At 67.1% G+C, this 56,394-nt stretch carries 52 protein-coding genes and 1 pseudogene (2 of these 53 running past the window's edge); 33 read left to right on the top strand and 20 right to left on the bottom strand.

The window, feature by feature from the left end:
* On the bottom strand, window positions 1–242 hold the 5' portion of the coding sequence (locus QZL87_RS00510) for a hypothetical protein (RefSeq protein WP_295322481.1). Its footprint begins 43 nt before the window's first position; 242 of the gene's 285 nt are visible here — the first part of the coding sequence; the start codon lies at window positions 240–242; the stop codon falls past the left edge of the window.
* 61 nt (window positions 243–303) lie between these two features.
* Here QZL87_RS00510 and pspF point away from each other — a divergent pair, with 61 nt between their 5' ends.
* Window positions 304–1,329, top strand: coding sequence for a phage shock protein operon transcriptional activator (gene pspF, locus QZL87_RS00505; RefSeq protein WP_295322479.1), 1,026 nt, complete (start codon window positions 304–306; stop codon window positions 1,327–1,329).
* A 127-nt stretch (window positions 1,330–1,456) separates the two neighbouring features.
* On the opposite strand, the gene QZL87_RS00500 is transcribed toward pspF, so the two are convergent.
* The gene (locus tag QZL87_RS00500; protein ID WP_295322477.1) at window positions 1,457–1,966 is read right to left on the bottom strand and encodes a hypothetical protein; all 510 of its coding nucleotides are present in this window, start codon (window positions 1,964–1,966) and stop codon (window positions 1,457–1,459) included.
* 326 nt (window positions 1,967–2,292) lie between these two features.
* Here QZL87_RS00500 and rplU point away from each other — a divergent pair, with 326 nt between their 5' ends.
* The 3 genes from rplU (at window position 2,293) to QZL87_RS00485 (ending at window position 3,949) form a co-directional block, all read left to right on the top strand.
* Window positions 2,293–2,796: a 50S ribosomal protein L21 gene (rplU, locus tag QZL87_RS00495; RefSeq protein WP_295322474.1), complete on the top strand. Its 504-nt coding sequence runs from the start codon at window positions 2,293–2,295 to the stop codon at window positions 2,794–2,796.
* A gap of 50 nt (window positions 2,797–2,846) precedes the next feature.
* Window positions 2,847–3,116 (top strand): 50S ribosomal protein L27, encoded by a 270-nt coding sequence (gene rpmA, locus QZL87_RS00490; protein WP_037554904.1) that lies wholly within the window; start codon window positions 2,847–2,849, stop codon window positions 3,114–3,116.
* A gap of 236 nt (window positions 3,117–3,352) precedes the next feature.
* Entirely contained in the window at window positions 3,353–3,949 is a 597-nt protein-coding gene (locus tag QZL87_RS00485; RefSeq protein ID WP_295322471.1) for a GNAT family N-acetyltransferase, read from the top strand.
* Window positions 3,950–4,259: 310 nt separating this feature from the next.
* On the opposite strand, the gene QZL87_RS00480 is transcribed toward QZL87_RS00485, so the two are convergent.
* Window positions 4,260–4,850 (bottom strand): DUF937 domain-containing protein, encoded by a 591-nt coding sequence (locus QZL87_RS00480; RefSeq protein WP_295322470.1) that lies wholly within the window; start codon window positions 4,848–4,850, stop codon window positions 4,260–4,262.
* Between the two features lie 176 nt (window positions 4,851–5,026).
* Between QZL87_RS00480 and QZL87_RS00475 the strand changes: the two genes are divergently transcribed.
* From QZL87_RS00475 to QZL87_RS00465, 3 genes are all read left to right on the top strand, one after another.
* Window positions 5,027–5,425, top strand: coding sequence for a DUF3597 domain-containing protein (locus QZL87_RS00475; RefSeq protein ID WP_295322469.1), 399 nt, complete (start codon window positions 5,027–5,029; stop codon window positions 5,423–5,425).
* Between the two features lie 218 nt (window positions 5,426–5,643).
* On the top strand, window positions 5,644–7,488 hold the full coding sequence (locus QZL87_RS00470; protein ID WP_295322466.1) for a DUF885 domain-containing protein: 1,845 nt from the start codon (window positions 5,644–5,646) through the stop codon (window positions 7,486–7,488).
* Window positions 7,485–8,423, top strand: coding sequence for a DUF2268 domain-containing putative Zn-dependent protease (locus QZL87_RS00465; protein WP_295322463.1), 939 nt, complete (start codon window positions 7,485–7,487; stop codon window positions 8,421–8,423). Before QZL87_RS00470 ends, QZL87_RS00465 begins: the two co-directional genes overlap by 4 nt.
* A gap of 56 nt (window positions 8,424–8,479) precedes the next feature.
* On the opposite strand, the gene QZL87_RS00460 is transcribed toward QZL87_RS00465, so the two are convergent.
* Both QZL87_RS00460 and QZL87_RS00455 read right to left on the bottom strand, forming a co-directional pair.
* Window positions 8,480–8,929: a hypothetical protein gene (locus tag QZL87_RS00460; RefSeq protein WP_295322462.1), complete on the bottom strand. Its 450-nt coding sequence runs from the start codon at window positions 8,927–8,929 to the stop codon at window positions 8,480–8,482.
* A 47-nt stretch (window positions 8,930–8,976) separates the two neighbouring features.
* Entirely contained in the window at window positions 8,977–10,578 is a 1,602-nt protein-coding gene (locus QZL87_RS00455) for a phosphoenolpyruvate carboxykinase (protein ID WP_295322461.1), read from the bottom strand.
* A gap of 401 nt (window positions 10,579–10,979) precedes the next feature.
* Here QZL87_RS00455 and QZL87_RS00450 point away from each other — a divergent pair, with 401 nt between their 5' ends.
* From QZL87_RS00450 to QZL87_RS00415, 8 genes are all read left to right on the top strand, one after another.
* On the top strand, window positions 10,980–11,690 hold the full coding sequence (locus tag QZL87_RS00450; protein WP_295322459.1) for a response regulator transcription factor: 711 nt from the start codon (window positions 10,980–10,982) through the stop codon (window positions 11,688–11,690).
* Window positions 11,680–13,287: a stimulus-sensing domain-containing protein gene (locus QZL87_RS00445; protein WP_295322457.1), complete on the top strand. Its 1,608-nt coding sequence runs from the start codon at window positions 11,680–11,682 to the stop codon at window positions 13,285–13,287. The genes QZL87_RS00450 and QZL87_RS00445 overlap by 11 nt, the downstream gene beginning before the upstream one ends.
* Before the next feature lie 248 nt (window positions 13,288–13,535).
* Window positions 13,536–13,982, top strand: coding sequence for a serine kinase (locus tag QZL87_RS00440; protein ID WP_295322455.1), 447 nt, complete (start codon window positions 13,536–13,538; stop codon window positions 13,980–13,982).
* Window positions 13,979–14,917: an RNase adapter RapZ gene (gene rapZ, locus QZL87_RS00435; RefSeq protein WP_295322453.1), complete on the top strand. Its 939-nt coding sequence runs from the start codon at window positions 13,979–13,981 to the stop codon at window positions 14,915–14,917. The genes QZL87_RS00440 and rapZ overlap by 4 nt, the downstream gene beginning before the upstream one ends.
* 14 nt (window positions 14,918–14,931) lie before the next feature.
* Complete coding sequence (locus QZL87_RS00430; protein WP_167919829.1) at window positions 14,932–15,360, top strand: PTS sugar transporter subunit IIA; 429 nt, start codon at window positions 14,932–14,934, stop codon at window positions 15,358–15,360.
* The gene (locus QZL87_RS00425; protein ID WP_295322451.1) at window positions 15,357–15,635 is read left to right on the top strand and encodes an HPr family phosphocarrier protein; all 279 of its coding nucleotides are present in this window, start codon (window positions 15,357–15,359) and stop codon (window positions 15,633–15,635) included. The genes QZL87_RS00430 and QZL87_RS00425 overlap by 4 nt, the downstream gene beginning before the upstream one ends.
* Window positions 15,636–15,779: 144 nt before the next feature.
* Window positions 15,780–16,589, top strand: coding sequence for an RNA methyltransferase (locus tag QZL87_RS00420; protein WP_295322449.1), 810 nt, complete (start codon window positions 15,780–15,782; stop codon window positions 16,587–16,589).
* Window positions 16,590–16,737: 148 nt separating this feature from the next.
* Window positions 16,738–17,451, top strand: coding sequence for an META domain-containing protein (locus QZL87_RS00415; RefSeq protein WP_295322446.1), 714 nt, complete (start codon window positions 16,738–16,740; stop codon window positions 17,449–17,451).
* Window positions 17,452–17,583: 132 nt separating this feature from the next.
* Here the strand turns inward: QZL87_RS00415 and QZL87_RS00410 are convergent, their stop codons facing one another.
* The 3 genes from QZL87_RS00410 to QZL87_RS00400 all read right to left on the bottom strand — a co-directional run bounded on the left by QZL87_RS00410 (window position 17,584) and on the right by QZL87_RS00400 (window position 20,203).
* On the bottom strand, window positions 17,584–18,939 hold the full coding sequence (locus QZL87_RS00410) for a DNA recombination protein RmuC (protein WP_295322444.1): 1,356 nt from the start codon (window positions 18,937–18,939) through the stop codon (window positions 17,584–17,586).
* A 235-nt stretch (window positions 18,940–19,174) separates the two neighbouring features.
* Window positions 19,175–19,654, bottom strand: a complete 480-nt coding sequence (locus QZL87_RS00405) for a vgr related protein (protein ID WP_295322441.1) — start codon at window positions 19,652–19,654, stop codon at window positions 19,175–19,177.
* 6 nt (window positions 19,655–19,660) lie between these two features.
* Window positions 19,661–20,203 (bottom strand): copper chaperone PCu(A)C, encoded by a 543-nt coding sequence (locus QZL87_RS00400; protein WP_295322437.1) that lies wholly within the window; start codon window positions 20,201–20,203, stop codon window positions 19,661–19,663.
* 155 nt (window positions 20,204–20,358) lie between these two features.
* On the opposite strand from QZL87_RS00400, the gene dnaK reads away from it, so the two are divergent.
* Both dnaK and dnaJ read left to right on the top strand, forming a co-directional pair.
* Complete coding sequence (gene dnaK, locus QZL87_RS00395) at window positions 20,359–22,263, top strand: molecular chaperone DnaK (protein ID WP_295322436.1); 1,905 nt, start codon at window positions 20,359–20,361, stop codon at window positions 22,261–22,263.
* Window positions 22,264–22,375: 112 nt separating this feature from the next.
* Entirely contained in the window at window positions 22,376–23,506 is a 1,131-nt protein-coding gene (gene dnaJ, locus QZL87_RS00390) for a molecular chaperone DnaJ (protein ID WP_295322435.1), read from the top strand.
* A 171-nt stretch (window positions 23,507–23,677) separates the two neighbouring features.
* Here the strand turns inward: dnaJ and QZL87_RS00385 are convergent, their stop codons facing one another.
* A complete protein-coding gene (locus QZL87_RS00385; RefSeq protein WP_295322433.1) occupies window positions 23,678–25,987 on the bottom strand; it encodes a patatin-like protein in 2,310 nt (769 codons plus the stop codon).
* A 274-nt stretch (window positions 25,988–26,261) separates the two neighbouring features.
* Here QZL87_RS00385 and QZL87_RS00380 point away from each other — a divergent pair, with 274 nt between their 5' ends.
* From QZL87_RS00380 to QZL87_RS00370, 3 genes are all read left to right on the top strand, one after another.
* Entirely contained in the window at window positions 26,262–28,433 is a 2,172-nt protein-coding gene (locus QZL87_RS00380; protein WP_295322432.1) for a TonB-dependent receptor, read from the top strand.
* 127 nt (window positions 28,434–28,560) lie between these two features.
* Window positions 28,561–29,658: a PepSY-associated TM helix domain-containing protein gene (locus QZL87_RS00375; RefSeq protein ID WP_295327071.1), complete on the top strand. Its 1,098-nt coding sequence runs from the start codon at window positions 28,561–28,563 to the stop codon at window positions 29,656–29,658.
* Between the two features lie 205 nt (window positions 29,659–29,863).
* Complete coding sequence (locus tag QZL87_RS00370; protein ID WP_295322431.1) at window positions 29,864–32,044, top strand: primosomal protein N'; 2,181 nt, start codon at window positions 29,864–29,866, stop codon at window positions 32,042–32,044.
* On the opposite strand, the gene QZL87_RS00365 is transcribed toward QZL87_RS00370, so the two are convergent.
* Genes QZL87_RS00365 through QZL87_RS00355 form a run of 3 tightly spaced genes read right to left on the bottom strand, consistent with a single transcriptional unit; the run spans window position 32,041 to window position 34,318 of the window.
* A complete protein-coding gene (locus tag QZL87_RS00365; protein ID WP_295322430.1) occupies window positions 32,041–32,799 on the bottom strand; it encodes an isocitrate lyase/phosphoenolpyruvate mutase family protein in 759 nt (252 codons plus the stop codon). The genes QZL87_RS00370 and QZL87_RS00365 overlap by 4 nt on opposite strands.
* Entirely contained in the window at window positions 32,799–33,836 is a 1,038-nt protein-coding gene (gene ada / locus QZL87_RS00360) for a bifunctional DNA-binding transcriptional regulator/O6-methylguanine-DNA methyltransferase Ada (RefSeq protein WP_295322428.1), read from the bottom strand. The genes QZL87_RS00365 and ada overlap by 1 nt, the downstream gene beginning before the upstream one ends.
* Window positions 33,833–34,318 (bottom strand): DUF1203 domain-containing protein, encoded by a 486-nt coding sequence (locus tag QZL87_RS00355; RefSeq protein ID WP_295322425.1) that lies wholly within the window; start codon window positions 34,316–34,318, stop codon window positions 33,833–33,835. The genes ada and QZL87_RS00355 overlap by 4 nt, the downstream gene beginning before the upstream one ends.
* Before the next feature lie 394 nt (window positions 34,319–34,712).
* On the opposite strand from QZL87_RS00355, the gene QZL87_RS00350 reads away from it, so the two are divergent.
* Window positions 34,713–36,248 (top strand): serine protease, encoded by a 1,536-nt coding sequence (locus QZL87_RS00350; protein ID WP_295322421.1) that lies wholly within the window; start codon window positions 34,713–34,715, stop codon window positions 36,246–36,248.
* A gap of 228 nt (window positions 36,249–36,476) precedes the next feature.
* Here QZL87_RS00350 and QZL87_RS00345 read toward each other — a convergent pair whose 3' ends face one another.
* Entirely contained in the window at window positions 36,477–37,154 is a 678-nt protein-coding gene (locus QZL87_RS00345) for a dienelactone hydrolase family protein (RefSeq protein ID WP_295322419.1), read from the bottom strand.
* A gap of 281 nt (window positions 37,155–37,435) precedes the next feature.
* On the opposite strand from QZL87_RS00345, the gene QZL87_RS00340 reads away from it, so the two are divergent.
* From QZL87_RS00340 to QZL87_RS00315, 6 genes are all read left to right on the top strand, one after another.
* The gene (locus tag QZL87_RS00340) at window positions 37,436–38,002 is read left to right on the top strand and encodes a F0F1 ATP synthase subunit delta (protein WP_295322417.1); all 567 of its coding nucleotides are present in this window, start codon (window positions 37,436–37,438) and stop codon (window positions 38,000–38,002) included.
* 39 nt (window positions 38,003–38,041) lie between these two features.
* The gene (gene atpA, locus QZL87_RS00335; RefSeq protein WP_295322415.1) at window positions 38,042–39,571 is read left to right on the top strand and encodes a F0F1 ATP synthase subunit alpha; all 1,530 of its coding nucleotides are present in this window, start codon (window positions 38,042–38,044) and stop codon (window positions 39,569–39,571) included.
* Between the two features lie 101 nt (window positions 39,572–39,672).
* Window positions 39,673–40,548, top strand: a complete 876-nt coding sequence (locus QZL87_RS00330) for a F0F1 ATP synthase subunit gamma (protein WP_295322412.1) — start codon at window positions 39,673–39,675, stop codon at window positions 40,546–40,548.
* A gap of 24 nt (window positions 40,549–40,572) precedes the next feature.
* Entirely contained in the window at window positions 40,573–42,108 is a 1,536-nt protein-coding gene (atpD, locus tag QZL87_RS00325; RefSeq protein ID WP_295322410.1) for a F0F1 ATP synthase subunit beta, read from the top strand.
* A gap of 124 nt (window positions 42,109–42,232) precedes the next feature.
* Window positions 42,233–42,490: an ATP synthase F1 subunit epsilon gene (locus QZL87_RS00320; protein ID WP_295322408.1), complete on the top strand. Its 258-nt coding sequence runs from the start codon at window positions 42,233–42,235 to the stop codon at window positions 42,488–42,490.
* Between the two features lie 355 nt (window positions 42,491–42,845).
* Window positions 42,846–44,342: a CpaF family protein gene (locus QZL87_RS00315; RefSeq protein WP_295322406.1), complete on the top strand. Its 1,497-nt coding sequence runs from the start codon at window positions 42,846–42,848 to the stop codon at window positions 44,340–44,342.
* Window positions 44,343–44,346: 4 nt separating this feature from the next.
* Here the strand turns inward: QZL87_RS00315 and QZL87_RS00310 are convergent, their stop codons facing one another.
* Window positions 44,347–44,907 (bottom strand): demethoxyubiquinone hydroxylase family protein, encoded by a 561-nt coding sequence (locus QZL87_RS00310; protein ID WP_295322404.1) that lies wholly within the window; start codon window positions 44,905–44,907, stop codon window positions 44,347–44,349.
* 1 nt (window position 44,908) lies between these two features.
* A complete protein-coding gene (locus tag QZL87_RS00305) occupies window positions 44,909–45,097 on the bottom strand; it encodes a hypothetical protein (protein ID WP_295322402.1) in 189 nt (62 codons plus the stop codon).
* Window positions 45,098–45,150: 53 nt separating this feature from the next.
* Here QZL87_RS00305 and QZL87_RS00300 point away from each other — a divergent pair, with 53 nt between their 5' ends.
* Together QZL87_RS00300 and aat are read left to right on the top strand one after the other, a co-directional pair.
* Window positions 45,151–45,981, top strand: a complete 831-nt coding sequence (locus QZL87_RS00300; protein WP_295322400.1) for a methyltransferase domain-containing protein — start codon at window positions 45,151–45,153, stop codon at window positions 45,979–45,981.
* A gap of 5 nt (window positions 45,982–45,986) precedes the next feature.
* On the top strand, window positions 45,987–46,772 hold the full coding sequence (gene aat, locus QZL87_RS00295) for a leucyl/phenylalanyl-tRNA--protein transferase (protein WP_295327066.1): 786 nt from the start codon (window positions 45,987–45,989) through the stop codon (window positions 46,770–46,772).
* On the opposite strand, the pseudogene QZL87_RS00290 reads toward aat, so the two are convergent.
* The 4 genes and pseudogenes from QZL87_RS00290 to QZL87_RS00275 form a co-directional block, all read right to left on the bottom strand.
* Window positions 46,733–47,044, bottom strand: a pseudogene (locus QZL87_RS00290) (DUF2155 domain-containing protein); the annotation flags it as partial. The gene aat and the pseudogene QZL87_RS00290 sit on opposite strands and share 40 nt — an antisense overlap.
* 171 nt (window positions 47,045–47,215) lie before the next feature.
* Window positions 47,216–47,602 carry an NADH:ubiquinone oxidoreductase subunit NDUFA12 gene (locus QZL87_RS00285; RefSeq protein WP_295322398.1) on the bottom strand — a complete coding sequence of 129 codons (387 nt, stop codon included), beginning with the start codon at window positions 47,600–47,602 and terminating at the stop codon, window positions 47,216–47,218.
* A gap of 200 nt (window positions 47,603–47,802) precedes the next feature.
* Entirely contained in the window at window positions 47,803–48,261 is a 459-nt protein-coding gene (locus tag QZL87_RS00280) for a DUF192 domain-containing protein (RefSeq protein WP_295322396.1), read from the bottom strand.
* Between the two features lie 199 nt (window positions 48,262–48,460).
* Window positions 48,461–49,093: a RecX family transcriptional regulator gene (locus tag QZL87_RS00275; RefSeq protein ID WP_295322394.1), complete on the bottom strand. Its 633-nt coding sequence runs from the start codon at window positions 49,091–49,093 to the stop codon at window positions 48,461–48,463.
* A 118-nt stretch (window positions 49,094–49,211) separates the two neighbouring features.
* Here QZL87_RS00275 and QZL87_RS00270 point away from each other — a divergent pair, with 118 nt between their 5' ends.
* From QZL87_RS00270 to QZL87_RS00260, 3 genes are all read left to right on the top strand, one after another.
* Complete coding sequence (locus QZL87_RS00270) at window positions 49,212–50,963, top strand: fatty acyl-AMP ligase (protein WP_295322392.1); 1,752 nt, start codon at window positions 49,212–49,214, stop codon at window positions 50,961–50,963.
* Window positions 50,964–51,403: 440 nt separating this feature from the next.
* Entirely contained in the window at window positions 51,404–53,758 is a 2,355-nt protein-coding gene (locus tag QZL87_RS00265) for an EAL domain-containing protein (protein ID WP_295322390.1), read from the top strand.
* 251 nt (window positions 53,759–54,009) lie between these two features.
* Window positions 54,010–54,585, top strand: coding sequence for a CHAP domain-containing protein (locus QZL87_RS00260; protein ID WP_295322388.1), 576 nt, complete (start codon window positions 54,010–54,012; stop codon window positions 54,583–54,585).
* Between the two features lie 246 nt (window positions 54,586–54,831).
* Here the strand turns inward: QZL87_RS00260 and QZL87_RS00255 are convergent, their stop codons facing one another.
* Window positions 54,832–55,101, bottom strand: coding sequence for a DUF3297 family protein (locus QZL87_RS00255; RefSeq protein WP_295322386.1), 270 nt, complete (start codon window positions 55,099–55,101; stop codon window positions 54,832–54,834).
* Window positions 55,102–55,489: 388 nt separating this feature from the next.
* On the opposite strand from QZL87_RS00255, the gene QZL87_RS00250 reads away from it, so the two are divergent.
* On the top strand, window positions 55,490–56,394 hold the 5' portion of the coding sequence (locus tag QZL87_RS00250; protein ID WP_295322384.1) for a hypothetical protein. Its footprint extends 28 nt past the window's final position; 905 of the gene's 933 nt are visible here — the first part of the coding sequence; its start codon is at window positions 55,490–55,492; the stop codon falls past the right edge of the window.

Below are 56,394 nucleotides of genomic sequence, written 5' to 3'. Positions count from 1 at the left end.
AGGCCGACGACCGGAAGGCCGGCGGCGTTGGCGGCGGTGGCAGGATAGTCGATCGCGCCGACGAGGACGGCCAGCGCACCCACCGCGCTGAACGCGAAAGTGGCGGCCTGGGCAATCTTCGTTTTCATCGTTTCAACCTTCCTGTTTTGCTGCACCGGAGCGCTGTGCGCCGGTTCGCTGAAATCGTTGCACGAGCCGTGCCAATTGCTGGAAATGACAGAAAAGTGGGAAATGTCGCTCACAATTCCTTGTCTCGCCCGATTTGGCTTGCCAATCAGCGGGAAAATTTGCCAATGATTGGGAATGGAGCGCGAAACGCAATTCATCGGCCAGTCGGCGGCCTTTCAGGACGCGGTCGAGCGCGCGAGCATGGCCGCGGCGCTCGACCGTCCGGTGCTGGTGATCGGCGAGCGCGGGACGGGCAAGGAGCTGATCGCCGAGCGCCTCCACCGCCTGTCGGCGCGCTGGGACAAGCCCTATGTCATCATGAACTGCGCCGCGATGCCCGAGACGCTGATCGAAAGCGAGCTGTTCGGGCACGAGGCGGGCGCCTTCACCGGCGCGACGCGCAGCCGCGCGGGGCGCTTCGAGGAGGCCGACGGCGGCACTTTGTTCCTCGACGAGCTCGCGACGATGTCGATGGGCGCGCAGGAGCGCCTCTTGCGCGCGGTCGAATATGGCGAGGTGACACGCGTCGGCGCGTCGCGCCCGATCCGCGTCGACGTGCGGATCGTCGCCGCGACCAACGAGCATCTGCCCGCGCTGGTCGATGAGAATCGCTTCCGGGCAGACCTGCTCGACCGGCTGTCGTTCGAGGTCATCACCCTCCCCCCGCTGCGCGCGCGCGAAGGCGATATCGAGGTGCTCGCCGAATATTTCGGGACACGCATGGCGGCGGTGATCGGCTGGGACGAATGGCCCGGCTTCGGCCCGCGCGCGCTCGCGGCGATGGAGGGACACGACTGGCCGGGCAATGTCCGCGAGCTGAGGAACGTCATCGAGCGCGCCATCTATCGCTGGGCCGACCCGTCGAAACCGGTCGATGCGCTGAGCTTCGATCCGTTCGCGAGCCCGTGGCAGCCCGCGGTGCGCAAGGCGGCGGCGAAGGCCGAAGCGCCCGCCGTATCGAATGCCGATCCGGCGGCGGCGACCACGGCACCCACCGGCCCGGTCAGCGATCTGCGCGCAGCGGTCGACAGCTATGAACGAACCATCCTCGCCGACACGATGGCGCGCTGCCGCTTCAACCAGAAGGTCGCGGCCGAGGCGCTGGGGCTGAGTTACGACCAGATCCGCCACGCGCTGAAGAAGCATGGGCTGAATCAGTAGCATCAGCGAAACCCCAAACCCGTTTGCCCTGAGCTTGTCGAAGGGCAGTCCTTCTTTTTGCAACGTTCAAAGAAAGGACGGTGCTTCGACAAGCTCAGCACAAACGGAAGAAATGGGCGCGCCCCTTCTACCCCCTTGGCAACCCGGCGCTCAGCGCCTCGATCACCGCATCCTGCGTCGCGGCGAGATCGGCAAGCCGGTCGCGCAGCGCATAGATGTCGGGCAGGCCGTCGATGTCCTCCGCGACGCTGCGATCGAGATAGAGCCGGTCGATGTCGGCGAGCGCCGCGGTGAGCGGCGCGCGCGCCGCGATGAGACGCGAGATCGCCTGCTGCGCGACGACCCAGCGTTCGCCAGCGACCGGCGCGCCCGCCGCGGCGGCGACGAGCGATGCGGCGGGGCCGCGCTCGGCGGCGAAGGCTTGCTGTCCGGCGGCGGCGTCCGCCTCCCAGCGCGCGAGCCGCCCGGCGAGGTCGGCGGGCAGCGGTCCCGGCGGCGCGATGACGACCGCGGGCGGCGCGACGTCGAATCGCCCCTCGACCGCGCGCTTCGCCAGCGAGGGGCCGTCACTGGACTGCGTCGCGGCACAGGCAGGCAGCGACAGGAACAACGGGGTGAAAAGAAGGACGCGCTTCATCGCCGCCCCTGATATGGTCGCGCCCGTGGCGCAGCAAGTGCCGAATCGGAAGTTTTTCTATATTCGGCTAACGCCGAACGCGGTGCCAGCCCGCTCCCCCACCCAGCCTTCCATCGAGGATACGCTGTAGGGAGGCTGGGTGGGGAGCGGGCTGGCGCCGATTCTCGCGCTCGCGCGAAAAACTGATAAAAAGCGCGGAAATATGCGGTTGACAGCACGGGCCTGGCTCGCTAGTGGCGCTGACTTTCCCGCATGCCGGAAAAATCGCCCGCTTCGGCGGGGGACTGGCAGCGCGGGTGTTCTAGTTTCTGATTGGATGGAAGACCATGTTCGCAATCGTGCGCACGGGCGGAAAGCAGTATCGCGTTGCCGCCGGAGACAAGATCGCCGTCGAGAAGATCGAGGGTGAAGCCGGTGACACCGTGTCGCTGGGCGACATCCTGCTGGCCGGCGACGGCGGCGAGGTGAAGGATGCGAAGGGTCTCGTCGTTTCGGCCGAGATCATCGCCCAGACCCGCGGCGAAAAGGTCATCGTCTTCAAGAAGCGCCGCCGGCACAATTATCGCCGCCGCAACGGCCACCGCCAATCGCTGACGCTGCTGCGCATCCTCGCCGTCGGCGACGCCAAGAAGGCCGCGCCGAAGAAGGAAGCCGCGCCGAAGGCCGAGGCTGCCCCAGCCGCCGAAGCCAAGGCCGCTCCCGCCCAGGAAGCGCCCAAGAAGGAAGCTGCGCCGAAGAAGGCCGCTGCTCCCAAGAAGGAAGCTGCACCCAAGGCCGAAGCCGAAAAGAAGCCCGCTGCCAAGAAGGCAGCCCCCAAGAAGGACGCCTGAGCGCGGAAACGCCGCTCGGCCTCAACCGAACGAATTAAGGAGCATCAGTCATGGCACATAAGAAAGCAGGCGGTTCTTCGCGCAACGGTCGCGACTCAGCCGGCCGCCGCCTTGGCGTGAAGAAGTTCGGCGGTCAGGAAGTGATCGGCGGCAACATTATCGTGCGCCAGCGCGGTACCAAGGTGTACCCGGGCGCCAACGTCGGCATGGGCAAGGACCACACGCTGTTCGCGACCGCGGACGGCCGCGTCCGATTCCACGACGGCAAGCTCGGCCGCAAATATGTCTCGGTCGACATGATGGCCGAAGCCGCCGAATAAGGACGATCTTCCAGGGTCGTCCACCAAGGGATGACCCGGAGCTGTCCTTTCCGCGAACGCGGAAACAAGGTTCGAAAAGAGGGAGACGGGTCACCCCGGACTCCCTTTTTTCTTGCCTGAAATCCGCGTGCTAGCGGGCCGGCGCGAAAACGGGGCCTTCCATCTCCCTCCACATCGAATGTCGTCAAAGCGTCACCATCTGGCGCCAGGGCGACAGGCATTGGGAGTTTGAAAACATGTTCGCGCGTACCGAAAGACTGTTGCTGCGGCCCGGCTGGCTCGAAGATGCCCCCGCGCTCGCCCGTGCGATCGGCGAGGAAGCGGTGGTCCGCAACCTGTCGCGCGCGCCCTGGCCCTATGGCGAGGCGGAGGCGCAGACGTTCCTGAGCCTGCCGCTCGACCCGAACCAGCCGCGCTTCCTGATCTTCGCGCGCACCGGCGGCGCGCCGCGCCTCGTCGGCGGCTGCGGCATTTCGCCCAGCCCCGAAGGCGAGCTCGAAATGGGTTACTGGATCGCCCGGCCCTATTGGGGTCTCGGTTTCGCGACCGAGGCGGGGCGCCAGCTCCTCCACATCGCGCGCGCGATGAACCTGCCGAAGCTGACCGCCGGCCACTTCCTCGACAATCCCGCGTCGGGCGCGGTGCTGCGCAAGCTGGGCTTTCGCCCGACCGGCAAGGTCGCGCAGCGTTACAGCCTCGCGCGCGGCGGCGATGCGCCCTGCGCGCTGTTCGAGGAAGGCGACGCCGATGCCGATGCTATCGTCACCCCGATGCGAAGCCGCATCGGGGTGGACGAGGATTTCCGCGAGGATATCAGGCTGATGGCGGCGTGAGGCGCCTTACTCCATGACCCTACGCACATCGACTTTTGGGGTGGGGAGCAGATGTTCCAGACTACCAACCCTCGTCATTCCCGCGAAAGCGGGAACCCAGCGAGCAAAGGTCGCAACTGGGTTCCCGCTTTCGCGGGAATGACGATGTTAAGAGGCCCGCAATCGATCGGTCTCAGACATTCGTCATCCCGGACCTGATCCGGGATCCATTCTTTCCACGCTGCGTGAATGGACCCCGGATCAAGTCCGGGGTGACGAATAAGAGACGGCAACTTCCGGCCGTTTTCGGCCATCGTCCGCCGTCCGGCAGCTATCCCCGCAACTTGCCCACCATGCCCATGATGTCGTCGAGCGGATTGCCGTCGCCGTCCATGTCGAGCATTTTGCCCAAACCGCCGAGGCCGCCCGCCGACGGCGCGGCGCCACCGCCCATCGCGCCGCCGAGGACATTGCCGAGCATGCCGCCGAGGCCGCCCGAAAGCCCGCCGCTCGCGCCGCCCTGACCGCCCTGCTTCGCCATATAGCCCGCGACCATCATCGCGAGCATCGGCAGCATCTGCTTGAGGATTCCCGAATCGATCCCGGTTTGCGCGGAGGCCTGTCCCGCCACCGTCCGGCTGACGTCCTTCGACCCGAAGATCTGCCCGAGCACGTCATTGCCCTGGTTCACCGGGGTCGGCTGCGACCCGAGCACCGAGTCGAGCAGGCCGCCGCCGCCGAGCTGGCCGAGCAGCCCGCCGAGCCCCTCGACGCCGCCCGATTGCGCCTGTTTCTTGAACCCGCCGAGGATCGCGGGAAGCAGCGCGTCCGCGCCCTGCTTCGCCGTCGCGGCCGGAATGCCCAATTCTTTCGCCATCGATTCGATGCCGCCGGCCTGCGCCAGAATGTCGGTGAGATTCATTTCTTTTCTCCCTCTCGAGCGCGGATCGAACCGCGCCGATCGGCGTTTGTTATAGCAGCCGCCGGGAGGAGGAGGAGTCGTTCATTTGGCTGTCATTCTCAAGTGCATAGTCCTAGCCTGCGGCTATTCGACTCGCCCCTTCCGGGTTGGCCGCATTTCTAGTGGGAGCTTGAACAATGAGCATTTTCGGCAAGATCAAGGACGCCATTTTCGGCAAGAAGGCCGTCGCCGCACAGCCCGCCGCCCCGGCCGCGCCCAGCCCCGTCGGCACCGCGCTCGACGCCGCGACGAGCGCGATGGCGACCGCCGCCGCCGCGCCGGTCGATGTCGATGCGATTCTCACCGCCGAGGCGGCGAACGCCGGGCAGGATCTCAACTGGCGCACGTCGATCGTCGACCTGATGAAGCTGCTCGGCATCGATTCGAGCCTCGCCAACCGCAAGGAACTGGCGCAGGAGCTCGGCTATACCGGCGCGCTCGACGGCAGCGCCGAAATGAACATCTGGCTGCACAAGGCGGTGATGCGCGAGCTCGCCGCGAACGGCGGCAAGGTGCCCGCTGATTTGACCGACTGATAGCGAAATCCACCCTCCCCTTCAGGGGAGGGCGCGAGACTTGCCAGCTTGCTGGCTTAGTCGCAGCGGGTGGGGGCTCGAAGCCTTGCGCAAGGCCGATGGCCCCCACCCCAACCCCTCCCCTGAAGGGGAGGGGCTTTTTATGCCGGCCCATTGACCGCGCCGCGCCCCACTCCCTAGACAGGTTTCAACAGAAACAAAGTCGCAGGGAGCCCGTAGTGCAACATCCGCTTTCCACCCCCGTCAGCCGCCGCCGCACGCTCGCCACGCTTGGCGCGGGCACCGCGGGGCTCGCCATTGCGGGCCCCGCCGCGGCGCTGCAGGACGCGCCGAAGAGCGACGCGCAGCAATTGCTCGATTCGATCGCCGATAATCTGCTCGCGCAGTCACCCGAGGGAGCGACCTCGCTGGGCATCGACACTGGCGCACGCGCGGCGATGCGCGGACAGCTTGGCGATCGTTCGGCGGCGGGGGTGCAGGCGCTGGCGGGCACGCTGAAAGCCGATGTCACGCGCGTCCGCGCCTTCGACAAGACAGGGCTCGACCATGCCACGCGCACCAGCCTCGCCGTGGTCGAAAGCGCCTATGACGTCGCGCTCGCGGGCTTCGCCCTCCCCTATGGCGATGTCGCCGTCGGCGGCTGGCGCAACACGCCTTACGTGGTGATCCAGAATGTCGGCGCCTATCTCGACATCCCCAAATTCCTCGACAGCGACCATCCGGTGAAGTCGTCGGCCGACGCCGAGGCCTATCTCGCGCGCCTCAATGCCTTTCCCGGCGTCCTCGACGGCGAGACCGACCGGCTGAAGGCGGCGGGCGGCCAGGGGCTGATCGCCCCCGCCTTCCTGATCGACAAGGCGATCAAGCAGATGGAGACGACGATCGCCGACGCCAAGGCGGGCGGCTCGATGGTCGAAAGCCTCGTCCGCCGCACCGGCGAAGCGAAAATCGCCGGAGACTGGTCGGCGCGCTCGGCGAAGATCGTGCGGGGACCGGTCGCCGCGGCGCTCGAACGCCAGCTCGCCGAGCTGAAGGCGCAGCGACCGAAGGCGGTGATGGATGCGGGTATGTGGGCGCGCCCCGGCGGCGACGAATGGTATGCGTGGGGGCTGCGCGCCTCGACGACGACGCGCATGACCCCCGACGAGCTTCACGCGATGGGCCGCGAGGAACTCGCCGAACTCCATGGCCGCATGGACCCGATCCTCAGGAAGCTCGGCTATACGCAGGGGTCGGTCGGCGACCGGATGAACGCGCTCGCCAAGGACCCCAAATATAAATTCCCCGACAATGATCAGGGCCGCGCCGAGATCGTCGCCTATATCCAGACCTGGCTCGGCAAGATCCGCGCCGAGCTGCCGCGCGCCTTCCGCACTTTGGTGAAAGGCAATGTCGAGGTGAAGCGGCTGCCGCTCGCCGAGGAACCCGGCGCGCCCGCGGCCTATGGCGGCGCGGGGTCGATCGACGGCAGCATTCCGGGGCGCTTCTGGATCAACCTGCGCACGACCGAGCTGCACAGCAAATATTCGCTGCCCGACCTCGCGATGCACGAAGCGATTCCGGGGCACGCGTGGCAGGGCGAATATGCGCATGCGATGCCGCTGATCCGTACGATGCTCGCGTTCAACGCCTATTCGGAAGGATGGGCGCTCTATGCCGAGCAGCTCGCCGACGAACTCGGCCTCTATGACGATTTCGAGGTCGGGCGCCTCGGCTATCTCCAGTCGCTCGCCTTCCGCGCCTGCCGCCTCGTCGTCGACACCGGCCTCCACGCCAAACGCTGGACGCGCGAGCAGGGCGTCGAATTTTTCGTGCGCGAGAATGGCTCGAACCCGCTCGAGGTCGCGAGCGAGGTCGACCGCTATTGCAGCTGGGCCGGGCAGGCCTGCGGCTACAAGGTCGGGCACAGCGAGATCGTGCGCCAGCGCGGGCTGGCGCAAAAGGCGCTGGGCGCAAAATATGACCTGCGCGATTTCAACGATGTCGTGGTCAAGGGCGGCAACGTCCCGCTCGACGTGCTGGCGCAGAATGTCGACGAATATGTGCGGGAGGCGAAGGCATGAGGCCGCACGTCATGATGAAGGGCCTGTTTGGCGCCGCATTGCTCGCCGCGATTCCCGCTCACGCGCATGAAGCCGAAGCGGACGCCGCGGCGCGCGTGACCATCGCGACGAGCGACGTCGATCGCTTTTACGCGCTCTATGACGACCCCGCGCTCGCGGCGCAGCCCGAAGTGGTCGCAGCGCGCTATCTCGCCACCCCCTCGCCGGGACTTGCGGAATTCATGGTGATGCGCCGGATCACGCCCGAAAAGCTCGCCGCCGCGCTGAGCAAGAAGCCGCAGGTCTTTGCCGACGCGCGCGGCTGCGCGGCCAATCTTCCCGCGGTGCGCACGCGCCTTGTCGCCGCGACCGACCGCCTCGCGCAAATCTATCCCGCCGCGAAATTCCCGCCGATCACCATCGCCATCGGCCGCGCGACGACCGCGGGAACCGCCAATGCGAAAGGGCTCTACATCGGCCTCGAAGCCCTGTGCGCCGCCAAATTCATCGAAGCCGACGACGAGGACCGCTTCGTCCATGTCATCGCGCATGAATATGTCCATGTGCAGCAGCCGCTGGCGCAGGTCGAGGACCGCGAGGAATCGGTGCTGCGCGCGGCGCTCGTCGAAGGCGCGGCCGAATTTATCGCCGAGCGGATGACCGGATCGGTCGCCTATCCGCTGCTGCACCAATGGGCGAAGGGGCGCGAGACGGAGCTCGAGACGATCTTCCTCGCCGAAAAGGACCAGAAGGCGATCGGCTCGCGCTGGCTCTACAACCAGAAGGGCGCCGACGGCTGGCCGGGCGACCTGGGTTACTGGGTCGGCTATCGCGTCGCGAAGAGCTATTACGACCACGCGCCCGACAAGGCGGCGGCCATCAAGGCGATCGTCGAGATGAAGGACCCCGCCGCCTTCCTCGCCGCGAGCGGATGGACGCCGGGGATGGCACTCTAAACGGCAATTTTCAGCGGTGCATCCCCGCGAAGGCGGGAGCACACAGCTTGCCAAGGTTATTTCGGCAGCGGCGCGAGGTCGGGTTCGACGAAGCCGCGTCGCGCGGGAACCGAAAAGAGCAGGTCGCGGCTGTAGAAGCGCAGCGGCCAGTCGCGGCGCCCCATCGGGGATAGCAGCAGCGCGTTGACGCGCGTTGCAAGGTCCGCTTCCCTGGTTTCCGACAGGAACAGGCGCACGCCCGCGACATAGGCGCGGGTGATGCTGTCGTGATAGCCGCCATGGTCATCGTTCACGCCGCCGACGCTTTCGTTGAAGCGGCGGATCAGCCCTGCGATTTCGGCATCGACGTCGATGTCGGGGCGCTCGCTCAGCAGCCAGAGGCACGCGGCGAGATGCGCCTCGTGCGTCCACGCCGCGCGCGGCAGCGCGCGCGCGAGCAAGCCCTCGCCGATCGCGCGTATCTCTTCGTCGCGCGCGAACAGGCGCGGTTTATATTCGGTGGTCATGGGTCCGGTCCTTCCGGGTGAGGAACACCCGGAAGTTTCCGGGTCGATTATGCCGCGACGGCCACCCGCGGCGCGGCCTGGCGGACGCCTTCGTCGACATGGTCCGCAAATTGCGCGAAATTGTCGATGAATTGCTGCACCAGCGCCTCGGCCGTCCGGTCATAGGCCGCCTTGTCGGCCCACGCCTCGCGCGGGTCGAGCAGGCCCGAGTCGACGCCCGGCACCGCGACCGGGACGAGGAAGCCGAAATTCGGATCCTTGCGGAACTCGGCATCGTTCAAACTGCCGTCGAGGGCCGCATTCAGCAAAGCGCGCGTCGCCTTGATCGGCATGCGCTTGATGCCGTCCATCGTCGCCATGCCGCCGGTCCAGCCGGTGTTGACGAGCCAGCACTGAACCCCGCCCCTGGCGATGCGTTCCTTGAGCAGGTTGCCGTAGACCGACGGGTGGCGCGGCATGAAGGGTGCGCCGAAGCAGGTCGAGAAGGTCGCCTCGGGCTCGGTCACGCCGATCTCGGTCCCTGCCACCTTCGCGGTATAGCCCGACAGGAAATGATACATCGCCTGATCGGGGGTCAGCTTCGCGATCGGCGGCAGCACGCCAAAGGCATCGGCGGTCAGCATGATCACGGTGCGCGGCACCGGCCCCATGTTCGCCTCCGACGCGTTCGGAATGAAGTCGATCGGATAGGCGCCGCGGGTATTCTCGGCGAGACTGTTGTCGTCGAGGTCGAGCGCGCGCGTCGCGGGGTCGATCACGACATTTTCGAGCACGGTGCCGAAGCGGCGGGTGGTCGCGTAGATTTCGGGCTCGGCCTCTTCGGACAGGCGGATCATCTTGGCGTAGCAGCCGCCCTCGAAGTTGAAGACCGCGGTGTCCGACCAGCCATGCTCGTCGTCGCCGATCAGCGTGCGCGAGGCGTCGGCCGACAGCGTCGTCTTGCCGGTGCCGCTGAGGCCGAAAAAGACCGCCGTGTCGCCGTCGGGGCCGATGTTGGCCGAACAGTGCATCGGCATCACGCCATCGACGGGGAGCAGATAGTTGAGGATGCCGAACACCGACTTCTTCATCTCGCCGGCATAGGCAGTGCCGCCGATCAGCACGAGCTTTTCGGTGAAGTTGACCGCGACGACGGTTTCGCTGCGCGTGCCGTGCTTCGCGGGGTCGGCGCGGAAGCTCGGCAGGTCGATGATCGTATATTCGGTTTCGAACGCCGCGAGCTCGGCCGCGGTCGGGCGGCAGAGCAAAGTGCGGATGAACTGGCTGTGCCACGCGAGTTCGGTGACGACCTGGACGCCGACGCGATGCTCGGGCTGCGAGCCGCCGAACAGCTGCTGGCGATAGAGGCGCGGACGCTCGGCAAGGTGCGCGAGGAAATCGGCCTTCAGCGCGGCGAAATGATCGGGGGTCATTGGGACGTTGGTCTTGCCCCACCAGATGGTGTCCGCCGTCTCCGCATCCTGGACGATGAACTTGTCCTTGGCGCTGCGGCCGGTGTGCTTGCCCGTCTGGACGACGAGCGGGCCGTCCTTGGCGAGCAGGCCCTCGCCATGGCGCACCGCCTCCTCGATCAGCGCCGGCGTGCCCCAGTTTTCGGCGACATCCGCTTTCGTCTCGACGCTGTCGCCGCCGATCACAACCTTGGTCATTCGCTTCGCCTTTCCTTGTCCGGCGGCGTCCTTGCATACCTATGCAATGCCTGGCGCGCTAATGGGCTGGCCCGCATCTCCATGGGTGCCGACGTGTCCGCCGATTCCGAAATCCCGGCTCCGTTAGCGAGGGCGGGGGCCGAGGTCAAAAGATTAACGTGGCGCAGTGCAGCATGTGCGACGAGCGCATGGGCGCGGGAACCGGTGCCATGCGCGCGCGGTTGTCGGTGAGAGCGGGATGAGCTACGAGCAGGTGGGTTTGCGACCCCCTCGAACCGCTCGCATCGAGCGAAGTCGAGATGCCCTTCGGCGTGACGCCATTTCGACGGGTGTCTCGACTTCGCTCGACACGAACGGTCAACGAGGATCGCGCCAAAACCCGCCCGCCCTATGGAAAGAGCATGACGGCAACCATCGCGCTGGTCGACGACGACCGCAATATCCTGCAATCCCTGTCGATCGCGCTGCAGGCCGAAGGATTCGTCACGCGCGTCTATTCGGACGGCGAGGCGGCGCTGAAGCCGCTGATCGACAACCCGCCCGACCTCGCGGTTTTCGACATCAAGATGCCGCGGATGGACGGGCTCGAACTGCTGCGCCGACTGCGCGAGAAGAGCCAGCTTCCCGTGATCTTCCTCACCAGCAAGGACGACGAGATCGACGAGGCTTTGGGGCTCGCGATGGGCGCCGACGACTATATCGCCAAACCCTTTTCGCAGCGCCTGGTGATTGCGCGCATCCGCGCCATCCTGCGCCGCGTCGAACTCAATCGCGCGCCGCCGAGCGACGACGACGAGCCCGTCGCCGAGCCGATCACGCGCGGGCGGCTGAGCATGGACCCCGCGCGGCACAAGGTCGCGTGGGACGGCAAGGACGTGACGCTGACCGTCACCGAATTCCTGATCCTCGAAACGCTCGCGAACCGCCCCGGCGTCGTGCGCAGCCGCAACCAGCTGATGGACGCCGCCTATCAGGACGACGTCTATATCGACGACCGCACGATCGACAGCCACATCAAGCGCCTGCGCCGCAAGTTCCGCGAGGTCGATCCCGAATTCGACGCGATCGCGACCCTTTATGGCGCGGGCTACCGCTTTGCCGATGAAAGCTGACGTCTTGAAGGCCGACGCGAGCATCGCCGAGCAGGAGGAATCGCCGCTCGTCTGGTCGGCGCGCTGGTCGCTGACGACGCGCATCCTCGCGGTCAATATCCTCGCCATCGCGCTGCTCGCCGGCGGCTTCTATTATCTCGACACCTATCGCAGCCGGCTGGTCGACACGCGCATCGAGGTGATGAAGGACCAGCTCGCGATGCTCGACAGCGCGCTCGAAGCCGCACGCCCCGACCAGCGCGCCACCCTGATCAGCGAATTTACCAAGGCGACCGAATCGCGGCTGCGCTTCTATGGCGCCGATGGAAGACGTGTTTCAGACAGCTTCGCGAACGGGCCGCCGACCTACACGCTGCGCGATCCCGAGCTGCAACCGTGGAAACGCGACGCCGCGCGCGCGATGGATCGCGGCATAGACTGGATCGTGGGCGCACCAAGCTATCCCGATTTCGAGGAACCGCGCATCGACCGCGCGCAATCGTGGCCCGAGGTCGTCGAGGCGCAGGCAAGCGGCCTCGCGGCCAGCCGCTTCCGCTATGCGCCCGAGCGCACGCCGCTCTTGAGCGCCGCGCGCGTCGTCGATCTCGAAACGCCGCAGACGGTGCTGATGACGCTCAACGCGCGCGACATCACGCGCACGGTGCGCGCCGAACGCTTCCGCCTCGCGGTGGTCATCCTCGTCGTGCTGATGGCGTCGGTGCTGCTCTCGCTCTTCCTTGCGCGCACGATCGTCCGCCCCTTGCGCCGCCTCGCGCGCGCCGCGGTGCGCGTCCGGCTCGGCCGCGCGCGCGAAGTCGTCGTCCCGCGCCTGCCGAGCCGCCGCGACGAGATCGGCACGCTCGCGCGCGCGCTGTCGGACATGACGCAAGCCCTTCGCGAACGCATCGACGCGGGCGAGCATTTCGCCGCCGACGTGACGCACGAGCTCAAGAATCCGATCGCCTCGGTGCGCTCGGCGATCGAGGGGCTGGGCCGCGTCAAGAGCGACGAGCAGCGCGCGCAATTGCTGCGCATCGCCGACGAGGACGTCCGCCGCCTCGACCGGCTGGTGAGCGACATCAGCGAGGCGAGCCGCGTCGACGCGCAGTTGTCGCGCACCCTGTTCGAACCCGTCGACGTCGGCATCATGATCGAATCGATGCTCGCCGCGCGCGCCGCGCGCGTCGAGGCGGGGACGCCGCACCCGCGCGTCGCCTTCGCGCGCCCGCGCAAGGGCACGACCGTCGTGATGGGCGACGGCCACCGGCTCGAGCGCGCGATCGACAATGTCATCGACAATGCGATCAGCTTCTCGCCCGCCGACGGGCTTGTCTGCGTTTCGGCGACCCGGCTCGGCGACGAGGTGCATGTGAAGGTGGACGACGATGGCCCGGGGATCGAACCGGCGCAGCGCGACGCGATCTTCCGCCGCTTTCACAGCGAACGCCCGCCGGGCGAGGCGTTCGGCCGCCACAGCGGCCTCGGCCTCGCGATCGCGCGGACGATCGTCGAAGGACATAGCGGGACGATCAGCGCCAAGGATCGCGACGACGGCAAGCCCGGCGCCAGCCTGCTGATCACCCTGCCCGCGCGCGAGGGCGGGCAGGAAGGGGGCTGAACAATCCTCCCTGTCGCGCAGCGATGGGGAGGGGGAGTGCAGGGTTGGATTGCCCCCGGCAATCCAAGTCCAGTCCGGGGGACTGGACGACCCAGCACTCTCGCGAAGCGAGTGGTGGAGGGGCCGCGACGTCGCGACATGGCCCCTCCGTCAGCGGCTCCGCCGCTGCCACCTCCCCATGGCTTCGCCACAGGGAGGATCAGTTTGTCGCCTTGCGGCACCGCGTCGGCGCCGGTAAGCCTTGCGCCATGCTTCCGAGCCGGACCAGAATCGAAATCGTCAACATCCATGCCAGCTGCGTCGCGGCGGGCAATGGCGGCGTGCTGATCCTCGGCAATTCGGGACAAGGCAAATCGGACCTCGCGCTGCGGCTGATCGATCGCGGCGCCAGGCTGGTCGCCGACGACCGCTGCGACATCTGGTTCGAGCGCGGCCGCCTGTGGTGCCGCCCGCCCGAGACGCTGGCCGGCAAGCTCGAGGTGCGCGGGATCGGGATCGTCGAACGGCCGTGGACGGCGCCGGTGTCGCTCGCGCTCGCGGTGCGCCTCTCCGACCGCTACGACCGCATGCCCGCGGTGGGTCAGGTCGAGACGGTTGCGGGCCACCCGCTTCCCGCGCTGCTGCTGTCGGCGTTCGAGGCGTCGGCGCCGATCAAGATCCTGCTCGCGCTCGAACAGCTGGCGCCCGCCGCATGAGCGAAACCACCGAATCACGGCTGCTGCTCGTCACCGGCCTGTCGGGCGCGGGCAAGTCGACCGTGCTCAAGGTGCTCGAGGATCTGGGCTGGGAGGTCGTCGACAACCTGCCGCTCGCGCTGCTCGAAACGCTGATCGACGGGCCGGTCAAACCCGGCGAGGCGGGGCGTCCGCTCGCGATCGGCATCGACAGCCGGAGTCGCGGTTTTCGTCCCGCCTTGCTCGTGCGGCGGATCAAGGAGTTGCGCGAAAGCGGCCGCCGCGACATCCAGACTTTGTTCCTCGATTGCGCCGGCGCCGAGCTCGAGCGCCGCTTTTCCGAAACGCGCCGCCGCCACCCGATGGCCGAGGACCGCCCCGCCGCCGACGGCATCGCGCGCGAGCGCGAGATGATGGAGCCGCTCCGCCGCTGGGCCGAGCATGTCGTCGACACGACCAATTACAGCAGCAACGACCTGCAGCAGGAAATCCGCCAGCGTTTCGCCGTCGCGGACGGCGGCGAACCGGTGCTCAACATTTTGAGCTTCGGCTTCGCGCGCGGCCTGCCGCGCAACGCCGACCTGGTGTTCGACATGCGCTACCTGCGCAACCCGCATTGGGACCCGAAGCTCAAGCCGGGCACTGGGCTCGATGCCGACGTCGCCGCCTATGTGATCGCGGACCCCGCCTATGAGGACAGCGTCGCGCAGATCGAGCGGCTGATCCTGACCTTGCTGCCGCGCTACCGCGCCGAGGGCAAAAGCTATGTCACCATCGCCTTCGGTTGCACCGGCGGGCGGCACCGTTCGGTCCATGTCGCGAACCGTGTGACCCAGACGCTACGCGCGTCCGGATATGAGCCAGTGCTGACCCACCGCAACCTTGACTCCGCCCCGCAAGATGGGCTTGAGGGCAGGCCCCCGCCCGCGTCTCCCGCATCCGGCGGCAACATATAAGGGTCGACGACTGCATGCCGAACGATAAGGCTTTGCCGCTCTTGGGAATGGTGCTCGTCACCCACGGCCGCCTCGCCGAGGAAATGGTGCGCGCGATGGAGCATGTCGTCGGTCCGCAAAGGGCCATCGCGACCGTGTGCATCGGCCCCAACGACAATATGGAGATGCGCCGCAAGGAAATCGCCGACGCGATTCGCAAGGTCGACGAGGGCCGCGGCGTCGTGATGCTGACCGACCTGTTCGGCGGCACCCCGTCGAACCTCGCGATCAGCCTGCTCGAAGCGGGGCGCACCGAAGTGATCGCCGGCGTCAACCTGCCGATGCTGATCCGGCTCGAAAGCGCGCGCAAGACGATGGAGTTGCGCGCCGCGGTGATCGCGGCGAAGGAAGCCGGCCAGAAATATATTTCGGTCGCATCGGAGATGCTGGGAGTAGGCCCTTGAACGAGATTTCCGAAACCGTCGAGATCACCAACCAGCGCGGCCTGCACGCGCGCGCCAGCGCCAAATTCGTGACCTTCGTCAGTCGCCTGCCCGAAAGCGTGTCGGTCGAGGTCGAAAAGGGCGGCAGCCGCGTCAACGGCACGTCGATCATGGGCCTGATGATGCTCGGCGCCGCCAAGGGCGATTCGATCACCATCCATACGAAGGGCGACGGCGCCGACGCGGCGCTTCTGAAGCTCGTCGGGCTGGTCAAGGACAGCTTCGGCGAGGATTGACCGGATGACCGGTTCTTTCCTACGGTCGTGCCCCTGCGCAGGCAGGGGCCCATCGCCTGCGCTATCCTTTTCCTCCCACGCTTGCTCGGCAACGGTAGCTCGGGTGATGGGGCCCAGCCTGCGCAGGGGCACGGACGAGTGGACATGACCGGTCGCCGTTCCACCATCGAAAGTCTGTCGAACCCGCTGGTCAAGCGGATGCGGCTCCTGCGCGAGAAGCGCCATCGCCGCGCCGAGCGGCTGTTCCTCGCCGAAGGGCTGCGCATCGCGACCGAAGCGCGCGAGGCCGGAATATTACCGCAATGGCTGTTCCTGGGCCCCGAGGGCGCGGCGCATCCGCTGGCGAAGACGCTGGTCGACGCGACTTTGGCCGCAGGGGGCGAGGTGATCGACACGACGCCTGCGATCCTTTCCAAATTGTCGGGCAAGGATAATCCGCAGACGGTGGTCGGCATCTACGCCGAGCCCAGGGCGGCGCTCGCCGATCTCGACCGCAACGCGGCGCCGATCTGGCTCGTCGCCGAGCGGCTGCGCGATCCGGGCAATCTCGGCACGATGCTGCGCACCGGCGACGCAGTCGGCGCGGGCGGGCTGATCCTGCTCGATGACAGCACCGACCCCTATGCGGTCGAGGCGGTGCGTGCGAGCATGGGGGCGATCTTCACGCAGAAGCTGGTGGTCGCGCGCTGGGAAGAGTTCCTGCCCTGGCTGCGTCAGGGACCCGGCCAGCTCGTCGCGACCTGGCTCGGCGACGATAGCGTGGATTATCAGGCGGTGCGCTACGCCGCGCCGACCTTCATCCTGACCGGCAATGAATCGCAAGGTCTGCCGCCCGAATATGCCGCCGCGGCGGACGTGCGGGTCAAAATGCCGATGCTGGGCAAGGCCGACAGCCTCAACGCCGCGGTCGCGACCGCGGTGATGGCGTATGAGGTGCTGAACCAGCGGCGATAGTCTCGCCCTGCGAACTGCTATAGACTTCGTCATGCTGAACTTGATTCAGCATCCATTCTTCCTTCGGCTGACAAGCAGACGCCGAATGGATCCCGGATCTCCTGAGCTTGTCGAAGGACCGGGATGACGAAGAGGAAAGGTCCGTTCGATGATCCGCACTCCGCTCCTGATTGCCCTACCCGCCTTTGCCGCCCTCGCCGCCTGCGCGCCCGCCGGCGACATGCCGCGCGGCCCCGGCGAACCGCCCGCCGCCTATATGGCGCTCGGCACCGAGCCCGGGTGGACGCTCGAGATCACGCCGTCGCGGCTCAATTACGACGGCGATTATGGCGAGACAAAGATCATGGTGCCGAACCCCGGCGCGCGCGCCGTCGCGAATGGCGAGGAATATGTCACCGATCGGCTGAAGGTCGAAGTCACGCGCGGCGAATGCAGCGACGGAATGAGCGACCGCCGCTATGCCGACACGGTGACGGTCACCGCCGACGGCAAGACGGTGAAAGGCTGCGGCGGCGGGATACTACCGCCCACCGAGCTCGCGGGAACCAACTGGACCTTCGTGTCGATCGGCGGGGTGCCCGTCGCGGCCGACCGCCCGACCGCGCTCGCCTTCGAAGCCGAGCGGCTGAGCGGCAGCGCGGGCTGCAACCGCTTTTCGGGCGGCTATTCGCTCGCCGACCGCACGCTGACCGCGGGGCCGCTGATGGCGACCAAGATGGCGTGCCCCGGCGCGGGCATGACGCAGGAAAGCGCCTTCTTCGCGCTGATGCGCGGCCCGGTGAGTCTGACCTTCCCGACCGACGGCACCTTGATCCTGACAGGGAGCGACGGGCAGACGGCGGCGCTGAAGCGGGTGATTTGAGCTTCAAAGCCCGCGCATCATCAAACCCCGTTCGTGCTGAGCCTGTCGAAGCACCGTTCTTTTCTTGAACGTAAAAGACAAGAACGGCCCTTCGACAGGCTCAGGGCGAACGGGTTTTCAGGTATGACGGACCTATTCCCCCGCGTCGTTGACCGCCGCTGGCGCCGGCGCCAGCTTGGCGAGCGGGCGCGCCGCCTGTTCGGCGACGGGAAGCGTGGGGATGTCCTTGCCACCGGTCTCGACGTCGAGCGCCTCGAACCGCTTCGCCTGCGTCAGCACCTGCGATTCGAAGCTGCCGACGAAGGCGTTGTACGCGCCCGTCGCCTGATCGAGATTCTTGCCGACGCGCGCGATGTGGGCGCCCATCACCGACATGCGCGCATAAAGTTCCTTGCCCAGCGCCGCGATCTCGCGCGCCTGTCCGGCGAGCTTTTCCTGCCGCCACACCGCCGCGACGGTACGCGCGATCGCGATCAAATTGGTCGGGGTCGCGAGCAGCACCTTGCGCTCGAACGCATAGTCCCAAAGCTCGTGATCCTGATCGAGCGCGGCGGCGAGGAAATGTTCGCCGGGGACGAACATCACGACGAAGTCGGGGGTGCCGTCGAACTGGTTCCAATAGCTTTTGGCGCCGAGCGTGTTGACGTGCGCGCGCATCGCCGCGGCATGCGCGGCGAGATGCGCGACCTTCTCCCCCTCGTCGACCGCGCCAAACGCGTCCTGATAGGCGTTCAAGGACACTTTGGCGTCGATGATCAGGCTCTGCCCGCCGGGCACCTTGACGACGACGTCGGGGCGCAGCCGTCCGCCGTCGCCATCCTGGACGCTGACCTCGGTCTGGAAATCGGCGTGTTCAGAAAGCCCGCAGCTTTCGAGCACGTTGCGAAGCTGCTGCTCACCCCAGCGCCCGCGCGCCTTGGGGGCATTGCGCAGCGCGTTGACGAGCTTCGCCGCCTCGCTCGACACGCGCTCGGTGCCCTCGCGCATCGCGGCGATCTGGCCGTGGAGCAGGCCGAAGGCGTCGCGGCGTTCGGCTTCGACCTTGCCGACGGCTTCCTCATATTTGGCGAGCCGCTCGTGGACGGGCGACAGCAGCGCCTTCAGATTCTGCCCCGCCGTCTCCTCGCTCTGCCGGAAACGCGCATCGGCGCGTTCGAGAAACGCCTTTTGCGCCTCGCCGAGCATCGTCTGCCCGACCTCGCGGAACTGCGCGGTGAGCGCCGCCTGCGCGTCCTTCAATTGCGCGATCTGCGCGTCGTGCGCCGCGTCGCGCGCCTTTTGTTCGCTCAGCACTTCCGCGAGCCGGATATCGGCCGCCTTGCGCGCCTCGGCCTCGGCCGCGAGGTCGGTCACCGCGCTCCTGAACCGCTCGGCGAGACCGTCGCGCTCGGCCTTGAGCCCGCCCGATTGCCGGCCGGCGAAAAGCCAGCCGATCAACGCGCCGATGGCGAGGGCAACAAGGGCGGCGACGAGCGAGCTTCCATTCATGAGCGGAACATAGGACGAACGCCGGGGGCTTGGCTAGGGGCTAATTGGAGAGCGGGGGCGGGTGCGGCATTGGAGTGGGGAGAGGCCATTCCCGACATTCGTCATTCCCGCGGAGTCGCAGACGGCGCGCAGCGCCTCCGCGGGAACCCAGTGTGGGATCGGCCTGCGCGCGCTCTGGGTCCCCGCTTTCGCGGGGATGACGATGTAAAGGGCCGCTCCCGGCCGAATCCAGACATTACCCCGCTCCACCGCCAGCAAACGGCAGGATCGCGCGATAGGCATCCACTCCCGGCGCGCCGCCGACGATCATGCCCTGCGTCAACAGCCAGTAATGCCGCACGATCTCGGCCTGTTGTTCGAGTCCGTAGCGATGGAGCGGCCAGCCGGGTTTGAGGCTGTAGCTGTAGGTCGCAAACGGATGGCGCATCAGCACCAGATACCACCGCCCGCGCGTCTGCGCCTGCCACACATGCGTCATTTCGTGGATGAACAGCCCCTTGAGCCGCTGCGACGCGGTGCTGAAATCGTCGCAGTAGAGGTCGCCGTGCGGGTTGAAATGGATGCTGCCCATCGGCGCCATCACGACATGGCGCGGCTGGAAGAACATCCATTTATGGTGGCAGATGCGCACGCGGTCATAGGCGATCGCGTCGCCGAACACCGGGCGGGCGAGCGCGATTTCCCCCGGCGTCAACGGTCGCGACGGGCGCGGCACCCGCGCTTATTTCTTGGCCGCGCCCGGCGCCGCCGTTTCGGCGCCCTTCTCCATCGCGCCATGATCCATCGCGCCATGACCGGCCGCGCCGCCCTCGGCGGGCTTGATCACCATGTCGAAGAGGATGCGCTCATTGTTGTTGTTGGTGAAGACGAACGCCATCGGCAGCTTGCCCGCGCGCACCGCGGCGCCGTTGATGTGCCAGATCATCAGATGCTTGCCGCCCTGTTTGAACACCAGTTCGCCCTTGGCGGGAACCGCCGCGCGCGCGAGCGGCTTCATCGCCACCACGCCATTTTCGCGCACGCTCTCGTGCATCTCGACGCGCTGCGCGAGATCGCTGGTCACCGCGACCAGCTCGACGTCGCGTGGCCCGCCCTCGACGCGGAAATAGCCGACTGCCGGGCGATCGGGCGTCGCCCCCATCACGATATGGCCGCTCACGACGTTGAGCTGCTGTCCGGCGCCGAGGTTTTCGCCGCAACCGGTCAGGCTGAGCGCGGCGGCGGCAAGAGCGGCGCCAAAGAGACTGGAGGCGAAGGGTTTCATTTTGGGAGGACTCCGTAAATGCGCGGTATTTTCGCACCCTCGATAAGCCGTCAAAGCCCTTGTGCCAAGGCAAAGCGCACCTATATCGCCCCCATCAAATCCCATGGACGGCGTGCCTGTTGAGGGCGCCAAGGAAGCAACAAGGACGAGTATCAATGGCGAAAGTGATCGGGATCGACCTCGGCACCACGAACAGCTGCGTCGCGGTGATGGAAGGCGGCAAACCCAAGGTTATCGAAAATGTCGAAGGCACGCGCACGACCCCGTCGATCGTCGCCTTCGCCAAGGATGGCGAGCGCCTGATCGGCCAGCCGGCGAAGCGCCAGGCCGTCACCAACCCCGAAAATACCATCTTTGCGGTGAAGCGCCTGATCGGCCGCCGCTTCGACGATCCCATGACCAAGAAGGACATGGAACTCGTCCCCTATACCATCGTCAAGGGCGCCAACGGCGACGCGTGGGTCAAGGCGGGCGGCGAGGATTATTCGCCGTCGCAGATCAGCGCGTTCATCCTTCAGAAGATGAAGGAAACCGCCGAAGCCTATCTGGGCGAAAAGGTCGAGCAGGCCGTCATCACCGTTCCCGCCTATTTCAACGACGCGCAGCGTCAGGCGACCAAGGACGCGGGCAAGATCGCGGGCCTCGAAGTGCTGCGCATCATCAACGAGCCGACCGCGGCCGCGCTCGCCTATGGCCTCGACAAGACCGAGAACAAGACGATCGCGGTCTATGACCTTGGCGGCGGCACCTTCGACATCTCGATCCTCGAAGTCGGCGACGGCGTGTTCGAGGTGAAGTCGACCAACGGCGACACCTTCCTCGGCGGCGAGGATTTCGACTCGAAGCTCGTCGAATATCTCGCCGACGGATTCAAGAAGGACGAAGGCATCGACCTGCGCAGCGACAAATTGGCCCTTCAACGGCTGAAGGAAGCCGCCGAAAAGGCGAAGATCGAACTGTCGTCAGCCGCGACGACCGAGGTCAACCTGCCCTTCATCACCGCCGACGCCAACGGCCCGAAGCATCTTGTGAAGACGATCACGCGTTCGGACCTCGAGAAGCTGGTCGAAGACCTCGTCAAGCGCACGCTCGAGCCGTGCAAGAAGGCGATCAAGGACGCCGGCGTGTCGGCGAGCGAGATCGACGAAGTCGTGCTCGTCGGCGGCATGACGCGCATGCCGCGCGTGCGCGAAGTCGTGAAGGATTTCTTCGGCAAGGAACCGCACACCGGCGTGAACCCCGACGAAGTCGTCGCGATCGGCGCCGCGATCCAGGCGGGCGTGCTGCAGGGCGACGTCAAGGACGTGCTGCTGCTCGACGTGACCCCGCTCTCGCTCGGCATCGAGACGCTGGGCGGCATCATGACCAAGATGATCGACCGCAACACGACGATCCCGACCAAGAAGTCGCAGGTCTATTCGACCGCCGACGACAATCAGTCGGCGGTGACGATCCGCGTGTTCCAGGGCGAGCGCGAAATGGCGCAGGACAACAAGCTGCTCGGCCAGTTCGACCTCGTCGGCATTCCGCCCGCACCGCGCGGCGTGCCGCAGATCGAGGTGACTTTCGACATCGACGCCAACGGCATCCTGCACGTGTCGGCCAAGGACAAGGGCACCGGCAAGGAACAGCAGATCAAGATCCAGGCCTCGGGCGGGCTCAGCGACGCCGACATCGACCAGATGGTCAAGGACGCCGAGCAGTTCGCCGAAGAGGACAAGGCGCGCCGCGAGGCGGCCGAGGCGAAGAACAACGCCGAAAGCCTGATCCACTCGACCGAACGCCAGATCGCCGAACATGGCGACAAGGTCGACGCGGGCCTCAAGTCCGAGATCGAGGCCGCGATCGCCGAAGCCAAGACGGCGGTCGAGGGTGGCGACGCCGCCGCGATGACCGAAAAGGCCGGCGCGCTCGCGCAGGTCGCGATGAAGCTCGGCCAGGCGATCTACGAGAAGGAACAGCAGGCCGCGGCATCGCCCGACGCCGACGCTGGCGAGAGCAAGGCCGACGAAGATGTCGTCGACGCCGAATTCTCGGAAGTCGAAGACGACAAGAAGTAAACCCTTCTCCCTCTCCCCTTCTGGGGAGAGGGCTGGGGAGAGGGGGAAGGACGGCGGCTTTCGGGCCCCTCTCCCAACCCTCTCCCCAGAAGGGGAGAGGGCTATTTGAATTATGTCGCTCGACATGGATTATTACGAACTTCTCGAAGTCGAACGCACCGCCGACGATGCCGCGCTGAAGGCGAGCTATCGCAAGCTTGCGATGAAATATCACCCCGACAAGAATCCGGGGTGCGGCGACAGCGAAGCGCGCTTCAAGGCGATCAGCGAAGCCTATGACTGCCTGAAGGATCCGCAGAAGCGCGCCGCCTACGACCGCTTCGGCAAGGCGGGCGTCAATGGCGGCGCGGGCGGTTTCGGCGGCGGCAACGGCGCCGATTTCGGCGACATCGGCGATATTTTCGAATCGATCTTCGGTTCGGCCTTTGGCGGCGCGCGCCAGCAGCGCGGCCCCGCGCGCGGCGCCGACCTGCGTTACGACATGGAAATCCGGCTTGAGGACGCCTTTTCGGGCTGCAGCCGCGAAATTCAGGTCGACGTCGCCGCGCGCTGCGAGACGTGCGACGGATCGGGCGCCAAGCCCGGCACCTCGACCCACCGCTGTTCGACCTGCGCCGGCCACGGCAAAGTGCGCGCGCAGCAGGGTTTCTTCATGGTCGAACGCACCTGCCCGGCCTGTCAGGGCGCGGGCGAGGTGATCGCCGACCCGTGCAATAGCTGCCACGGCGAAGGCCGCGTCGACCGGCGCAAGACGCTGACCGTCAACATCCCCGCCGGGGTCGATGAGGGCACGCGCATCCGCCTGTCGGGCGAAGGCGAGAGCGGCGCGCGCGGCGCGGCGCCGGGCGACCTCTACATCTTCCTCCACATGGCGCGGCACAAGGTCTTCGAGCGCGAGGGCACGACGCTCTTCACCCGCGCGCCGATCAGCTTCACCACCGCGGCGCTCGGCGGCGAGATCAGCATTCCCGGGCTCGACGGCAAGAAGCACGACATCGCGATCCCCGCGGGCATCCAGTCGGGCAAGCAATTGCGCCAGCGCGGCGCCGGCATGCCGGTATTGAACGGCCGCGGCCACGGCGACCTCGTCGTCCAGATCGACGTCGAGACGCCGACGAAGCTCAGCGCGCGGCAGAAGGAGCTGCTCTGCGAATTCCGCGAGACCGAGACCGGCGAGGAATGCCCGGCAAGCCAGGGCTTTTTCGGGCGCATCAAGGATATGTGGGACGATCTGACGGACTAAATCCCTCTCCCCTTGGGGGAGAGGGTTGCGCAGACTTGGCGCGAAGCGCCTAGTCGAAGCTGGGTGAGGGTATGGAGCCTCGCGCTCCCGGAGCGTTCCCGCCCTCATCCAAGTCCGCCTAGCCGCTTCGCGACAAGGCTCCCTATCCTTCTCCCCCAAGGGGAGAAGGAATTATGTCCCGACCTCGCCCCTGATCTCGTCGATCAACGCCTGTACCTTCGGCAATCGTCCTTCCTCCTCGTCCAATATCGCATGGAAGGCCCGGCGCTTGATCGCCTTGAGATCGTCGCCCGCCACCGCGCCGTCGCCGGTCACGCTGCTCGCGACGATGTCGATCAGCCGGTCGGCGCCGTGTAGCCGCCCCCAGAGATAATCGTTCTCGCGGTAGGCGCGGCTGAAGAAGGCGCCGAAGCTGTTGAACTCGACCCCCTTGAGCATCGCCGCCGCGCCGCCGGTGCGGATCGCGGTCGCGTCCGACGGCGAGATGCGGTCGATCTTGATCGGGTCGAATTCGTCGAACCCCTCGCCCTGCAAAAGCGGCAGCGTCGCGATGTCGTAAAAGGGATAGCCGAGATAGGCGAAAAGCATCGTCCGCCGGTCGTCCTTCGGCAGCTTCTCGAGCGCCGCCGCGATGACGACGTCGGTTTCGGCGTCGAGCGCGACGAGGTCGCGCCGCGCGGCGATCGCGTCGATCCAGTGGCCGGGCCCGGCGTCAGCGGGCACGTCGAGGTCGGCGAGCCAGCTATCGCCCTCGCGCTCCAGATATTGGCCGAGCGCGGCGAAGATCGTCTCGCGCATCTCCTCGCACACCGGGTCGCGCTTCTCGCGCGTCGCCTCGACCGACGCGTCGAGTTCGCGGGCAAGGAAGCGCAGGCGGCGGATGCGGAAGCCGAGGTCGTGGGTGCGGAAAAACTCGATCGCCGCGCTGCTCGCGCCCGCGCCTTTCCGGCCCGAAATCCGGTCGAGCCCGCGCGCGCGCGCCTCGGTCCACATCGCGATGCGGCGGTTGATGACATGCACCGGCCCTTCGGGCGGGACGAGCCGGTCGACGATGTTGCCGATCTCGTCGATCACCGCCGACAGCTTGAGGTGACCATAGGGCGCAAAGGCGAACCCCGCGCGCGCCGCCGCCTGGTCCTGCGCCTTGGCGCGCCATTTGGCGAGCCGCGCCGGGGTCGGCGTGTCGAGAAAGAAGGTCGTGCCGAACAGCGCCGCCACCTGCTCCTCGACCTCGACCTTCATCGCGTCGATGATGTGCTGCATGCGCCGGATGCGGCGCGACATGCCTTCGATCATCTCGATATTCTCGCGGATCGGCTGTTCGCGCGGGATCGCCGACAGCGAGCCGAGGATCGTCGGCAGAAAGCCGGGCAGCTGGCCCTCCTGGCCGGGCTCGCCCGGCTCGCCGATGCTGATCGCCTTATAATCGGGCTTGGGGTCGATATAGATGAAGCGGCGGTCGATCTCGCGGCGCGCCGGGCGCTGCTTCAACGCCGCGATGGCCGGGCGGAAGGGCGCGTTCGCGAGCACCGCGCCGTCGATCAGCACGCGGTCGGCGGGGTCGCCTTCATCCGCGCGCGGCAATTGCGCGCGGATGAAGGCGTCGCGCCCCGGCCATCGGGTGCCGCGCTTTTCGAGCGCCGCGTCGAGCTCGCGCAGCGTGAAGGGCGGGAAGGCGCCCGGGAAGCTCGCGGTCGCGCGCGCCGCGGCGGCGAGCGCGGGCACGTCGTCGAGCCGCTTGCCCGCGCGGCCGTCGTGCCGGAAATGGATGACCAGCCGATGTTCCTGCTCGGTCACGCGCGGCGGGCTGTTGAGCGTCAGCTCTTCCTTGTGCCCGGCGAAATCGGTCACCGAGACGATCAGGTCGATGGGCTGCGCGGCGGGCACCAGCGGCGGCCCGTGCGGCCCGGCATCCATCGCGTCGAAGGCGTCCAGGAGCAGGTTGGTGAAGGTCTCGCCGCCGAAGGGCGGCTCGAACCAGCGCGCGCGCACGAAGCGCGACAGCTTCGCGCGCACCTCGTCCTGCGCCGTTTCGCCGACGGTGCGGTCGATCGCATTGCCGCGCCGCTTCATCGCCCAGCCCGCGATCGGCACCGCCCAGAATTTGGTCATTGCCGACAAGGGCCGCGCGTCGGGGTCGAGCAGGCTGTCGACGTCGGCGTCCTTCAGCCACAGTTCGGTCAGCGGATCGAGCGACTTGCCCGTCGCGAGCCCGCGCGCGAGGAAGATGCCGTTGATCCCGCCCGCGCTCGCGCCCGCGATGATGTCGGGAAGGATGCGCAGCTTGATATTGCCATGCTCCGCGATCGCGGCGAGCAGGTCGCGATAGACGCCGCCCGACCCGGCGATCGCCTCGCCGTCGTGAAAGGCGCGCGAGGCCGCGGCGAGCCGCCATATCTCCTTTGTAATGCCGTGCATGTAAACGGCGAGGCTGATGCCGCCGTAGCAAATCAGGGCGAAGCGCAGTTCCTTTTCCCGCATGAGCCGGGTGATAGCGGGGTTTGATGGTTCGCGTCACCCCTTGCGCGAGGGGGTATGGAAGTGGGGAGACGACGCACCAAGGATTCGTCATTCCCGCGAAAGCGGGAACCCAGTGCGGGATCAGCCTACGCGCGCGCTGGGTTCCCGCTTTCGCGGGGATGACGAGGTAGAAAGAGGAGCGACGACTTCCGACCGCCACCCATAGCCCCCACGCGAAACCCCTTGCTTTTGCGAATGTGTCGCACTAGCGCGCGCTCCGAAACAGGAGTCCATGATGAATCGCAAATTCGCTCTCGCCGCGCTCGCCTGCACGGCGCTTTCGTCGCCCGCCTTCGCGCAGGATGCCGCACCCGCCGACACGGCGGAGGGCGAGGACGCGATCGTCGTCACCGCCGCGCGCACCATATTGCCGCCGAACGCGCTGCCGCTGACGATCGAAATGATCGACAAGGAGGCGCTCGACCAGCAGATCGCGATTTCGGGCTCGGTGACCGACGCGGTCGCGACGCTGACCCCCAGCTTCTCGCCGACGCGGCAGAAATTGTCGGGCGCGGGCGAAACGCTGCGCGGCCGCGCGCCGCTCTATGCGATCAACGGCATTCCGCAATCGACCCCGCTGCGCGACGGCAGCCGCGACGGCTTCACCATCGACGGCTTCTTCATCGACCGGGTCGAGGTCATCTTCGGATCGAACGCGCTGCAGGGGATCGGCGGCACCGGCGGCATCGTCAACCAGGTCACCGTCGGCGCGCCGGCCGAAGAGGGCGTATCGGGCCGCGCGCTGCTGCAGGCGACCGCCGACAATGAATTTTCGGACGCCGGCATGGGCGGCAAGGCCGCGGGCCTCGTCCAGTATAAGGCGGGGCGCTTCGACGCCTCGGTCGGCGCGGCCTATGAACTGCGGGGCCTGTTCCGCGATGGCGAGGGTCGCCCGGTGGGCATCAACCTGACGCAGGGCGAGACGATGGATTCGAAGGCGCTCTCGCTCTTCGGTCGCTTCGGCTATGCGGTGACCGACACGATGCGGCTCGACCTGATCGCGAGCCGTTTCGAGCTCGAGGGCGATGGCGATTACGCCCCCGTCGAAGGCGACAAGATCGGCGGGCTGCCGACGAGCGCCGAGCGCGGCCTGCCCCCCGGCGTGCCCGCGACCAACCGCACCGAAAGCGTCGCGCTGTCGCTGACCGACACCGACTTTGGCGGCGGCAATTTCGTCAGCCAGATCTTCTGGAACCGCAGCCGCGACACCTTCGGCGGCGAGCCCAATCCGATCGCGAGCTTCCAGGATCCGGCGATCGCGTCCGAAGGCACGCTATTCGACCAGTCGCAGAACCGCAGCCGCAAGATCGGCGGCAAGCTGAGCTATGAACGCGCGGTCCCCGGTTTCGAGGCGCTGACCCTGATCGCCGGTTTCGACGCGCTGTGGGACACGACCGAGCAAAGGCTGATCGCGACCGATCGCGCGTGGGTGCCGCCGACCGAATTCCGCAGCTTCGCGCCCTTCGGCCAGGCCAATCTCAAGCTGCTGGACGGCGCGCTGCGCCTCGCCGGCGGCGCGCGCTATGAAAATGTGAAGATCAAGATCGCCGATTATCACACGCTGGCGGCGACGACCTATGACGGCAGCGATCCCGCGACCTATGGCGGCGTCGACGTCGCGGGCGGCAGCCCCGGCTTCGAGGATGTGCTGATCAACGGCGGGATCATCGTCGAGCCGCTGGCGGGCATTCGCGCCTATGCGAGCTATGCCGAGGGTTATACCGCACCCGACGTCGGCCGTATCACCCGCGCGGTCGGCGAAGCCGGCGTCGACATCGACGATTTCCTCGACATCTCGCCCATCGTGTCGAACAACCGCGAGGTCGGCGTCGAGGTGAAACGCGGCCCGCTCGACGCCAGCGCGACCTATTTCTGGTCGACGAGCAAGAACGGCCAGCGGCTGCGCGCGGGCGGCGACGGCATCTTCACCGTCGAGCGCGAGCGCGTCGAGATCGAGGGGCTCGAGATCAACCTTTCCGTCCGCATGCCGATCGACGGGCTGACGCTGTCGACTGGCTATGCCCATATTACGGGGCAGTCCGACACCGACGACGACGGCGTCGTCGATACCGACCTCGACGGCGCGAACATCTCGCCCGACCGGCTCAACCTCGCCGCCGCTTTTGCCAGCGGCCCCGTGTCGGCGCGCATCCAGACCCAATTCTATCTCGCGCGCAGTTTCCGCGGGCCCGGCCGCGACGCGCGCAACGATTTCGAGGGCTATAATCTGACCGACGCCTTCCTCCGCTATCAGACGAGCCTCGGCGGCGTCAGCCTCGCGGTGCAGAATCTGTTCGACAAGCAATATATCAGCTACGCGAGCGACACCCAGCGGCCGACCGACAATTTCTTCAACTTCGCCGGGCGCGGACGCACCTTCACCTTGGGGTGGGATTACCGGTTCTGACCATGGCTTTTCCGTCCCAACCCGTCGTCATTGCGAGCGGAGCGAAGCAATCCAGAGCGGCGCAAAACCGCCCTGGATTGCTTCGCTCCGCTCGCAATGACGACGGTTCTGAAACGGCGACCGCATGATCAAGCTGCTCGACACGCTGCATCGCTGGACGGGGGGGCTGATCGGCCTCGTGCTGGCGCTCATGGGCCTGTCGGGCACGATCCTGCTTTACGAACATCTGTGGATCGGGGTGCCGGGCGCGGGCGATCCGCTGCGCGGCGACCTCGCGACGGTCGCCGCGACCACCGAAAAGCTGATGGCGATGCCGGGCGCGCAGGGCATCATCTATGCCGACGAACGGTTCGGGCTGCACCAGCTGCGCTTCGGCGGCCAGGGCAATGCGGGCGCGGGCGCCTATGCCAGCCAGTCGGGCGACATCGCGGCGCGCTGGGCGAGCCAGTGGGAGCGGCCCGAGCTGTGGATCTTCGACTTCCACCATCATCTCTTCGCGGGCGACAGCGGCGAATGGGTGATCGGCGTCGCGGGGCTGTGCGGGCTCTTTTTCGTGATCAGCGGCGCGATCCTATGGTGGCGCACCCGCAAGACCTTCCAGCTGCGCCTCTGGCCCAAGCGGATGAGCCGGCCCGCGATCGTCATGCACCACCGCGACCTCGGCATCATCGTCGCGCCCTTGCTGCTGATCTCGGTGGTCACCGGCACGATGATGATCTTCCGCCCGTTCGCGATGGCGATGATCGCGCCCTTCGGTTCGCCCGCCGAGGCCGCGAAGGCCATGGAACCGCCGAAATACAGGAGCGGCCCGCTCGCCGCCAAACCCGATTACACCGCGATGCTGACCGAAGCGCGGCGGCGTTTCCCCGACGCCGAGTTCCGCATCCTCAGCCTGCCGCGCAAGGCGGGCGACCCGATCGGCCTGCGCATGAAGCAGCCCGCCGAATGGCTGCCCAACGGCCGCACGACGCTCGCCTTCGACGCCGCGACGGGCAACGTGCTCGGCGCGCGCGACGCGCTCGCGATGCCGAGCGGCGCGCAGGCGTTCAACAAGGCCTTTCCGATCCACGCCTCGAAGGTCGGCGGCTGGACGTGGCGCATCCTGCTCACGATCTCGGGCCTGTCGCTGACGCTGCTCGGCAGCCTCGCGGTGTGGACCTTCTGGTTCAAGCGGCCGAAACCGGCGAAGCGGGCGGCGAAGAAGGCGGCGCTCGCTTCGACATAGGCCGGGGCGGTTTTGGGGTTGGGGAGCTGACGTTGCCTATAACCGTCGCCCCCGCGAAGGCGGGGGCCGCTGTCGGTTTACGCAACGCCGCCGAGTATTGCCGCTAGCGGCCCCCGCCTTCGCGGGGGCGACGATTGGTTTTCGGCCGGAAGCCGCCCTCGGCGCTTTCCTATTTCACCCGCCGCCCTATATCCTGCGCAGCCCCATGGAACAGTATCGCTCCCGCGCCCGCGTCCTCCTTTTGACCGCCGCTCTCGGCCCGCTCGACTATCGCGTGCCGCATGAGAGCGAGGCGCCGCTCGGCAGCGTCGTCGTCGCGCCGCTCGGGCCGCGGCGGCTGGGCGGGGTGGTTTGGGAGGATGAAAGCTTCGGCGCGCCCGAGCCGGTCGGCGACAATCGGCTGCGCAATCTTTATGAAATCGTGCCCGTGCCGCCCGTCGCGGCGCCGCTCCGCCGCCTGATCGAATGGACGAGCGACTATTATCTCGCCCCGCCGGGATCGGTGCTGCGCATGGTGCTCCCCGGCGCCGCCTTTGCCGACGCGCGGCGTCCGATCGTCGAATATCGCGCGACCGGCGAGCTGCCCGCGCGGATGACGCCGCAGCGGACGGTCGCGCTCGAAAAGATCGGCAACCGGCAGGGCCTCGTGCGCGAACTCGCCGCGCTCGCCGAAGTCAGCGAGGCGGTGATCCGTGGGCTCGTCAACGCGGGCGCGCTCGAAGCGGTGGCGGTGTCGGCCGATCAGCCCTATCCCGAACCCGATCCCGCCTTCGCCCCGCCCGACCTGTCGGACGAGCAGACGGCCGCGGCAGCGCAGCTTCGTGAAGCGGTCGCCGCCGCGAAGTTCGAGACGCTGCTGCTCGACGGGGTCACCGGATCGGGCAAGACCGAAGTCTATATGGAGGCGATCGCCGCCGCGATCGACGCGGGAAAACAGGCGCTCGTCCTCCTCCCCGAAATCGCGCTGACCGAACCGATGCTGACGCGCTTCGCCGCGCGCTTCGGCTGCGAGCCCGTCGCGTGGCACTCGGGCCTCCGCTCGACCGAACGCCGCCGCGCCTGGCACAGCATCGCGGCGGGCGAGGCGAAGATCATCGTCGGCGCGCGCTCGGCGCTCTTCCTGCCTTATGCAAAGCTCGGCGTGATCGTCGTCGACGAAGCGCATGAGACGAGCTTCAAGCAGGAAGACGGCGTCCATTATCACGCGCGCGACGTCGCGGTGATGCGCGGGCATTTCGAGGGGCTGCCGGTGGTGCTCGCGAGCGCGACCCCCGCGCTCGAAAGCCTCGCGATGGTCGAGGCGGGGCGCTATCGCCACATCCTCCTCCCGGCGCGCTTCGGCGGCGCGACCCTGCCCGGCCTTTCGGCGATCGACATGCGGCAGGATCCGCCCGACCGCGGCCGCTGGCTCGCGCCGCCGCTCGTCGACGCGCTCGCCGACCGATTGCAAAAGGGCGAGCAGAGCTTGCTCTTCCTGAACCGCCGCGGCTTCGCGCCGCTGACCCTCTGCCGCACCTGCGGCCACCGCATCCAGTGCCCGAACTGCACCGCGTGGATGGTCGAGCACCGCCTCGTCCACCGCCTCGCCTGCCATCATTGCGGCCATGTCATGCCGCCGCCGCGGCTCTGCCCCGAATGCGAGGATGAGGACAGCCTCGTCGCCTGCGGCCCCGGGGTCGAGCGCGTCGCCGACGAGGTGAGTTCACGCTTTCCCGAAGCGCGCGTCGCCATCGTCACCAGCGACACCCTCTGGTCGCCCGCCAAAGTCGCCGAGTTCGTCGACAATGTCGAGGGCGGCCTGGTCGACATCATCATCGGCACCCAGCTCGTCACCAAAGGCTATCATTTCCCGAACCTCACGCTCGTCGGGGTGGTCGACGCCGACCTCGGCCTTGACGGCGGCGACCTGCGCGCGTCGGAGCGCACCTTTCAGCAGATCGCGCAGGTCGCGGGACGCGCGGGGCGCGGAGTCAAGCCCGGCGAAGTGCTGATCCAGACGCGCGTCCCTGAAGCGCCGGTGATGGCGGCCCTCGTCGCGAACGACCGCGACGGCTTTTATTCGGCCGAGGCCGCGGCGCGCAAATTCGCCGGCGCGCCGCCCTATGGCCGCTTCGCCGCGCTCGTCATCTCGTCGGAGGATATCGAGGTCGCGCGCGGGCAGGCGCAGCGGCTGGGTGCGAAAGCCCCCGTCGCCGACGGCCTCGCCGTCTATGGCCCCGCCCCCGCGCCGCTCGCGATGCTGCGCGGCCGCCACCGCTTCCGCCTCCTCCTCCACGCCCCGCGCAGCTTCGACCTGCAAGGCACGATCCGCGACTGGGTGGACAGCGTCGAATGGTCATCGAAGGCGCGGCTCGCGATCGACATCGACCCCTATAGTTTCGTTTAATAATCGGGTTCGGCGCCGCCCATCACCTGCGCTGCCTGCGCCGTCAGCCACGCCATGGCGGCGGCCCAGGGCTGGTGCCCGTGGCTGATCCGCGCGACGCCCAACGCGGCGAGTTCCTTGTGCGTCGGCCCGCCCTTGCCGCGCAAGATGTTCACCGGCAGCGGCGACGCGTCGCAGATCGCGCCGATGCATTTGGGGTCGAGCAGAAAAGGCACGAACAGCGAGCCCGCCCCGGCATCGGCATAGGCGCGCGCGCGTTCGAGCGTCGCGGCGACGAGCGCCGCTCCGTCTTTCGCCGCATCGGCCCCGCGAAACGTGTCGCAGCGTGCGTTGACGAAGATGCCGGTGTCCACGGCGGCACGGTAGCGCGCAACCGCTTCGGCAACGGGAAGCAACTCGTTCGCGCCAGGCAGCCGGTCCTCCATATTGATCCCCGCCGCGCCCGCCGCCTTCGCGCGGCCGACCGAGACGCCGACCGCCGCCGGATCGGCGCCATAGCCCGATTCCATGTCGATCGTCACCGGCAGGTCGGTGACCGACAGGATGCGGTCCAGATTTTCGAACACATCCTCGATCGGGAAATCCTCGCCATCGGCGCGCCCCTGCGCGCCCGCGACGCCGAAGCTCCCCGTCGCGATCGCCTTCGCGCCCGCACCCGCCACCGCCTTTGCGCTCCCCGCATCCCAGATGTTGACCAGGATCAGCGGGTCGCCTGGAACGTGCAACGCGCGAAATTCGGCAATCTTGTCGGTCATCAAAAACTCTCCCTTTTCAGCAATTCTTCCTTGATCGGCAGACCATAGGCGTAGCCGCCCAAAGACCCGTCGCTGCGCACGACGCGGTGGCAGGGGATCAGCACCGCCACATTATTTGCGCCATTGGCGCTGCCCGCGGCGCGCACCGCCTTCGGCTTGCCCACCGCGGCGGCGATGTCCGAATAGCTCCGCGTCTCGCCCGCCGGAATCTTGCGAAGCTCGCGCCACACCGCTTCCTGAAAGGCCGTGCCCTTCACGTCGATCGGGATATGGTCGAAGCCGTTCACCGGCGCCTCGACCGCATCGACGACCTGCCGCAGCAGCGCCGAAAATTCCTCGCCGCCTTCGATCAGCTCGGCCGCGGGAAAACGCTCCTCGAGCGCCTCGCGTCCCTCGGCGAAGCTCAGACGGCACACGCCCTTGCCGGTCGCGGCGACGAGCATGTCGCCGAGGCTGGTCGGCACCACCGCCCAGTGGATCGTCGCGCCCTTGCCGCCGTTCACCCAGGCCGAAGCCGTCATACCCATGCGTCCCTCCATATTCTCGTAAAAGCGCGACGGCCCCGAAAAGCCCGCGTCGTAAATCGCGTCGGTCACCCGATGGCCCTCGCTCAACGCCCCGCGCGCGCGCTCCTCGCGCAGCGCGCGGGCATAGGCTGCGGGCGACAGGCCGGTGTGACGGGTGAAGACGCGCTGGAAATGCGTCGGCGAATAGCCCGTGCGTGCCGCAAGATCGGCGAGCGCAAGCGGCTCCTCGCTTTGCTTAATCGCGGCGATGGCCTTGATCACCGCATTTTCGTCGCGCGCGACGTCATCGGGCATGCAGCGCCTGCACGGGCGGAGCCCCGTCGCGCGCGCCGCGGCGCCATCGGCGAAGAAACGCACATTTTCGCGCAGCGGATGCCGCGCGGCGCAGCTCGGCCGGCAATAGATGCCGGTCGTGAGCACCCCGGTGACGAAGCGCCCGTCGAGCGCGCGGTCGCGGCGCAGCACCGCCGCCCAGCGATCGTCGTCGGTCATGATGTCGGCGGCGCTCATTTCCCGCTCCCTTTGGGCTCGTCCCTTTCGATCCGCGCGGCGAAACAGCCATATGCGGCGTTATGCGCGTCGATATAGGAAATGCCCGCATCGGCGAACAGGTCGCGGATCGCGCCGTCGGCTTCGCCCGGTCCCGCAAGCCGCGCGGTCCGCAGCATGCCATCGGTATCGAAGGCGCGCAGCGCGAGCGTCCGGCCCTCGAACGCCGGCGGAGTTTCATCGCGATAGCGCCCCGCCGAGACGCCCGGCCGGACATAGATGGCATAGGCGCTGCGATAGGGCGTCGCGACGTCGTGGCTGACATGGTGGAGCAGGATCAGCTCCTCACCCCCCTTGGCATCCTCCAGGCTGATGCGGCACGGAAAACCGCGGTCCGCGGTCGCGGTGACGCGCCGCGCGTTGATCGCGGCGAGACTCGCGTCGTCGAGCGCGAACAAGGGCGCAAAGCGATCGGGGCAAAGCCCCTCGATCAAATAGGTCATCGGAAACATCCTTTCTCGGCTGTTGGAGGGGGAATGCCACAGCGCGATCCGCACCGCGTCCCGATGCTTGCGTTCAAAGCAACGGCGAGCGGATTCCCGAAACCTTCCGCTATGGAATGGCGGCAAACAGCCGGTTGCGGATGTTGAGAGAAGAAAGCCCCTCCCCTTCAGGGGAGGGTTTGGGGTGGGGGTCCGCAACCTTGCGCAAGGCCGATGGCCCGCACCCCACTGCGACTAGGCAGCAAGCTGCCAAGTCTTCGTTGCCCCTCCCCTGAAGGGGAGGGGCTTGATGAATCGCAACGCCCGCGCTCCACCCCAAGGCAGACCGTCCTTTGCCCCATCCAAAACCTCTCCGACGCTTGCCTTCGCTTCGCACGCGGCTAGGCTGCGCGCCATGACCCGCCTGCTCGCCCTGCTGCTCGCCCTCTTCGCCCTCACCCTTCCGGCGCGCGCCGCCGACGACATCAGCGCCGCGTCGCGCAGCGTCGTGCGCGTCGTCACCGTCGCGATGATGGACGGCGAGGTCGTCGGTTTCGGCCATGGCAGCGGCATCGCGATCTCGCCGACGCGCATCGTCACCAACGCGCATGTCGTCGAATCGGCAGCGCGCTACCCGGGCAATGTCGCGCTCGGCGTTGTCCCGTCGGAGGGGAAGAAGAGTTTCGCGGGCAAGCTGATCGCGATCGACACCGCGCGCGACCTCGCGCTCGTCGAGATCACCGAGGGACGGCTGCCGGCCGCCGCCATCTATACGGGACCGCTCGAATCGGGCGCCGACGTCGTCGCGCTGGGCTATCCGGGCAATGTCGACCTCGCGACCGCGCGCAGCGCCAACGACTATATCACCCCGCGCACCCCGACGCGCAGCGAGGGCAATATGTCGAACCTGCAGTCGGTCGACGGGGTCGCGATGCTGATCCACACCGCAAAAATCTCGCGCGGCAATTCGGGCGGCCCGCTCGTCGACCAGTGCGGGCGCATCGCGGGCATCAACACCGCGATCACGCGCGCCGACGACGGCGATTCGCCCTTCGCCTTCGCCATCGCCGGGCGCGAGCTGATGCGCTTCCTCGCCGATGCGGGGCAGCAATATACGAGCGTCGGCACCCCCTGCCTGTCGATGGCCGAGGCCGACGCGCGGAGCCGCGCCGCGATCGACGCCGAAGCGCGCGCCGATGCCGAAGCCAATGCCGCGAAGAACGCCGCCGCGAAGCTCGACCGCGAGCTCAGGGAGGCGCGCGCCGAGGACGAGGCGCTCGTCGCGCGCGAGAATCGCATCGCGCTCGCGGGCGTGCTGTTCGTGATCGGCGCGCTCGCGGCGGGCGCGGGGCTGATGTTCTACGGCCAGAAGAATATGCGCAAGGCGAAGATCGCGGGCGGCGCCGGCACCGCGCTGATTCTGGTCGCGGCGGTGCTGTTCACGACGCGCCCCGACGCGCATGCCGAAATCGCCGAGGAAGCGGCGAAGACCCCCGCCACCGACGCGCCGAAAACGGCGCAGGGCAGCCTGCTCTGCACGATCCGCCCCGACCGCAGCCGCATCACCGTGTCGGCGACGACCGACGTGCCGATCAGCATCGGCAAGGGCGGCTGCGTCAACGGACGCACCCAATATACGAAGGGGCCCGACGACCGCTGGCAGCGCATCCTCGTCCCCAATGAGGAAGCGACCGTCACCGTCGCGTCGATCGATGCGGCGGGGCGCGACTATCGCGTCGAACGCTATCTGCTCGACGCCGAGACGATGGCGAAGGCGCGCGAAACGCGTGCGACGGTCACGCTCAAGAGCTGCACCGCCGACCCCGAGGAACTCGCAGGGCTCGCCGCGCAGCAGGACGCGATCCGCAGCGCGCTTCCCGGCACCCCTAACGAACGGCTCGTCTATCGCTGCCAGCCGGCGAACGGTGCGGCGGCGAATCCTGCGCCCTGACGCGAAAAGGGGCCACGGTCTTGATTCGACTGGAAGCAAGGCGTCGCCCCCGCGAAGGCGGGGGCCGCTGTCGGTTTACGCAGCGACGCAGGAAAGGGCCGACGGCGGCCCCCGCCTTCGCGGGGGCGACGGTTTATTGGAATGTCCGCTCCCCACCCCGAACCGGATGTCAGGCGCCGCATGAGTCCGAACGAAGCATAAGGGCCAGCGCCTCCGCTGCCTTTGCTTTCAACCCCCGCATGCCCTGAACAGCATCAGCGTTCGTTCGCGCGCCAGATCCGCGCTCGGCTCGTGATAATCCTTGCGGCGGTCGCTGTTGAAGCCGTGCCCCGCCTCATAGACGAAGATTTGCGCGGTCGGATGCTGCTTCGCGATCAGAGCCTCGACCCCCTCCATCGGGATGCCGCCATCGAAGCGCCCGAAATGGGCGATGGCCGCGCAGGCGGGCGCCTGATCGGCGAATTGCGTCGGAACCAGGCTGCCATAATAGGCGGATGCTGCCGCGAGGTCGGGGCTGATCTGCGCCATCCGCCACGCGACCGAGCCGCCGTAGCAATAGCCGGTGATGAAGACCGGCCCCTTCCCTTTGAGCGCGTCGATGCACGTCTGCGCATCCTTCAGGCTCTGCTCGAACGGGTGCAGCTTGCGCGCGAGTTCGACCGCGCGTTCGAACTGCGGCCCCGAATAGTCGCTTTCGAACCCCGGATGCTCGCGGTCGAACAGCGCGGGGGCGAGCACTTCATAGCCGTCGGCGGCATATTCATCGCATAGTTCGCGGATATGATCGGTGACCCCGAAAATCTCCTGCACCAGCACCAGCCCGCCGCGGCGTTCGCCCGTTGGCTGCGCATGATAGACCGCGATTTCGGCGCCATCGTCCATCGTCATCCGGATCATCTCGCCCATCGATTTCCCTCTCGTCCGTTCGTGCTGAGCCCGTCGAAGCACCGTTCTTCTTTCTTTCAACCTTTGAAGGAAGGGCGGCCCTTCGACAAGCTCGGAGCCCGGCCCCGCGAAGGCGGGGGGCGAACGGCAGAGCGATGGCAGTTTGAGTCCCCAACCCCCGCCTTGCATTGCGGCAAAATCGTTGCTACGCGCGCCCCGACTTTGCAGCGGGGGGCATTTCCGGATGCCGGGCAATCCGCGCAGCCATCCCCCTCGGGATCGTAGGAAAAGGACTTTCGCGCGTGGAGAATTCCGGCGGCATTCAGGGCAACATCACGGCGGGCCTCGCGGGCCGCTATGCCAGCGCGCTGTTCGATCTGGCCCGCGAATCGAACGCCATCGACGCCGTTCAGAAGAGCCTCGGCACCCTCAAGGCGGGTCTCGCCGATTCGACCGACCTGTCGGCGCTGATCGCCAGCCCCGTCGTCGGCCGCGCCGACGCCGCGAACGCCATCGCCGCCGTTGCCAAGGCGCTGAAGCTCGATTCGCTGACCGCCAAATTCCTCGGCGTGCTCGCCGAAAACCGCCGCCTCGCCGACCTGCCCGGCATGATCGGCGCGTTCGACGCGATCGTCGCCGATCACCGCGGCGAAGTGACCGCCAAGGTCACCAGCGCGCACCCGCTCACCGCCGCGCAGCTCAAGGAGCTGACCGCGAACCTCAAATCCCGTGTCGGGCGCGACGTCACCGTCGCGGCGACCGTCGATCCCGCCATCCTCGGCGGCCTCGTCGTCCAGCTGGGCAGCCAGCTGATCGACGGCAGCATCCGTACCCGTCTCAATAGTTTCGCGCAGGCGATGAAGGGCTGAAAGCCCGTACGCCCAATTGCCCCGATGAAAGGCTGAATAATGGAAATCCGCGCCGCTGAAATCAGCAAGGTCATCAAGGACCAGATCGCCAATTTCGGGACCGACGCCACGGTCAGCGAAATCGGTTCGGTGCTCTCGGTCGGCGACGGCATCGCCCGCGTCCACGGCCTCGACAATGTCCAGGCCGGTGAAATGGTCGAATTCGCCAACGGCGTGCAGGGCATGGCGCTCAACCTCGAGGCCGACAATGTCGGCATCGTGATCTTCGGCAGCGACGCCGAGATCAAGGAAGGCGACACCGTCAAGCGCACCGGCACGATCGTCGACGTCCCCGTCGGCAAGGGCCTGCTCGGCCGCGTCGTCGATGGCCTCGGCAACCCGATCGACGGCAAGGGCCCGATCAAGGCCGACAAGCGCATGCGCGTCGAGGTGAAGGCACCGGGCATCATCCCGCGCACCTCGGTCCACGAACCCGTCCAGACCGGCCTCAAGGCGCTCGACGCGCTCGTCCCCGTCGGCCGCGGCCAGCGCGAACTGATCATCGGCGACCGTCAGACCGGCAAGACCGCCGTCGCGATCGACACCTTCATCAACCAGAAGCAGGCGAACGCCGGCGACGACGAATCGAAGAAGCTCTACTGCATCTACGTCGCCGTCGGCCAGAAGCGTTCGACCGTCGCGCAGATCGTCCGCCAGCTCGAAGAAAATGGCGCGATGGAATATTCGATCGTCGTCGCCGCGACCGCGTCGGAGCCCGCTCCGCTGCAGTTCCTCGCGCCCTACACCGGCTGCACGATGGGCGAATATTTCCGCGACAACGGCATGCACGCGGTGATCGTCTATGACGATCTTTCGAAGCAGGCCGTCGCCTATCGCCAGATGTCGCTGCTGCTCCGCCGCCCGCCGGGCCGCGAAGCCTATCCCGGCGACGTTTTCTATCTTCACAGCCGCCTTCTCGAGCGCGCCGCGAAGATGAACGAGGACAATGGCTCGGGCTCGCTCACCGCGCTGCCGATCATCGAAACGCAGGCGGGCGACGTGTCGGCCTTCGTGCCGACCAACGTGATCTCCATCACCGACGGCCAGATCTTCCTCGAAACCAACCTGTTCAACGCGGGTATCCGCCCCGCGATCAACGTCGGCCTGTCGGTGAGCCGCGTCGGTTCGGCCGCGCAGACCAAGGCGATGAAGAAGGTGTCGGGCTCGATCAAGCTCGAACTCGCGCAGTATCGCGAAATGGAAGCCTTTGCGCAGTTCGGTTCGGACCTCGACGCGTCGACGCAGAAGCTGCTCAACCGCGGCGCGCGCCTGACGCAGCTGCTGAAGCAGCCGCAGTTCCAGCCGATGCCGTTCGAAGAGCAGACCGCGTCGATCTTCGCGGGCACCAACGGCTATCTCGACAATGTCGCGACCACCGACGTGTCGCGCTACGAACAGGCGATGCTCGCCTATCTGCGCAGCGATCATGCCGATGTGCTGAAGACGATCCGCGACACCAAGGATCTTGGCGACGACGCCAAGAAGGCTCTGGTCGCGGCGCTCGACGCCTTCGCCAAGATTTTCGCGTAAGTTTCCGTCATCCCAGCGAAAGCTGGGATCGCTTCCGGGATGGAGTGACAGTCCGATACCGATCCCAGCTTTCGCTGGGATGACGAATTAAAGGGGCCGTAATGGCATCGCTTAAGGAACTCAAAGGGCGCATCGTCTCGGTCAAATCGACCCAGAAGATCACCAAGGCCAAGAAGATGGTCGCCGCCGCGAAGCTGCGCAAGGCGCAGGCCGCTGCCGAAGCCGCGCGCCCTTATGCCGAGCGGCTCGAAGGCGTCGTCGCGAGCCTCGCGTCGAAGGTCGGCGCGTCGGATTCGGCGCCGAAGCTGCTTTCGGGCACCGGCAAGAGCGACACGCACCTGCTCGTCGTGCTCAACAGCGACCGCGGCCTTGCCGGCGCGTTCAACTCGAACATCGTCAAGGCCGCGCGCGACAAGGCGCTCGAACTGCAGGCCGAGGGCAAGAAGGTTCTCTTCTACCTCGTCGGCCGCAAGGGACGCCCGGTGATCGCACGCCTCTTCCCCGGCCAGATCATCGAGCAGTATGAGACCACCGGCATCCGCGACATCGGCTTCGAACAGGCGAGCGACATCTCGGCGAAGCTGATGGAGCTTTACGAAGCCGGCGCGTTCGACGTCGCGCATCTCTTCTACTCGAAATTCCGCTCGGCGCTGCTCCAGATCGCGACCGGGCAGCAGATGATCCCCGTTCCGCCGCCCGCCGAAGCGCCGGCATCGAGCGGCGCCGCCGTCGAATATGAGCCGGGCGAAGAGGAAATCCTCGCCGACCTCCTGCCGCGCAACGTCACCATCCAGATCTTCAAGGGCCTCCTTGAAAACGCCGCGTCCGAGCAGGGCGCGTCGATGACCGCGATGGATAATGCGACACGCAACGCGGGCGAGCTGATCAACAAGCTGACCATCGTTTACAACCGCACGCGTCAGGCGGCGATCACCACCGAACTCATCGAGATTATCGCGGGCGCCGAAGCGCTCTAATCGATCAACCCAAGGAAGAAGACCATGGCTACCGCTCCCGCTGAAAAGAAGGCACCCGCCAAAAAGGCCGCCGCGCCCAAGGCTGCTGCGCCGAAGAAGGCCGCCGCTCCGAAGGCCGCCGCCACCGGCACCGCAACCGGCCGCGTCGCACAGGTCATCGGCGCCGTCGTCGACGTCCAGTTCACCGGCCCGCTGCCGGCAATTCTGAACGCGCTCGAAACCGACAACAACGGCAACCGCCTCGTCCTCGAAGTCGCGCAGCACCTCGGCGAAAACACCGTCCGCACGATCGCGATGGATGCGACCGACGGCCTGACCCGCGGCCAGCCGGTGACCGACACCGGCGCGCAGATCTCGGTCCCCGTCGGGCCGCAGACGCTCGGCCGCATCCTCAACGTCATCGGCGATCCGATCGACGAGCGCGGCCCCGTTACGACCGACCTCAAGGCGCCGATCCACGCCAAGGCTCCCGAATTCGTCGACCAGTCGACCGAAGCCGCGATCCTCGTCACCGGCATCAAGGTCATCGACCTCATCGCCCCCTATGCCAAGGGCGGCAAGATCGGCCTGTTCGGCGGCGCCGGCGTCGGCAAGACCGTTCTCATCCAGGAACTGATCAACAACATCGCCAAGGGCCACGGCGGCGTGTCGGTGTTCGCGGGCGTCGGTGAACGCACCCGCGAAGGCAACGACCTCTACCACGAATTCCTCGACGCGGGCGTCATCGCCAAGGACGCCGACGGCAACCCGACCCCCGACGGGTCGAAGGTGGCGCTGGTGTTCGGCCAGATGAACGAGCCCCCGGGCGCCCGTGCCCGCGTCGCGCTGTCGGGCCTGACCATGGCCGAATATTTCCGCGACCAGGAAGGGCAGGACGTGCTCTTCTTCGTCGACAACATCTTCCGCTTCACGCAGGCGGGTTCGGAAGTGTCGGCGCTGCTCGGCCGTATTCCTTCGGCGGTGGGCTATCAGCCGACCCTGTCGACCGACATGGGCGCGCTGCAGGAACGCATCACCTCGACCACCAAGGGCTCGATCACCTCGGTGCAGGCCATCTACGTTCCCGCGGACGACTTGACCGACCCGGCGCCCGCAACCTCGTTCGCCCACTTGGACGCGACGACGACGCTGAGCCGTGCGATTTCGGAACTCGGCATCTATCCCGCGGTCGATCCGCTCGACTCGACCTCGCGCGTGCTGACCGCCGCGACCGTCGGCCAGGAGCATTACGAGACCGCCCGCCGCGTTCAGGAAACGCTGCAGAAGTACAAGTCGCTGCAGGACATCATCGCGATTCTCGGCATGGACGAGCTGTCGGAAGAAGATAAGCTGGTCGTCGCCCGCGCGCGCAAGATCCAGCGCTTCCTGTCGCAGCCGTTCCACGTCGCCGAAGTCTTCACCGGCATCCCCGGCAAGTTCGTCGCGATCGAGGACACGGTGAAGTCGTTCAAGGCCGTCGTCGACGGCGAGTATGACCATCTGCCCGAAGCGGCCTTCTACATGGTCGGCGGCATCGACGAAGCGGTCGCCAAGGCCGCGAAGCTCGCCGAAGAGGCGTAATCGAGTTCCCCTCCCGCTTGCGGGAGGGGCTAGGGGAGGGTCTGTCGGGGGACGGGCTCTTCGCTTGATACGAAACAATCCCTCCCCCGACCCCTCCCGCAAGCGGGAGGGGGGAGATTCAAACATGGCCCTGAAGTTCGAACTCGTCACCCCCGCCCGCCTCGAGCGGTCCGCCGACGTCCATATGGTCACCGTGCCGGGGGCCGAGGGTGATTTCTCGGTGCTCGAAGGCCATGCGCCCTTCATGGCGACGCTGCGCAACGGCCCGCTGACCATCTATGCGTCGCAGGGCGGCGAGCCCGAGGTGATCGAGGTCGAAGGCGGCTTCGCCGAGGTCAACGAAGCCGGTCTCACCGTGCTGGCCGAACATATCGCCGGCTGACCGCACGCCCCGTCGCACAAAAGGCCCGCTTCCGAAGGGAGGCGGGCCTTTTGCGTTTGGGAATGATGTCGTGCTTCGGCCGAAACTAGCCGTCGCCCCCGCGAAGGCGGGGGCCGCCAGCGGCCTTAATCAGCGGTGTTGCGTAAGCCGACAGCGGCCCCCGCCTTCGCGGGGGCGACGGTTATAGGCAACAACCGCTCCCCCACCCCAAAGCCGAAATCCGAGCTGCGCCGCATCTCCCGTCCCGCCGCATTAGGACAATGTCAAAGTTTCCGACTTATTCACCGTGTCGGATGGGGGTTTCGCCGGGATACCGGCGGCATTCCCGCATGAGATACGAAGCAGGATAAAACGGATGAGTGCATTCGGACGCCGCCCCGGAACCGCTGGCCGCCCCGCCTTTGGCGTGGCGAAGCCGATGCAGACTGGCCCCGGCGTGCCCGGCGGCGCGCAATTTCCCGCGATCGACACCGCGCCCGCCGAGGCTCCGCCGCCGATCCCGTCGAACCTGACCCCCGAAGAAGAGGCGATGGAGCGGCTCAACCAACGCTCTTCGGCCGAAATGGCCGAGCCCGAAAAGGCGCAGGGCTTCGAGGCGTCGGTCCACAAGATCAAGGAACAGGTGCTGCCGCGCCTGCTCGAACGCGTCGACCCCGAGGCGGCCGCGACGCTGAGCAAGGACGAGCTGACCGAGGAATTCCGCCCGATCATCCTCGAGGTGCTCGCCGAGCTCCGCATCACCCTCAACCGCCGCGAACAGTTCGCGCTCGAAAAGGTGCTCGTCGACGAACTGCTCGGCTTCGGCCCGCTCGAGGAATTGCTCGCCGACCCCGACATCAGCGACATCATGGTCAACGGCCCGTACCAGACCTATGTCGAGCGCAAGGGCCAGCTCGTCATCGCGCCGATCCAGTTCCGCGACGAACAGCATCTGTTCCAGATCGCGCAGCGCATCTGCAACATGGTCGGCCGCCGCGTCGACCAGACCACGCCGCTCGCCGACGCCCGCCTCAAGGACGGCAGCCGCGTCAACGTGATCGTCCCTCCGCTCAGCTTGCGCGGCACCGCGATCTCGATTCGTAAATTCTCGGCCAAGCCGATCACGCTCGACATGCTCTGCCAATGGGGCGCGATGAGCCAGAAGATGTGCACCGCGCTGAAGATCGCGGGCGCCAGCCGCTTCAACATCGTCATCTCGGGCGGCACGGGTTCGGGCAAGACGACGATGCTCAACGCCCTCTCCAAGATGATCGACCCCGGCGAGCGCGTGCTGACGATCGAGGACGCCGCCGAACTTCGCCTGCAGCAGCCGCACTGGCTGCCGCTCGAAACGCGCCCCGCGAACCTCGAGGGCAATGGCGCGATCCATATGGGCGACCTCGTCAAGAACGCGCTGCGCATGCGCCCCGACCGCATCATCATGGGTGAGGTTCGCGGCGCCGAATGTTTCGACCTGCTCGCCGCGATGAACACCGGTCACGACGGATCGATGTGTACGCTCCACTCGAACAGCCCGCGCGAATGCCTCGGCCGTATGGAGAATATGGTGCTGATGGGCGACATCAAGATTCCGAAGGAGGCGATCTCGAAGCAGATCGCCGATTCGGTCGACCTGATCGTCCAGATCAAGCGCCTGCGCGACGGTTCGCGCCGCGTCACCAACGTCACCGAGGTGATCGGCATGGAAGGCGACGTCATCGTCACGCAGGAATTGTTCAAGTTCGAATATCTCGACGAGGACAAGGACGGCAAGATCGTCGGCGAATATCGCGCAATGGGCCTGCGCCCCTATACGCTGGAAAAGGCGCGCCAATATGGCTTTGACCAGCCTTATCTCGAGGCGTGCCTCTAAGCGTCTAGAGCCGCATCCCAAGCCAGATTACTGCTTCGGTCGACGCTGACACGAGCGGGTCGACCAGACGCGGCCAGAAGCCCGCTGATGGCAGGCGGGCCGCCGACAGATCATGATGTTCCTGTTCTTCGGCGACGATGATCGCCAACGTCCGGACCGCGGGCTCGTCGATACCCCGCAACGCCACAATCTGTTCGTGCATGTGGCGTAACACGACGCGCTCGATCGCGACCGTCGTCGCGGCGATCGCGCCGCGTCCCGCGATCCCGGTGATCGTGCCAAGGATCAGGCCGCCGATACCGCACCAGAAATAGCTGCGGCAGCGACCGCGCCCGCGACGCCGCAATTCCGCAGCGAAAAGCGCGCGGTGGCCGCGTTCATGGGCCAGGAATGAATCGAGTTCGTCGACCATGTCGGGCGCGCGCATGCGTGCGAACCAGCGTTGAGCCCGATAGATACAGACGGCGCCATGCTCGCCCGCATGGTCGACCTTCATCACCCGGTCGCCGAGCGTTTCGCCCGACTTCAACCTCGCGATCAGCGTCGTGCCGCGCGCGGTTTTCATATTATCTGCCAGCCAACCAGAACGCCGTCGCAAAGAGCGCAACGGCGGCTGACGCCAGCGCGATCCCGCGCCAAGGCATGAATCCGACCTGCTCGACGTCGCAGCGGTTGTTGCGGCGCCAGTTCGCAACCTCGGCGACGCCGAACAGGATCGCGGCGCCGATCCCCACCGACAGCATGGACACTTGCATTACCGCGCATCCCTTCGCAAACAGGGACATTCCCCTGGAGAGAGGTGCCCCATATGCGTCCGCTATTGATTGTTGCAAGTGTCGCCATCGCAATCGCGACCCCCGCCGCAGCGATGCAGCATGACGGCCATGCCGGCCACACCGCCCCAAAGGCGGGTGACGCGATCGCCGCCGCCGTCGCCGCCCCCACCCGCACCCCCGCGAACGTCGCGCGCGACGCATATCGCCACCCCGCCGAAACACTCGCCTTTTTCGGCGTGAAGCCCGGCGACACGGTCGTCGAGCTGTGGCCCGGCGGCGGCTGGTACACCGAAATCCTCGCCCCGCTGACCAAGGCCGGCGGCGGCACTCTCTATGCCGCGGCGCCTTGGGAGCGCGGGCTCAACAGGATCAAGGAAAAGCAGGCCGCCGATGCCGCAACCTATGGCGCGGTCAAGCTCGCCGAGTTTCCGGCCACCGGCGCGGGCGCGAAAGTCCCCGACGGCAGCGCCGATGTCGTGCTGACCTTCCGCAACGTCCATAACTGGCGCTTCGGCGGCACCGACAAGGCGGCCGATGCGTTCAAGCAGATCTTCGCGATGCTCAAGCCCGGCGGCACGCTCGGCGTCGTCGAGCACCGGCTGAACGAGAGCGACGACAGCGCGAAGGAAGAAAAGTCGGGCTATATGAAAAAAAGCTCGATCGTCGCCTTTGCCGAGGCTGCGGGCTTCAAGCTCGCTGGCGAGAGCGAGATCAACGCCAACCCGAAAGACACCAAGGATTATCCCAAGGGCGTCTGGACGCTGCCGCCGAGCCTGACCGAGGGCGACACCGACCGCGCCAAATATGTCGCGATCGGCGAATCGGACCGCATGACGCTCAAATTCGTGAAGCCCGCAAGCTGAAGCCCATCGAGTCCATCGATCCGGCGCTGCTGCTCAGCGCCTATGCGCAGGGGATTTTCCCGATGGCCGATGGGGCGGACGACCCGTCGGTCCATTGGGTCGAGCCGCGGCTGCGCGCGATCCTGCCGCTGGACGGCTTTCACCTGTCGCGCAGCCTGAAGAAGGTCATCGTTTCCGACCGCTTTCACGTCACCACCGATGCGGCCTTTGCCGACATGGTCGCGCTCTGCGCGGAGCCCGCGGGCGACCGGCCGACGACATGGATCAACCCGGTGATCAGAGCGAGCTACGACCGACTGTTCCAGCTCGGCCATGCACACAGCGTCGAATGCTGGCGGAACGGCGAACTCGTCGGCGGCCTCTATGGCGTCACGCTCGGCCGCGCCTTTTTCGGCGAATCGATGGTCAGCCGCGTGCGCGACGCATCGAAGGTCGCGCTCGCGCACCTCGTCGCGCGGCTGATCGCGGGCGGCTGGAAATTGCTCGACTGCCAGTTCATCACGCCGCACCTCGCCAGCCTCGGCGCGATCGAAATCCGCCAGGCCGACTATCTCGCGCGGCTCTATTCGGTGTTGGCGGGGGGCGACGGCGGCGCGAGCTTGGGCGGCGCGACCGGAGCGGGCGCCGGAGCGGCAGGCGCCGCCGGGGTCGCGGTGCCTTCGCCGCCGTTCGTCGCGGGCGACTGGGGCGCGCTCGACGCCTTGGGCGCGGCCGCCGATTTGGGCGCCGAACGCTCGACCGGCTCGCCGCCCGGATATGTCATCGCGCAGCTTTTGACGAAGACGTCATAGATCGGATGCTCGATCACATTGCGGTCGGGCCGCTCGCGGAAAATCCAGCCCGAAAAGACGCGGCGCCATTTGTCGTCGCGCTGGTCCTGCACGGTCAGTTGGACGAAAGCCCCCGTTTCGGGCGGATCTTCCCACGGCGCGGTCATTTCGCACGCGCGCATCCGCACGATCGCGCGGCCGACGCGCACCGATTCGCCGGGCTTCATCTCGAGCTCGCGGACCAGCCCGTTGCGCTTGTTGAGCAGGCCGACCACGGCGACGCGCTCGGCCATCGGGGTCGCGCCCTCGATGCCGCCGACTTCCTGCGGTACGCGTTCGGATTTCGCGGCGGTCGGGACGCTCGCGCTGCCGCCCTTCGACGGCGTCCGGTCGCAGGCGGTGAGCGCCGCCGTCGCGACAAGCGTCAGGAGCGCGATACGGAGGGGTTGCGGCCGCACTGAAGCTCAGTCGGCGCCGGGCCGCCAGGCCTCGTAATCGCCGGTCGCGGCGGCGCGACGGCCGCCGCGTTCGAGCGCGCCCGCGGGACGATAGGCGCCGGTGCTGCCGGTCAGGTTCGCGCTCGGCGCCTTCTCCCACGCGCGCGGCGCGGGCAGCACGTCGGCCGGCAGTTCGTCGAAGGTGCCGTGCAGCCAGCCGTGCCATTCGGGCGGCACGCGGCTCGCATCATTGGGTCCGTTATAGATCACCCAACGGCGGCCGCCCTTCTTGGCGCGGAAATAGCGGTTGCCGAGGCTGTCTTCGCCGACCTTCTCGCCGCGCGCCCAACTGTTCAGCAGCGTGCCGACGGTCGCGCCGTCCCACCAGGTGAAAATCTTGCCCAAAATGCTCATGGCTGCGGCGTTTACAGGCAAGGAGCGATGCTTCGCAAGCGTCAAACGCCATGGAAACCGAGATTCACCTGTCCCTATCCCCCCGTTTGCCCTGAGCTTGTCGAAGGGCCGTCCTCCTCTTCCGCGACGCCAAGGGAAGGACGGTGCTTCGACAAGCTCAGCACAAGCGGAAAAAGGGTAGAGGAGCCAGCGCTAGGGCCTCATTTATCCTTCCAAGTCACCTTCGCCGTTTCGTCGATGCCAAGCCGGGCCGCCGTGCCGCCCACGAGTTCGAGCACCGCCGAAACCTCGCCGCCGCTGACCACGGGTTCGAGCGATTCGGGGATGGTGTTTTCGGCGATGCGGTCGATGCTGCCGTCGGCGCGGATGAAGATCATGTCGAGCGGGATCAGCGTGTTCTTCATCCAGAAGCTGCCGATTCGCGGCTTTGCGAACGGAAACAGCATCCCGCCATTCGCCGGCAGGCTGGTGCGGAACATCAGCCCGCGGTCCTGTTCGGCATCGGTGCGCGCGACCTCGACCTCGAACCGATGCGCCGTGCCCGCCATCTCGATCGTGACCGGAATCGTCGCGGCGCTCTCCGCCTCGCTCGCGTCGCGGCTGCACGCCGCCATCGGCAGCGCGAACGACAGGGCAAGGGCGGTCAAAAATATACGCATCCTGTTCTCATCCTCCCGTCATCGTTCCATTCCCTTCCGTCACCCCCGCGAAGGCGGGGGTCCAGCCTTCTTTGTGCCTTCGCGCCTTTGTACGAGTTTCTTTTTGGCTCACACAAAGGCACGAAGGCACAAAGAAGGAAGAATGAAGCTGGACCCCCGCCTTCGCGGGGGTGACGGGTAATGAAAGGCGGTCTGCAGCCTAATCGAGCCCCGCTTCCTCGTCCAGCGCCGCCAGCGCGGCCTCGTCCCCCGGCGGGACGGCGAGGATGCGGCGCGCGATCGCGAGGCTGTGCCCGGCGCGCAAAAAGGCGGCGAGCTGCCTCTCGTGCTGCTTCGGATCGTCGCCCGGTCGCACCGCGAAGGGCCCGAAGCGCCGCCGCCGCGCGAAATCGATGGCCGCGGTGAACGCGGCGCCCTCGGCCGCCGCAATCGCCGCGCCGCTGTCCTCTTCGGCGATGCCGTCGGCATAGAGCTGCGCCTTGACCCGCCGCACCCCCAATCCGCGCCCGGTCATCGCGCGGCCGCGCATCGCGGCATATTGGCGGTCGTCGAGATAGCCGAGGCGCTCCATCCGTTCGGCGATCGCCTCGCACGCCGCCATGGCGTCATTTTCGTCGATCCATTCGGATTCGCGCACTTTCCGGGCGAGATAGCGCGTCAGCTTGGCGCGACTCGTCGCGAATCGCGCCACATAGGCGAGCGCCAGTTCGTCGAGTTTCGCCGCGCCCAGGGGTTTTCTGGAGCGGTCGGACGGAGCGGTGCGGCGCGGCATGCCATGTTTGTGCCACAGTCGGGCCCGATTGAGAACGATCAACACCGCCATATCGGGCATCAAAGCCCGGGAATGGGCGATTTGTTCAAACAACATAGGGTTCGCGCACCGACACATGGCTCAGAAAGATGACATGCTTGTTGCCGCGCGGCCCGTATCGCGGGATGTCGCAGCCCCTATGACCGATACCGACCAGATTTCGGCCGATGCGCTCGTGCCGACGCCGACCATATGTGCGCAGCCGCGCCGTTTTTCCGACTTCGCCACCGTGGGCGAGGCGCTCGACTATGCCGCGAGCGGCTCGCGCGGGCTCAATTTCCACGATCCGCGCGGGCGTCTGGTGCGCCCCTATCCCTATAGCGAGCTCAAGGCCGACGCGCTCGCCACCGCCTATCGCCTGGTCGCGGCGGGCGTGCAGCCCGGCGACCGCATCGCGCTGATCGCCGAAACGGGCGCCGAATTCGCCGCGCTCTTCTTCGGCACCATCTACGCCGGCGCCTGGCCGGTGCCGCTGCCGCTGCCGACGAGCTTCGGCGGGCGCGACTCCTATGTCGGCCAGCTCGTCGTCCAGCTCACCAGCTGCGACCCCAAAATGCTGTTCTTCCCGCCCGAAATCGCCGCGATGGCGATCGAGGCGGCCGAGCAGCGCAAAGTCCAGCCGGTCGACTGGAGCGAATTCGAAAAACGCGCCGCGCCGGTGACCGACCTTCCCGAGCAGAAGACGGACGAGACCTGCTATCTCCAATACAGCAGCGGCTCGACGCGCTTCCCGCACGGCGTCGCGGTGACGCACGGCGCGCTGCTCAACAATCTCTCGGCGCATGCCCACGGGATGCGGCTTCAGGACAGCGACCGCTGCGTCTCGTGGCTGCCCTGGTATCACGACATGGGCCTCGTCGGCTGCCTGCTCTCGCCGGTCGCGAACCAGGTGTCGGTCGATTATCTCAAGACCGAGGATTTCGCCCGCCGCCCGCTCGCCTGGCTCGACCTGATCAGCCGCAACCAGGGCACGACATTGAGCTATTCGCCGACCTTCGGCTACGACATCTGCGCGCGCCGCATCTCGAGCCAGACCCATGTCGCCGACCGCTTCGACCTGTCGCGCTGGCGCGTCGCGGGCAATGGCGCGGACATGATCCGTCCCGACGTGATGCAGAGCTTCGTCGACGCCTTCGCCGACGCGGGTTTCAAGGCGAGCGCCTTCCTGCCGAGCTACGGCCTCGCCGAAGCGACGCTCGCGGTCAGCATCATGCCGCCGGGCGAAGGCATCGTCGTCGAGCTGGTCGAGGAAACCGAGCTGTCGGGCGCCGCGAACGACAGCGGCCGCCCGACACGCTACCGCGCGATCGTCAACTGCGGCAAGGCGGTCAAGGACATGGTGATCGAGGTCCGCGACGAGGCGGGGAACGTGCTCCCCGACCAAACCGTCGGCAAGGTGTGGTGCAGCGGCCCGTCGCTGATGACCGGCTATTACCGGGACCCCGAATCGACCGCCGCCTGCATGGCGGACGGCTGGCTCGACACCGGCGACATGGGCTATATGTCGGACGGCTACATCTATATCGTCGGCCGCGCCAAGGACATGATCATCATCAACGGCAAGAATCACTGGCCGCAGGACATCGAATGGGCGGTCGAACAGCTTCCGGGCTTCAAGTCGGGCGACATCGCGGCCTTTGCGATCACGACGCCGGGCGGCGAGGAAACCCCCGCGGTGCTCGTCCAGTGCCGCACCAGCGACGAGGCCGAACGGCTCGCGCTGCGCGAGACGATCCGCGACCGCGTCCGCGCGATCACCGGCATGAACTGCCTGATCGAACTGATCCCGCCGCGCACCCTGCCGCGCACCAGCTCGGGCAAATTGAGCCGCTCGAAGGCGCGCGCGCAATATCTCGCCGGCGAAATCCAGCCCTTCGCGATGGCGGCTTAAGGCCGGACACGGCGGCTTGCGGGCAGTAGCCGGCTTGTCTTTCATCGTCACCCCGGACTTGATCCGGGGTCCATTCACGCGGGCGTGGAAAGAATGGATCCCGGATCAAGTCCGGGATGACGAAGGTCTGAAACCGGCCGGGTAGTTGCCCTCTCCTAGTCAAGCCCCTCCCCTTCAGGGGAGGGGCAACGAAGACTTGGCAGCTCGCTCCCTAGTCGCAGCGGGTGGGGGCCATCGGCCTTGCGCAAGGCCGATGGCCCCCACCCAACCCCTCCCCTGAAGGGGAGGGGCTTGATGGATCGCAACGCACGCTCCCCACCCCAAAACCGTCTTCCACGGACAACCCACCTCGCCACCCTGTCCCCTCGCGGCACAGAAATTCGCCCCCGGACAGCGCGATGGTTACCTTCGGGTAACCCCCGCGCGCTAAACCGGCGGGCGTGAAAAGCCTGCTGACCGACCCGATTGCTGCCGACGACATATCCGTGCGGACCCTGTTGGGGCTGGGGCCGCGGAGCCGGGACGTCGGCAACCTCCGCCAGCTCCAGCTCGCGCCGCTCCGCGGCCGCGGTTCGCTGCGCCGGGTGATGGGCCTCGGCATGGCGTTCGTCGCCGCCTTCACCATGGTCCACAGCGTGCCGCTGCCCGTCGCCGGCGGCTGGCTCGCCTGCGCGCTTGCCTTCGCGCTCTGGTCCTACACCCAATTCAAGGGCCTGCCGCTCGGCGACCCCAAATCGTTGGGGATCGCCGAATACCGGCAGTGCAACCGCCACGCGCTCTATTCGGCGCTGATCTGGGGGGCGCCTTTCTGGCTGCAGGGGCCGACCCCGGCGCTCGACCATGTGCTGTCGATGTGGACGATCGCGGTGCTGATGATGGTCACGCTGGCGATCGCCGCGCACAGCGTCCCGCTCGCCTGCGCGCTGTTCATCGCTCCCGTCTCGCTGTCGGCCGCCGCCGCGCTGACCCGCGCCGGCGCGCCGCATCTCGCCGCGGTCGCCCTCGTCGCGGGCTTCCTGCTCTGCGCTTTCTGCGTCCGCTTCGCGCAAAGCCATATCCGCTTCCGCCGCGCCGAGGAGGTGCTGCACGAAAAGACCGAGACGGTCAGCCTCCTGCTGCGCGAGTTCGAGGAAACCTCGGCCGACTGGCTGTGGCAGACCGACAACAGCCGCCGCCTGATCCATGTCTCGCCGCGCCTCGCTTTTGCGCTCGGCGGCAGCGCCGAGGCGCTCGAGGGCGTGCCGCTCCTCCAGGCGCTTTCGGGCGACGCGTGGGAGACCGGCCTCTTCCCCAAGAGCCTGCACGACATGGCCGAGCGGATGAAGCGGCGCGAGAGCTTTTCGAACCTGATCGTGCCGGTGACGATCGGCGGCGCGCCGCGCTGGTGGGAACTCTCCGCCTCGCCGCGCCTCGACGAAACGGGCAAGTTTCTGGGGTTCCGCGGCGTCGGCTCGGACGTCACCGAAAAGCGCGCGACCGCCGAGCAGATCGCCCGGATGGCGCGCTTCGACAATCTCACCGGGCTGCCCAATCGCCTCAGCCTCAACGAGGATCTCGCCCGCGCGCTGAACCACGCGGTCGATGCGAAGTCGCGCTGCGCGCTGCTGATGATCGACCTCGACCGCTTCAAGGCGGTGAACGATACGCTGGGCCATCCCGTCGGCGACAAATTGCTCGCGCAGGTCGCGGCGCGGCTCAAGGGGCTGATGGAGCGCGGGATGACCTGCGGGCGGCTCGGCGGCGACGAATTTGCCGTCGTGCTCCATAACCTGCCCTCCGCCGACGCGGCCGAGGATCTCGCGCAGCGGATCATCACGGCGATCAGCCGCCCCTATGTGGTCGACAATCACCAGCTCTTCGTCGGCGCCAGCGTCGGCTTCGCGATCGGCCCGACCGACGGCGCGACGGTCGAGACGCTGACCCGCAACGCCGACCTCGCGCTCTACAAATCGAAGGACAAGGGCGGCAATATCGTCGCCGCCTATGTCGCCTCGCTGCACGCGCAGGCCGAAGAGCGGCGCGTGATGGAGCAGGAACTGCGCGGCGCGCTCGAACGCGGCGAGTTCGAACTCTATTACCAGCCGGTGGTGACCGCCGCCGACGGCACATTGAACGGCTTCGAGGCGCTGATCCGCTGGAACAACCAGAAGCTCGGCAATGTGTCGCCCGGCCGCTTCATCCCGCTCGCCGAGGATGCGCGCCTCATCTCGCCGATCGGCGAATGGGTGCTGCGCACCGCGTGCCGCGAAGCGATGAAATGGCCGTCGAACCTGAAGGTCGCGATCAACGTCTCGGCCGACCAGCTCACCGACCCCAGCTTCGCCTCGGTCGTCGTCTCGGCGCTCGCGCAGAGCGGGCTGCCGCCGCAGCGGCTGGAGATCGAGGTCACCGAAAGCGTCTTCCTGCGCGACGGCGGCGGCGCGGCGCAATTGCTCGATCAGCTGATCGCGCTCGGCATCCGCCTGTCGCTCGACGATTTCGGCACCGGCTATTCGTCGCTCGGCTATCTCCGGAAAACGCAATTCTCGACGATCAAGGTCGACCGCAGCTTCGTCGTCGGCGCGGCGAAGGGCAGCATCGAATCGATCGCGATCATCCGCGCCGTCGTCGCGCTCGCCGACAGCCTCGGCATGTCGACGACCGCCGAGGGCGCCGAGACCGAACTCGAGGTCGAAACGCTGCGCAGCTTCGGCTGCAGCAATATTCAGGGCTATTATTACGGCCGCCCGATGCCCGCGAGCGACGTGCTGACCCTGTTCCGCCGCCCCGACGATGTCGCAACGGCCGCGGCATAATAACGTCGCCCCCGCGCAGGCGGGGGCCGCTAGCAACCTTGCGCATCGCCTCCAGCGGCCCCCGCCTTCGCGGGGGCGACGGCAATTCTCGACCAGCCGAAGCCTCTCAGCGACGAATTGAACGTCTTAACAAAAGGTTCCCCCATCCACCGCATCGACGGCGCGATTCGTCGCTAGACGGGTGGTGGACGCCGCGCGGCGTGGCAAAGACCCTCCAACGCTTGAAGACAAGCATCGGGGGGTCGCATTTCATGCTCCATCGTCACTACCTGGCCGCCGCCATCGCGTCCGTGATGACCGTCACAGGGCTGTTCGCGAGCGTTCCCGCCGCGGCGAAGGCCTATCTGCAGTGCGTCCCCTTCGCCCGCGCCGAATCGGGCGTCGAAATTCGCGGCAATGCCAAGACCTGGTGGTCGCAAGCCGCCGGCACCTACGCGCGCGGCGACGAACCGCGCAAGGGCGCGGTCATGGCCTTCGCCGGCACGCGCGGCATGCCGATGGGCCATGTCGCGGTGGTCAAGAAGATTGTCAGCGACCGTGAAATCCTGATCGACCATGCCAACTGGTCGCCGATCAACGGCCGCCGCGGCCAGATCGAGCGGGGCGTCCGCGTCGTCGACGTCAGCGATGCCGGCGACTGGAGCATGGTGCGCGTCTGGTATGCCCCGATCGGCGATCTCGGGCTGCGCGCCAACCCGGTGCAGGGCTTCATCTACGCCGACGAAGCCCCCGCAGAGGCGCCGAGCTTCAAGGCGCCCGTCTGGACGCAAAACGACTGGAAACCCGGCAACGGCCTCGAGGTCGTTGCCGCCTCGCTCGGCAACTGAGCCTCCCCCCCCCACCCTCGGGCTCGGCGAGCGACGAAGCCACTCGGGGCGGCCCGCCGCTCCGGGTGGTTTCTCCTTTGGGAGCGGGGTCGGTTGACCTGAAACACCGCCGTCAATATCTCGTCATCCCGGCGAAGGCCGGGATCTCGCCGGCGCGTATCGGCGTGAGGGCGAGATCGTGTTTCAGAGTCACGTGCCTCTGAACACCCTTCGCCGGGATGACGATTCAAATAGAAACGATCGTCGTCACTCGCCGGCGGGCGCTTCGCCTTCGCCGGTCGCATCCTCGAACCAGGCTTCGACCGGGCCCGACAGCTTGATCGTCATCGGCTGGCCGAAGCGGTCCTTCGACTTGCCCGCGGCAACGCGGATCCAGCCTTCGGAGATCGAATATTCCTCGACATCGGTGCGCTCGGCGCCCTTGAAGCGGATGCCGATGCCGCGCTGCAGCACCTCCATGTCGAAATGGGGCGAGCGGGGGTTGGTCGACAGGCGGTCGGGGGGCGTATCGGTCATGAACTGGATTCCCAAAAAATGATGGCGCGGCCCTAGCGGGACCGGGCCGTCATCGTCAATGGAGAGGTGGTCCCGCAAACCGGCGTCGATCCTTGCGGAACCGGCGCGGACCCCGCTGGAGCGTGGAACTTTTTACTCCAAATAAATTTAATAAATACTGTCCCTTATTGGAGCGTTTTTTGCGTGTACGGATAGGCTTGATGGCGCTGTCGGCAAGAAAATTTATAGTTAACTTTCCGGATATGATGAACGGGTTTCTCGCCAAACTCCTGATGTATTAGTTAATACGGGAAATTTTACCCAAGTAATTCGAACAATGGACGGAACCTTGTCGATATTTCGAGAATATCGCGATCAGGGACCAGATTATGTACGAAGGGGATGTCTCATGCCTTTGTCCTGTCTTGAATTTCGCCCATCCTATCTCATTCTGATCCCGGCGTGTCTCGCGCTCGCGGCGTGTGAATCGTCGGGCAGCTATCGCGTCGGCAGTGTCGGCGCGACCGGTGCCACCGGCGCCGCGGGTCCGGCCGGTCCCACTGGCGCGACCGGCCCTGCAGGCCCCGCCGGTCCGGCTGGCCCGGCGGGCAGCGGCCTCGCGCTCGGCGATGCCGGCGCGCTCGCGGTCGGGGGGCTCGTTGGACCCGGCGGCGTCGCGGGCACCGGCCTGCTTGCGAACACCGGCGACCCCGCCAGCGTCAATCCGGTCATCGGCGGCGTGCTCGTCAAGACCGGCGGTCTCGTCAACGTCATCGCCGACAAGGGCTTGCTGCTCGCAAACGCCGTCGACAACAGGCTGCCCGGCAGCACCAACCTCGTCGGCACCGTCGTCGGCGTCGTCAAAAGCACCGGCGTCGCGCTCGTACAGACGGGCAATGGTCAGCAATATCTGGTCGACGGCCTGGTCGCCGCGCCGGGTCAGCTGGTCACGGCGACGATCGGCAAGGCGACCGCGCTGGGCAGTCCCGACGCCTCGCCGCTGATCGGCGCGAGTATCTTGTCGCCCGGCCAGCAGAACGGCAGCCTGCTCACCGTCGGCGTCGGCTCGGGCGGCCAGCTTGTCACCCTCCAGCCCGGCACCGGCGGCAATCTGCTCGGCGGCGCGACCGGCGGGCTGACCGGCGGCGGCACCGCCGGCACCCCGGTCGCGCTCGTCAGCAATGTCGTCACGACCGCGACCGGTGCGCTGTCGCAAGTGGCGGGCGGCGCGACGGGGGGAACCGCCGATGGCGACGGCAACGCCGTGACCGGCCTCGTCACGGGGGTCACCGATACCGTGGGCGGCGTGCTCGG

This window comes from uncultured Sphingopyxis sp. (genome assembly GCF_900078365.1).
Lineage (GTDB): Bacteria > Pseudomonadota > Alphaproteobacteria > Sphingomonadales > Sphingomonadaceae > Sphingopyxis.
This window is presented reverse-complemented; position numbering and strand designations above follow the sequence as displayed.

Bases quoted from the DNA above. Each gene is read 5' to 3' on its own strand.
- QZL87_RS00500 (WP_295322477.1), bottom strand. From the start codon at position 1,966: ATGAAGCGCGTCCTTCTTTTCACCCCGTTGTTCCTGTCGCTGCCTGCC.
- QZL87_RS00480 (WP_295322470.1), bottom strand. From the start codon at position 4,850: ATGAATCTCACCGACATTCTGGCGCAGGCCGGCGGCATCGAATCGATG.
- QZL87_RS00465 (WP_295322463.1), top strand. From the start codon at position 7,485: ATGAGGCCGCACGTCATGATGAAGGGCCTGTTTGGCGCCGCATTGCTC.
- QZL87_RS00400 (WP_295322437.1), bottom strand. From the start codon at position 20,203: ATGAAACCCTTCGCCTCCAGTCTCTTTGGCGCCGCTCTTGCCGCCGCC.
- QZL87_RS00260 (WP_295322388.1), top strand. From the start codon at position 54,010: ATGCTCCATCGTCACTACCTGGCCGCCGCCATCGCGTCCGTGATGACC.
- QZL87_RS00460 (WP_295322462.1), bottom strand. From the start codon at position 8,929: ATGACCACCGAATATAAACCGCGCCTGTTCGCGCGCGACGAAGAGATA.
- QZL87_RS00280 (WP_295322396.1), bottom strand. From the start codon at position 48,261: ATGCGTATATTTTTGACCGCCCTTGCCCTGTCGTTCGCGCTGCCGATG.
- QZL87_RS00345 (WP_295322419.1), bottom strand. From the start codon at position 37,154: ATGGGCGAGATGATCCGGATGACGATGGACGATGGCGCCGAAATCGCG.
- rapZ (WP_295322453.1), top strand. From the start codon at position 13,979: ATGAGCGAAACCACCGAATCACGGCTGCTGCTCGTCACCGGCCTGTCG.
- QZL87_RS00255 (WP_295322386.1), bottom strand. From the start codon at position 55,101: ATGACCGATACGCCCCCCGACCGCCTGTCGACCAACCCCCGCTCGCCC.
- QZL87_RS00410 (WP_295322444.1), bottom strand. From the start codon at position 18,939: ATGAATGGAAGCTCGCTCGTCGCCGCCCTTGTTGCCCTCGCCATCGGC.
- QZL87_RS00300 (WP_295322400.1), top strand. From the start codon at position 45,151: ATGCGTCCGCTATTGATTGTTGCAAGTGTCGCCATCGCAATCGCGACC.
- QZL87_RS00275 (WP_295322394.1), bottom strand. From the start codon at position 49,093: ATGCCCGATATGGCGGTGTTGATCGTTCTCAATCGGGCCCGACTGTGG.
- atpA (WP_295322415.1), top strand. From the start codon at position 38,042: ATGGAAATCCGCGCCGCTGAAATCAGCAAGGTCATCAAGGACCAGATC.
- QZL87_RS00305 (WP_295322402.1), bottom strand. From the start codon at position 45,097: ATGCAAGTGTCCATGCTGTCGGTGGGGATCGGCGCCGCGATCCTGTTC.
- rplU (WP_295322474.1), top strand. From the start codon at position 2,293: ATGTTCGCAATCGTGCGCACGGGCGGAAAGCAGTATCGCGTTGCCGCC.
- atpD (WP_295322410.1), top strand. From the start codon at position 40,573: ATGGCTACCGCTCCCGCTGAAAAGAAGGCACCCGCCAAAAAGGCCGCC.
- pspF (WP_295322479.1), top strand. From the start codon at position 304: ATGGAGCGCGAAACGCAATTCATCGGCCAGTCGGCGGCCTTTCAGGAC.
- QZL87_RS00370 (WP_295322431.1), top strand. From the start codon at position 29,864: ATGGAACAGTATCGCTCCCGCGCCCGCGTCCTCCTTTTGACCGCCGCT.
- QZL87_RS00430 (WP_167919829.1), top strand. From the start codon at position 14,932: ATGCCGAACGATAAGGCTTTGCCGCTCTTGGGAATGGTGCTCGTCACC.
- QZL87_RS00420 (WP_295322449.1), top strand. From the start codon at position 15,780: ATGACCGGTCGCCGTTCCACCATCGAAAGTCTGTCGAACCCGCTGGTC.
- QZL87_RS00320 (WP_295322408.1), top strand. From the start codon at position 42,233: ATGGCCCTGAAGTTCGAACTCGTCACCCCCGCCCGCCTCGAGCGGTCC.
- rpmA (WP_037554904.1), top strand. From the start codon at position 2,847: ATGGCACATAAGAAAGCAGGCGGTTCTTCGCGCAACGGTCGCGACTCA.
- QZL87_RS00485 (WP_295322471.1), top strand. From the start codon at position 3,353: ATGTTCGCGCGTACCGAAAGACTGTTGCTGCGGCCCGGCTGGCTCGAA.
- QZL87_RS00365 (WP_295322430.1), bottom strand. From the start codon at position 32,799: ATGACCGACAAGATTGCCGAATTTCGCGCGTTGCACGTTCCAGGCGAC.
- QZL87_RS00385 (WP_295322433.1), bottom strand. From the start codon at position 25,987: ATGCGGGAAAAGGAACTGCGCTTCGCCCTGATTTGCTACGGCGGCATC.
- QZL87_RS00285 (WP_295322398.1), bottom strand. From the start codon at position 47,602: ATGAGCATTTTGGGCAAGATTTTCACCTGGTGGGACGGCGCGACCGTC.
- ada (WP_295322428.1), bottom strand. From the start codon at position 33,836: ATGAGCGCCGCCGACATCATGACCGACGACGATCGCTGGGCGGCGGTG.
- QZL87_RS00455 (WP_295322461.1), bottom strand. From the start codon at position 10,578: ATGACCAAGGTTGTGATCGGCGGCGACAGCGTCGAGACGAAAGCGGAT.
- QZL87_RS00270 (WP_295322392.1), top strand. From the start codon at position 49,212: ATGACCGATACCGACCAGATTTCGGCCGATGCGCTCGTGCCGACGCCG.
- QZL87_RS00350 (WP_295322421.1), top strand. From the start codon at position 34,713: ATGACCCGCCTGCTCGCCCTGCTGCTCGCCCTCTTCGCCCTCACCCTT.
- QZL87_RS00310 (WP_295322404.1), bottom strand. From the start codon at position 44,907: ATGAAAACCGCGCGCGGCACGACGCTGATCGCGAGGTTGAAGTCGGGC.
- QZL87_RS00315 (WP_295322406.1), top strand. From the start codon at position 42,846: ATGAGTGCATTCGGACGCCGCCCCGGAACCGCTGGCCGCCCCGCCTTT.
- QZL87_RS00445 (WP_295322457.1), top strand. From the start codon at position 11,680: ATGAAAGCTGACGTCTTGAAGGCCGACGCGAGCATCGCCGAGCAGGAG.
- QZL87_RS00475 (WP_295322469.1), top strand. From the start codon at position 5,027: ATGAGCATTTTCGGCAAGATCAAGGACGCCATTTTCGGCAAGAAGGCC.
- QZL87_RS00450 (WP_295322459.1), top strand. From the start codon at position 10,980: ATGACGGCAACCATCGCGCTGGTCGACGACGACCGCAATATCCTGCAA.
- QZL87_RS00380 (WP_295322432.1), top strand. From the start codon at position 26,262: ATGAATCGCAAATTCGCTCTCGCCGCGCTCGCCTGCACGGCGCTTTCG.
- dnaK (WP_295322436.1), top strand. From the start codon at position 20,359: ATGGCGAAAGTGATCGGGATCGACCTCGGCACCACGAACAGCTGCGTC.
- QZL87_RS00415 (WP_295322446.1), top strand. From the start codon at position 16,738: ATGATCCGCACTCCGCTCCTGATTGCCCTACCCGCCTTTGCCGCCCTC.
- QZL87_RS00440 (WP_295322455.1), top strand. From the start codon at position 13,536: ATGCTTCCGAGCCGGACCAGAATCGAAATCGTCAACATCCATGCCAGC.
- QZL87_RS00355 (WP_295322425.1), bottom strand. From the start codon at position 34,318: ATGACCTATTTGATCGAGGGGCTTTGCCCCGATCGCTTTGCGCCCTTG.
- dnaJ (WP_295322435.1), top strand. From the start codon at position 22,376: ATGTCGCTCGACATGGATTATTACGAACTTCTCGAAGTCGAACGCACC.
- QZL87_RS00330 (WP_295322412.1), top strand. From the start codon at position 39,673: ATGGCATCGCTTAAGGAACTCAAAGGGCGCATCGTCTCGGTCAAATCG.